Here is a 57,671-nt window from a genome sequence, read left to right on the forward strand (position 1 = left end):
ATAGACCAGATATGGACATTAATCGCCCCTGTTTCTTGCTGAGCAGGCTGTCCAAACTGCCCATTCTTTTGTTGAAAAGAAGTAATTTTTTGCACTAAGTTAGTACCTTGGTAGACAGTACTTTGTTGAGCAGTAGTTAACGCTAAAAGCAAGCGGGCGTAATCACATGTAGTCTTTAAAGTTTCCTTGCTCTTCATAACATAATCCAGAGGGCTTTGACCTTTTGGTTTCCAATTGTTACTCGTCACATTTTCCCCTACAGAGGATAGTGCCATCATCACCCATAGCGTTGTTGTCCGGTCACTGGGACGTCCTTCCCGTGGACTAAAACCACCATCTTTATTTTGTACACTATGCAAATATTGCAAACCTTTGGTTATATTGACCTGATAATCCTGCTTCCATAAAGCCGGGGCAGCAAAAGCATAACAATTAAAAGCAAAAAAACTTAAAACTACCAAACTAATATTAACCAGTCTGTTTTTCTTTAGCATCATTCAAACTCCTTCCAAATATATTAAGACTATCACAATCATTAAACTAATGGTTGTTGTACTACTTTTTTCCTAAACCGTACTAGAATTTCGTAAAACGAACGTCCTAAGAGTAGGGAAAATAGTAAATTACCTAGGGCTCGAACTGTTTCAAAACTAAAAGAGGCCAGATAAGTTGCCAAAAAACTATTAATACTTAAGGGATAAACAAAGCCGACCCAATGCCAGAAATTCATAATCCAGCCATAGAAAAAACCCCATCCAAAACAAAACGCAGAAAATATTTTATGCCTAAATTGCTTTTGTTTACCGGTAAGAAAAGAAGCTGAAGCTCCCGCCAAGCCCATAGCAAACATTTGCCAGGGAGTCCATAAACCTTGACCTATAAAAAAATTGGCTGTAAATACAGCTAAGGCGCCCACCAAAAAACCTGCCTTAGGGCCGAATACATAACCTGTAATCATAGCAATAAACATAGTTGGCTGAAAGCTCATTAAAGCTGCAAAAGGAACTTTTCCTGCCGCACCTAATGCAGCTAAAGTAGTTAACAATGTTAATTTGCGTACGTTGGTTTGTCTCTTTTCAAAATCAGAAAAGAACATGCCTAAAGCAGCTAAAACAATAATTGTACTCAATACAGCCCAGTTTAGTTCAAAAGGAAAAAGATTAGGCAGTATACCAACAGTTAGAGGAAACAAAATTAAAAAAATAAACACTACCTTACTCATTTAACATTATTACCCGTGACTGTAAATTGCTGCTGATTCAAAATAGTGGACATTTTATTTAATATTTTTTCCCCTTGTTTCAAAGTAACCACTTTTTCAACTATGTTATGAAACAATTTGCTGATTTGCGGTGAATAAAAAGTTGAATCAGTCAATATATCATACTTACTTCCCTGGGCAACAAAAGAACCTTCGGCCATCAAAATAATATCTGTGGCATATTCTGCAGCAAATTCTACGTCATGGGTAATCATTAGAATAGCCATTCCTTGAGATTGCAGTTTCCAAAGAATTTTACCCAGTTCTTCTTTTAACTGATAATCCAAGCCCCGAGTAGGCTCATCCAAAAGCAAAAGCTTTGGCTTGGCGACTAACACAGTAGCCAAAGCCACTCTCTGCCTTTCCCCGGAACTTAAATCCCTGGGATTTGTCTGCAAATGATCCATTAAATGCAGCCTTTCCAAGAGCTTTTCACATATCCCATTATCAGGTAAGTTCAAATTATGTAAGGTATAATTTAATTCTTCCTTTACGGTTGGTAAAAACAAATAATCATTGGGGTTTTGGGACAAATAGCCAATATCCTTAGCCAGCTCTTCCACAGTCATCTTCTTAATATCCTGATTTAATATTTTCACCTGCCCCCTACTTGGCCGCAAAAGACCATTGATATTCCTCAGCAACGTTGTCTTTCCAGCAGCATTTTCACCCATAATCACCGTAAAATCTCCAGGTCTAATCTGCAAATTAATCTTTTTTAAAACTTCTTTGCCCGTAGGGTAAGCAAACCATAAGTTTTCCACAGATACAATACTATCCTTTTGGACGGGGACTACTTTAATATTTTTTTGTTGCACAGGACTAGCGCACTGCGTAATAGCAAAATGACGTTTCAATATTTCCCTGCCTTTTTTCACTGTAAGAGGAACATCTTGAAAACCTGCTCCTGCAAATAAATTGGCTAAAGGAGGAATAAAAGGAGAATGGTTCAGCGCAGCCCACTTGGCTGCTTGCTCAGGCTCCCCGTCAAAAGCAATTCTTCCTTTATTCATGACTATTACTCGATCAGCTAGATGAAAGCAGCGTTCTAACCGTTGCTCAACTAAAACTACGGTCAAACCGTTTTCTTCATTTAATCTTTTCAGCATTGTCAGAATTTCTTCCCCAGCAACGGGATCTAACTGAGATGTAGGCTCATCTAATACCAGAATATCCGGCTGCATTGCCAGGATGGCTCCTAAAGCAACTTTTTGCTTTTGACCACCGGATAATTCAGGAATAAATTGTTGTAAATAATTGGATAATCCTAAAGCCCCCGTAACTTCCATCACGCGCCTTTTCATTAAATCATTTGGCAAACCTAGATTCTCCAAACCAAAAGCTAATTCTTCTTCCACATTAGTCATTACTAATTGGCTTTCCGGGTCTTGAAAAACCATTCCAATCTGTTGGGCTAACTTTCTCTTGTCTAACCTTTGAATTTCCTGACCATTTAAAGAAACCTTACCGCCAAAGGTACCTCCGTAGAATTCCGGTACCAGACCCGTTAAAGCTCTGACCAATGTAGATTTACCACATCCTGAGCCACCTACAATTAAAACAAACTGTCCTTCTAAAATTTCCAAGTTTATTTTTTCTAAAGCAGGTTTTGTTTTTTCAGGGTAATAGTAAGTTAAATTTTCGATTTGAATCTGGGCCATTTTTTACACCCCCAACTTAAAAATGCCGGAATAGCCAGTAAAAAAATCAATACAGCTGCTGCCGGGAAATCACTTCGAGTAATATTTTCGAGACGTGGATAATAAGTGTAATTAGCCCAGCCTTGCCATGCCGACCAAAGGCCAAGCAAAAAAGCCAATACTGTTGCTGACATAATCAAGGAATCTCTGGGACGCCAAAGTTCCCTGCTGTAATACGTTCTTTTTCCGCTTCCATAGCCTCTAGCCTGCATAGCTTCTGCCGTCTGGAGAGAAGACTCTAAAGAAGATAAAAGTAGTACATTGATAATAGGCAACCGATTCTTAACTTTCTGCATAAAACTACCCGTATCTAATTTGGCACCCCGACAGCGTTGAACTTCCGTAATGCGCAGCACATCTCCCAACATTAAAGGGAAAAGCCTTGTACCCATAGTAATAGCCAGTACCGACTTATTACCCAAGCGACTGAAGAGCTTCAGAACTTTATCAGGATGCACAGCATAGGTATATAAACAAAAAATGCTGATAATTACTAGCAAACGAACACCCATAGCAGCTCCATAGCACAAAGCCTCTAAGGTAATCCGTATTCTTCCTATGACTGGAACATTCGGCCCGTTCCACAAAACCGTAGTTCCTACATGTACCAGACAAGAGTTAACCAGCATAATAATGACCAGCATCCCCAGGCTGACTTCCAAATAAGGCTTCCATTCACGTAAATTCTCAGCAGCAGCTAGAACTAAACCTGTAACTAGCAGTAAACCAAACAAATATACGGGATGGGAAAATAATAGCGCTAAAAAAGTCACGACAACAATAAAGCTTAATGCAGTCAAAGGATGTAATTGATGAATTAGATTATGCTTTGCACGATAAATTAACACATTGCACCATTTCCTTATTTTTTTACTGCACCGGCAAGCTCAGGACCTTACCTCCAGATACAGCTGCCTGATAGCAACTTTTAATTTTTTCCGGGTGGCCGGCAAGAATATTAACCGCCTGTTTTAAACCTGCTTCATCAATACCAACAACAAGCCACAAGGGCTTTTCATCACCATTACCATCACCTGTGGCAACAATAGCTCCTGCACTTTTAGTTAAGGTTTTAGCTACTTTATTTGAAGAATTAATAATTTCTAAACCCTTACCAGTAAAATGTACACACGTTCCTGTTTTACTGTAGGCAGCATTTAACTCCGATAGACTTTTAATCTGCCTTAGCTTCTTCCATTCTCCCAAAACTATAGTAGGCCCAGTTCTTGTTAGGGATTGGTTTTTTGCTAAATCTTGACACTGTACACTGGCGACTCCTTTTGCCTTTAGGACTTGCTTTAGTTTATCAGCCAACTCCTGATTTTCAGATAAACTTAAAATTGTTGTCGTTTTAACCTTACCTTTATAACCATGGAGAAAAGGTTCAGGATAAGAACCAATAACAGCAGGGAACGTAGACATACTCTCCCATTTGTGATAATCCCACCAAATTACATCGCCTAGATGGGGCAAATAATCTAAAACTCCTACATTTGCAAAAATGCCATTTACATAATACATCCAGGCCTTTTTTTGACCACTTTCAGCTGTTAATCCGTTAATGCCAGTAATAAAGCCTCCTCCCTGGGCAGTTTCCAGTTGAGCTGAGCTTTGTAAAACATCGAAAACTGTCCAGTTTTTTTCTAATATAATTTCTTTTTTTAACAATGAACTCTTCCCAAAGTCTTTCGTAATCCATAAGGAAACAGTTTTTCCACTGCTTTTTTTACTTGAGGATACTGACGAAGTATTGGTATTGGCAACTTGAACAGCAGCGTTATTAGCATTATTCTCTTCTTGTTTATTTGATTGTTGATTAGACTGTTCAGCTTCTTTAGTCTTATCTTGCAGCTCTTTTTGTGTTTCTTTTTCTGTGAGATTAGCTGCCTGAGTATTCTGTTGAACTTGGGCAGCTTGTTGTTGAGCATTGGCAGATTGCTTAGAGCTATTGCCCCCGGCACATCCATTCAATAGGGCTGCCGATAGTAATAATACTGCCAGTAAAGCTAGTAAAGGCTTCTTTTTCATTTCACAACCTCCCAAGGATAAATTCCTCACAATTTTTTATTTTACTGATTCAACATAATTACACTTTTCTAAGAATTATTACTCAAGTCAACTTTGTTTTGATAAACCGTTTACATTTTTAATAGTTTATCAATCAAAACAGCTGCTTCTGCTCTGGTTACATAACCTAAAGGAGCCAAAGTATCTTTACTGCGACCAGTCATCAACCCCTGGGCAACAACATTAGCCAGACTATTTTTAGCCCAAGTTGGAATATTTTCTTGATCCGTAAAGGCTTTTAAAGCATCGGTTTGCTTTAGTGCTTTCTCACCCTGTTTTATCTCTAAAGCGTTGTTGAGCATAACTGCCAATTCAGCTCTTGTTACATAACTGTCAGGCGAAAAATGATTGAAAGATGTACCTTTTAAAATATTAGCTTTGGCTGCAGCTGCAATATAATCTGCATACCAGGCATTTTGAGGAACATCAGTAAAGTTTAATTCGTTTCTTTCTATTGCTAATCCTAAGGCCTTAGCTAACAAAACAGCGCACTGAGCCCGTGTAATCTTTTGATTTGGTTCATATTTTCCTGCAGTTGTACCGGACACAATTTGTTTTGCACTCAAAGATTTAATTGCATCTTCTGCCCAATGTCCAGCTAAATCTTTATATTGAACCTCGCTTTTTAATAAAACCAAGCATCCTGTCTGTGAAGATGCGACCTGGATCACTCCGGATTTAGAATTTATTTCTTTACCCACAAAACTGAATTGACCGTTTTCGTATTGATAAAGTCCTATTAACTCAGAATTATCCGTAAGAACTTTATCTGTAATTTGCATAGTTAAGGGCTTTGCTAAAGATACTAAAAACATTTTCTTATCTGCATCCTGCAAACGGAATTGATAGCTTTTCCCAACTACTTGTAATTTCAAACTACTGTTAGATTTAGCCTGAGCAGTTTGCTCAATCTCTTTTTGTAACTCTGAACCGTTTTCTTCTAAAGCTAATACATAACCTTCACCTTCTTGTTCCTGACCAGTTACAAGACATGTCAAGGCATCACTAAATTTGATACTTAGTTTTATTCCATTCTCTTTTAAATTTTTTGCCGTTTCTTTGGTCATTAAAAATTCTAGATTTCTTTTCTTTTTTGATATGCCAGGCAAATTTACACTCATTTGCTTGGCATTATTTTCATCCTGGGTAATAGAATCTTGCATTCCATTATCTTTAAACACTTTGTTTAGATTTTGCCAAAAATCCTCTCTTTGCTCCAATATCTCTTTGATTTGTTCTGCCTTTAAAGAAACAGTTGTTGTACTGTCACTAGAAGTGACATTTAGATGGTCCAATGCTACTGAATCGGCTTTTAAAAGCATTTTTTCTTTTTGTTTTTGTAAGCTATCTGTTAACTCCTGCATATTTGCATCAGTGAACTTGCTCCGAACTACTTTTACCCCATCATCCATAACATCGTTTAAAGCCTCTAAACATTGGGGTAATGTAGAGCCTTTATAATCAATAATCGCTGCCAGCGCATGGTCTGTTACATATGTGACTAGTTCTACCGCTTCCTTAGCTTCCGTATCTTTGTCACTTAAAGCTTTATACACCTCACTATTTAAAAGCTTATTTAATTTTTTTAATGCTTGATCTGGTTTCCATATACCGTCTTGTATTTTATCTTCCATTATTTTCGCTTTATCCATAGCAATATCGACTAATAAATTACCAGTATTGGCAAATTCATTATCTGAGTAGCTATTATTTCCACCGGAAGAATTCTTTTTAATATCGCTCCAGCTAGGGCCTCTAGAATTCATATCGGCACTATACCACCAAATAATTTTATCTCCGTTTGTAACTTCTTGATCAGGCGCAGGTACCTCAGGCGTTATATTGCCAACCTTGTACATCCATCCGTTCTGTCCGTTGTTTTCCTGACCAGAAATACTAGTTACGAGGTCGCCATCTAAAATGCATTTCAAATTAGTAGCTAGTAATGCTTCTAAAGCGTTATTTTTATTTTTTCTTAAAGTCACGCTTTCAGGCCCATACAATAAATCGCCGCTTCTGCCAACAACAGCAATTTCTACGGAAATTTTATCGCTGGAAGGATCTTGGTTACCACCGCTGTCACTAGTAACTTGAATTTCATCTCGCCAAGTAACTACATTAGGATAACCGTTGCTATTTTGATTGCTAACAAAGTAGTTGACTGTTCCTTCTTTAATATTTTTTATAAAAACTTCCTTGCCTTGGCTAGTATAAGTTTCATCTCCTACTTTTACTGTATATTCGCCAATGGCTGCAGCTTCATCCGATGTTAGATTTTGTAATCCTGTAGGGTAAACGTATTTCTGGGCACTAATTTTAATTGTCACTGTATCCCCTGCTTTTGGTGATGGAGGATCTACTGTTACTATGGGCAGATAGGTTTTACCGGCCCAGGTTTTGCTGTCATAGCCACTGATATAAAAGATGATTTCGTCTCCGTCCTCTACGTTATAGCTACCTGCTCCTAAATCAAAAACGCTTGGGTCAATAACCCCATTGCGCAGCACATAATAGCTCCAGCTGGTGTTAATACTATCTCCGTTCTTTCCCCCTTCTCCCATAATTTCACTAACAAAACCGTCAGAAGCTTTGACATTATCCTTGCCAACGGCTTTTTCCAAAGCATCCAATGCTGTACCACTAACGGTTACTGTTTCATCTTTTAGGCTCTCTGTGGCACCCTCAACTCGCACTCGGACTGTTTTTTCGCTAACGGGGTCAGGTTCAGGTTTGGTATCTTTTTGTAAATTATAAAATACATTTCCATTAACTAGATCAGCTATGGCAATAAGTGCTTGTCTAGTTGCCAGGGAATTACTGGTGCCATTCTTACTGTGAGAAAAAGATTTATCTTCTTTTTGAAAGGCAAATAAAGCGTCGATCATTGTTTTACCGTTCTTTTGCCACTCGCTAGAAGTTACATCTATCCCACAAGCTGTTAGCCCTCTAATAACCATAGCAATAGATTCAGTATTTTCCGTAGAACCACTCTGATACCCGCCGGAATCTAGTTGATTGTTTTGCAAAAATTGTTCTGCTTTAGCAATTGCCTCTTTGACTCCTGTTACATCTTGATGACTGGACAAAGCCATCAATGTCATCCCGGTGACATCCACATCTCCTATATTCCCGTCTAAGGCAAATCCTCCATCCTGCTTTTGCTGTTCAAGTAGATAAGCTATAGCTTTATCAGTGTTGTAACTTGCTTTCATAGTATCTAAAGTAATCACTGCCCAGATAGTATCGTTAACAGCTCCACCAAAATGGCCCTGATCTGTTTGCTTGTCAACTAATTCAGTCACTATATTTCTTTCATTGACATTAGCCGGGTTTTGTCCGGCCCCTTTCATGCCTAATATGGTTTTAGCATAGTCCCTTGCAGGTGATTCATTATTTAATGAATCCAATTGCCAATCTGGTAATATCCAAGGACTTTGAGTCAAATCTACTCCTGCATTTTTAAGGCCAATTACTTCTTCCCAGTTTTCCAAGTTCGTTTTTTGATTTTCATAGTAAGTAACAATATCTTGCAACTCATCATTTAGTGAATCCTCAGCCAATGCTGGAAATGCAAAGGAGCATAATGATATAATCGCCAATAAAATTAAACTTAATTTTTTAAGCACAATAACACCTCCATTCATCTGTAAACAGGATAACAAAATTTCTTACCGAAACAATTAATTAAGATGATTTTTTCAATTTAATAATGGCAGAGTAAGAAGTTTCTTAAAAAAGGGTACAAAAAAATCACCTCCCTATCATCCGTAGCTCTGGCGTTTACAAAAACAGGCAGGTCTCCTGGCTCTGGTTCATCAAGATTTTACGTCTTCCCAAGTTCTCACTTAGTGACATAATTGTAAAATCCCTCACCTTTACAGTGGCGGGACCGCTCCGGATTTCCACCGGCTTCCCTTTTAAGTTTTACCCTCGAGTAAAACACCTATTTTTTAGAGTATTTAATTTTTTTACTATTTTTAATTAATTTGAAAGACTAACGGCTTCTTTTTCTTTACGCTTGTAATCTAAGTATAAATCGATTCCTTTAGTCAGTGATTCATATACAGTTTTACCGATTAAATAGCCTAGATCCGTTGCCGTCCCAGCATAAGGAATCGATTTTCCATTACCTGTGCAGGCTACCACAATAGCATCACTTGTTGTCCCGGTTACCTGTTCCCCATTAGCCAACTTAATTTGTTTTTTAAATAAAGATCTTGCCTTGGCTTCTGTAGCAGTCATAACAGCATTAATCATGGCTGCTTCAGTTAAGTTTCCATCAATCAGTACGATTAAATTAATGGTTCCCGGGCAATTATTATTAGTCACTTGTCTTATTGGTATACCGGCCACACCCGGATTACCAATCCCTGCAGTACAAAGAGTAACGACTTTCAAGCTCTCAATTTGGCAGCAGCTCATAAGCGTATTTTTAATACTGACTGCTGTCATCATGCCAACTATATCTTTTTTAAGTTCCAACCCCGCTGCCACTTGCTGCAAATCTTTTTCCGGATCGTCTCCCCCATAATTCAAATCAACTGTATGATTTAAAATATAATTTGCTGTACGTAAATGTCCACCTAAAATAGCAGAACTTGCTACTTTCAAAGGTTGATCCGCTTTGATCAGCAATGTATTTGGTTCGGGCACTTCAAGTGTGACCCCTGATATTGGTATTTGTTGATGAATATATACTAATTCCTCTAGCAACTTTTCCCCTCCTAATAAAAAAACTCTGTCTACAAAACAGAGTTTAAAGTGTTATTCTAAAAAAGGTATAGAAAAACAGCCATCTCTATCTTCCGTAGATTAGCATCTTCAAAACAGGCAGGTCTCCTGGCTATGGTTCATCAAGATTTTACGTCTTCCCAAGCTCTTGCTTAGTGACACTAATGTAAAATCCCTCACCTTTACAGTGGCGGGACCGCTCCGGATTTCCACCGGCTTCCCTATTAAGTTTTGCCCACAGGCAAAACACCTATTTTGTTAAATATATTTTTTTAATTATTTTCCATTTTTCTACTGCTAGTATATCACTTCTATCCAGTAATGGCAATATACATTTCAATGACTCAACTAACACATTTATTTCGCTAAACAATTCTTGGACATCTGTTAAAGATTCCGGGCCAATGTTGTCAGCAATTTGGCCTGCATCTAAATAGGAATACTGCCGGCAATCCATTTAGCAGCAACTTTACGTATTGCACTTAACAAGTCCGGCACCCTTGGTAAGAGTTGACGGACTAAAAAAATCACAATATAATTAGCTCAATAGAATAATAAGACAGTTCGTAACCATCCTGTCTATAAACAAAACTACGGGCTAGCTATCGGCAAAGATAGCTCATTTTTGTTTTTTATAGGGCAGTATACGCCCTTTTTTTATTGTTTTGAACTATTTTATTGGAACATATTGGGGGGATATAATGAAACTTATTGGTATAACTACAACTGTACCAATAGAAGTACTAATTGCTGCAGGCTATAAGGTAATTGACCTCAATAATATTTTTGTCTCTTCGCAAGATTATATAAAGTACATTGAAATAGCTGAAAAAGATGGATTTCCCAAAAGTTCCTGCGCTTGGATCAAGGGTATCTACGGAGTTTGTGTCCAAAATAATATTAAGGAGGTTATTGGAGTTATACAGGGTGACTGCTCAAATACCAAAGCTTTATTAGAAGTTTATAAAAAAAAAGGCATTTCTGTACACCCATTCTCGTATCCTAGTAGTCACAAATTAGCAGACATTACAGCAAGTATTGATAAATTTATGGAAACGTTCCTCCTTACAGCAAATAAAGTGGAAAACACCCGTAAAAAGTTAAATAAGATTCGTAATTTGGCCAAAAGAATAGACGAGCTTACCTACATCCACAACAAAGCAACCGGATTGGAAAACCACCTGTATCAAGTGATGTTAAGTGATTTTAATAGGGACCCGCAAGAATTTAAAAGGTTGCTAGAACAAAAAATTATAGAAATTGAGCAGCGACCCCCTTTGAAGCATAAATTGCGTCTTGGCTATATTGGGGTTCCTCCTATGACTTGTGATTTGTATGATTATGTAGAAAAATTGGATGCCCGTTTTGTTTATAATGAAGTACAGAGAGAATTTGCCTTTCCACGTGGGGCTACAGCCAAAAATATCTACGAACAGTATCACGACTACACTTACCCCTATGATCTCAGTTTTAGATTGGATGAAATTAAAAAACAAATTAATGAACGTCAATTAGATGCACTAGTGCATTATACTCAAACATTTTGTCATCGTGGAATAGAAGATATTGTAATTAAGCAAACGCTTGATCTACCTATTCTGACAATTGAAGGAGATACGCATAATCGCCTTGATGCCAGAACTAAACTGCGTCTTGAGGCCTTCCTTGATATGTTACTTGATTTGAAGGAGGTAGATAAATGAGTATACTGGGTATAGATCTTGGAAGCCGTGAAGTTAAAATCGTAATGATGGATAACAAAACATTAGTGTACAAAAATAAAATAAGCACCATGTCTTTTTACAGAAACTATTGTAAATTTGACGGTAAAGTGATTGTTGACATTAAAAAATTGGGTATTCGCAATATTAAAACTGCTATATCCACTGGGTACGGTAAAAACAATACCGATTTAAACGAGTTTAAAGCTATCAATGAAGTTAAAGCCCATGTGTATGGGGCACTGTTTCAAACTAGCTTAAGAGATTTTATTCTTTTAGATATAGGTGGACAGGACGTAAAAGTTGCTAAAGTAGAAAAAGGAATAATAACCGACCTAGAACTAAATGAAAAGTGTGCTGCTTCCTGCGGCAGGTACCTGGAAAATATGGCAAGTGTTCTCGAAATACCCCTAGACGAACTATTTAAGCATTATGAAAATCCAGTTGAACTTAATTCCACCTGTGCCGTATTTTCAGAGTCCGAACTGATTAGTAAGATTGCTGAAGGAATAAATATAAAAAGGCTTTGTGCCGGAGTAAATTGCTCACTTTACAAACGGCTAAAGCCTCTATTAACAAAATTCACAGGAAATTTGCTTGTTTTATCCGGGGGAATTACCTCTAATCAAGCCCTAATCAAAAACTTAAAAGAACTGTATCAAGATATTATATTACTGCCAGAGCCACAGTTTAATGGAGCAATAGGTTGTTGTTATTACGGCAGTATGATTAAATCAGAAAAATAAAAACTTAAGAAAGCGAGATATTGAAATGAACTCAATTAAAAAACTTACTGCATCTGCATTAGTCATTGCGCTTTACATTGTCATTATGTATACAACTCAGGGATTTGCCTTTGGACAATATCAGATAAGAATAGCCACATCTCTATATGCTTTAAGTTATATTTACCCATATTTAGTGTTCCCTCTAGGCTTGGCAAACTTTCTCAGCAATACCATTATGGGAGGGCTTGGTCCACTTGACATGTTTGGTGGCGCTTTAGCCGGGATTCTGACTGCAGGAACAGTTTGCTATATTAGAAAATTTAGACTCAACCAGTGGCTAATAGCGCTAGCCATAATTTTTATTCCGGGTCTTATTGTACCTATATGGCTATCCATTCTGCTTAAGCTCCCATATGTCGTTCTTGCAACTAGCCTATGTATCGGCCAAGTGCTTCCAGGTATTTCTGGAGTTATACTTGTAAAACAGTTCAAAAGAGTATTATCAAAGTGGGATATTTCAGATTAAGGCTTGAGAATTTAATTTGCTTGTGAATTTTCAATATAAATTAAGCATTATTGTTAATTTTTTATTTATGAGCAGATGTGTGTAAATATTAAGATTAATAGACTATTGTTCATTCTTTTCACATGTGCCACATTGATTATAATACTCAACAATATATCTATCTATTTTTTGGCTGATTTTCAACAGTATCTCTTTGCTCATATTCATTTTACCGGCATTGTTAAGGATATTCCTTCCAATTTCTATTTTTCTTTTTATCTTCACACCCTACACCCCTCATCATAAACCATAGACATAATTTTACATGAAATATTGCCTCTTTGCAAATAATAAATTTATGCACATTGCAAATTCAGATGCAGCTTATATTTCTGTAAAGTGTTTTGGTAGGGAGTGAATAATATGGAAAATAAAGCTGAAATAAATAATAAAGCCATCGGGCAAAGAATACGTAAAGAAAGAGAAAAACTTCGACTTTCAAGGGAAGAATTTGCAGAAATCATTGGTCTTTCTGACTATTATGTTGGGCAATTGGAAAGAGGCGAAAGACAGATGAGCCTTCCTGTTTTAGTTAAAGTTACAAACTGTTTGCATGTATCCTTAGATTACCTGGTATTTGGGCAAGTTCATCAATATGTCGACTTTGTTAACGAGTTGCATAGCACCTATACAGTATGTAAAAGTAGTAAAGATGAACAGATAAATAGCCTACTTTCCAAATGTTCAACCCAGGAATTGGAGTTAGTTAAAAAACTTGTAAGAACTATTCTCCCTTATATGAGAAAAGACTAAACAATTTGTATTTTTTTCCCTTTTGTACTTCCTTTGAAATTATCTAAAGCATGTTCCCATGCTTCTACACCGATGTTTTCATCATAGTACAAGCTATTTTCATTTAAATGGGCCAATGCAATTTTAGCTGTAGCAAGCAAATCATCATTGGTCACATTAGTGTGTGGATCTACAAGCCCGTGCTCCAACTCCACATTTAAACCTGCCAAGAATTCTTCTGGCGAAAAGTTAACCTTTTCAAAATCAATTTCCAATTGTTTTGCTATGTCTTTGGCTTGTTCTAAAGTAAAATTTTTCATTTCTACACTTCCTTCATTTTTTATTAACCTTAATATAAATATGTTTTCAAAAACACTCTGAAAATATTCAGTAGGCGATCTCTAAAACCAAAAATCTCCTTTTTGGCAAAAAACTAAAATTAATGCCAAAAAGGAGATTCTCGTTTTTATAAAATAGCATTCTTGCAGCGAGTTTTTAATTTAGTAAAGCAAAATTTAAAATTGCTAAAAGAGTAAGCACTATAAACACTAAGCTCTTTTCATTCTTCCCTCCACAGTTTAAGCAAGCCACGAGTCGTATCTTCTATATTATCACTGCCTAGAATGGAGGAAATTAAGGAAACCCCATCTACTTTAGTGTTTTTGACTTCCTTAATGTTTGAAAAGCCAATTCCACCAATGGCAACAACAGGTACAGAAACACTCTTCTTAACTTCCTCTAAACATTTAATACCTATAGGGTTATTGGCGGCTGCTTTACTATTTGTGGGATAGACGGGACCAGCTCCAAGGTAATCTGCACCATTTTCTTCACCATATCCCGCTTCTGCAACATTAGACACAGAATAGCCTAAAATTTTATCCTTTCCTAACAATTTTCTTGCCACTTTGAGAGGTAAATCCTCTTGTCCAATGTGCAACCCATCTGCATCAACAGCAAGTGCAATATCTAAGCGGTCATTGATAATCAAAGGTATATTATTGGCTTTGGCTAGTGCTTTAATTTTTAACGCTAAACGATAAAAATCTGCAGAAGATGCTTCTTTTTCTCTTAGTTGAAGCATGGTAATACCACCTTTGATAGCTTCCTCAACAGCTTGGGGTAAATCCCTATTCTTTAATATAGTTCGATCTGTAACCAAATATAACGCATAATCTATAGGCATTTTACTTTTCCGCCTTTCAAAATATCTTCTGACGATAAGTTATACATATAATCAAATAACTTAACTCGAAAAGTTCCAGGCAATATCCCTTCTACAGCATTTGCAGTCATTTCCCCCGCTAGGCTCATAGCCATGATGGCAGCAGTACTGGAGATAAAAAAGTCTTGCTCCACACCTGCCGCAGCTGCCGTTAAGGCACCTGCCATACAGCCTGCGCCAGTGATTAAAGTCAGTAACGAAGTCCCATTTTCAACTAAACAAGTTCTTTCTCCATCTGTTATAATATCTGTTTTACCAGTAGCCACCACAACCGTTTGATATAACTTTGCTAAATTTTTGCAGGCTTCCAAGGCACCCTCTCCATCATCAACAGAGTCAACACCTCTTACTTTCCCTGCAGACCCCGCCAGAAATTTAATTTCACCCATATTACCCTTGATCACGGCTATTTTTCCAACCTCAAATAATCGTTTAATAACATCCATTTTCCGACTAATGGCACCGCAGGCAACGGGATCCAGCACAACAGGCTTATGTAACTCGGCAGCTTTTTTTACCGCTAAAATAGCTGCTTCTTCCTGCTCTTTAGTCAATGTTCCCAGGTTAATATAGAGAGCAGATATTAAATGAACAAACTCCTCCACCTCTGCTTTAGCTTCTACCATTGCCGGAGATGCCCCAAAACATAACAATATATTAGCACAATCATTAATCGTCACATAATTTGTTATAGCTTGAACTAGTGGCGTTTTTGCTTTAACAGCATGTAAAGTTTTATTGATTTTATTTAACATAATCGTTCTCTCCCCATCTTTTAGTATTAGCACTATAACGCATCACGAAATATAGGATACTTGTTGCCAACATGGTCGGAACCGTAGAACCTAAAGGTAAATCAAATCTAATTACAATATAGTAAGTTGATATTCCAAAGATAGCAGCTAACAGACCTGGAATATTAAACGCCGTGGCAGATCTATCTTGTTTAAAAATAAAATAGTCTACAATAATTACGGCAAACACCGGAGCAAAAAGGGAACCTATCATATAGAGAAAATTTTCATATTGTTCTAAAGGAAAAAATATAGCGAGTAAAATACCCAAAATCAAATAAATTCCAATGAGAAATTTTCTGGGGAGTTTTGGTGCTAAATTTAAAGTAGACCATACCCCTGAATAAACATCTAAAAATGTAGTTGTAACTGTAGCAAAAATAACAATGAATAAGGCTATATAACCCAGATTAAGCTGAGCCAGCATACTGATAGGATCAGAAGTTCCAGCATAAATTGCCGCTATTAAACCAATGCAGTACATCAATGAACTTCCTAAAAAATAACCGATAAAAGCACCCACAAAACTACCTTTAGCACTCTTTGCCGCCATGGTATAATCGGAGATTAGAGGTACCCATGATAATGGCATTATGATACTTAGTTCCAGGGCAGTTCCAAAGGAGATGCTTTCCAAAATAGGTTTAACTTGGCCACCTTGAACAACCAAACCTAGCATAATACAACTTAGAACTGCCAATAACATTACTGCAATGTTATTAATAATATGAATTCCTTTATCCATACTTAGTGCCCATAACCCAACCAAAATTCCTACAAAGACAATGATGATAGCCAGATTATTCAAGCCAAATAAATCTGTTGTTATCAGTTGTACAGACCTGGCACATTGAATGAGCATAATCCCTGTCCAGCCTAATAATTGGATGATGTTAAATATTGAGACAATAAATGAGCCATACTTTCCAAGAGCTGTACGGCTAGCTATTAAAGATGGTTTTCTTTCTCTAAAGCCAATGATCCCTACAATGCCTAAGATGAGGCAGCCTATTAAATGCCCAAGCAAAATGGCCACCATCCCTTTTACAGTTCCCAGTGGTGCAATTAAAGACCCGGTCATAATTTCGGCTAAAGAGACAGCAGCTCCAAACCAGAGGGCAAATAAACTAAACCCTCCCATAGTTCTTTCCTTAGGCATCCAACATCCCTGCCTTCTGATACAATCTGTAAAAATGATTGGTAGGACCAACCCCATGCCCAAGTTCTATGGAATGCTCAATCGCCCCATTAATATACTCTTTAGCAAGCTTTACAGCTTCCAGGGCAGAATATCCTTTGGCAACGTAAGCCGCAATAGCGGAGGAAAAAGTACAGCCTGTTCCATGGGTATTTTTGGTATTGATGCGCATACCCTTAAGATAGTTAAAGTTTTTTCCGTCATAAAATACATCTACAGCATCTCCAGTTAAATGCCCTCCTTTGACCACCACATTTTTTGCTCCCAATTGCTGAATCGCTTGAGCTGCTTTTTCCATATCTGCAACGGTTGTAATTTCTTCTCCGGTAATCACCTGAGCTTCATACAGATTAGGTGTCACAATGAGTGCTAGCGGAAATAAACGTTCAATTAAGGCTTGTTTTGATTCGGGTCGCAGAAGATGACAGCCACTTTTAGAAACCATAACCGGGTCAACAATAACATTGGCCGCCTTATTTTTGAGGAGACATTTCGCAATAATATTAATAATTTCCACACTGGGAACCATCCCAATTTTCACACCATGAATTACAATATCATCAAATAAACAATCAATTTGTTCTCGGACAATTTCTACGTCCATTTCCCTAACGCTAAGCACCCCTGTGGTATTCTGTGCGGTAACAGCTGTGATTACGCTCATGCCATAGGTACCAAGTGCACTAAAGGTTTTAAGATCTGCCTGAATTCCTGCTCCACCGCAAGAATCAGATCCGGCAATGGTTAATAGATTTTTCATTGAATTCCTCCTTCTCCTTTTAGGGATATTGCGCTTTCACATTTAGGGCGGGTCACTGACCATTAGCTTTGAAAAGCAACGCAAAAAAAGGATGCATAGACATTGCATCCCTAAAATTTTCAAAGGTACAATTACTTCCCTACGCTAGCATTGTCTAACAGGTTCAAAGGGTCAAGTCTGGCGACTTTCTCAGCTTTCGCGCCCCTAGTAATTATATGGATATTCAATTATTGTTTTTTATTATAGTATTTTTTTATTTAAAAAGAAAGCATTAAGTACTATATATTCAAGATATTCAAGAAAATTATAATAAATAATATTTAAACACTATAAAGTTGTGACAAGACTTCAGCATAATATATACTAAATTAATTCAAAACGTTCAAATTCCATTTCCAATAAATCAACTTGCAGCCAAGCTTTTTGCAGCGGAATAGTCCTGCCGATCAGTACCTTGACCGCTTCTACTACGGCGAGGCTGGCTATAATAGCTGGCCCAAAGGCTGGGTTTCCTGTGGTTTTTTCCGCCCCACTTTCTCCACCACGGAAAAGGCGCGCTACACTATTATCGCCTGGAAAACTTACCCCTAATAACCCAAACCAACCTGCAACGCCTGCATAAACCAGAGGAAGGTTAAGTTTGTGACATACTTTCTCCAATGATATCCTCCGCGACAACGTATCTAGCGCATCCATTACCAAGTCTACACCTTTAAAAAACTTTGCTCCATTCTCTTCGTCAAACCATTCAGCGTAAATTTTAAGCTTTACATCGGAGTTCACTGCCTGTACTCTTTGCCTAGCGGCTTCCACTTTTGCCTGACTTATGTTTTTCTCTGTGGATAACAGTTGTCTATTGAGATTGGTTTCATCAAAGCGGTCTCCGTCTATTAGCACTAACTATCCAACACCTAAGCGGGCAAACTCTTCAATCATGCTGCCACCAAGTCCACCACATCCAAGCACAGCTACCGTGGACTGTCTTAGCTTGTTCTGATCCTCAATTGATAACGCTTTGTAATTACGCTGGTAGCGAGGTGGTAATTGTACTCCCATTAACCACCACCCACAGGAGGAAAAAGTGCAAGTATATCTCCATTTTGGAGTTCATGGTCGTTATCAACATCTCTCCCGTTTACCAAGGATATGGCTACTTCCTCTAGGGGTAGGCCACATTTTTCAATTACATCGAGTACCCTACTTTGCTGACCTATTTCCATTGTTTTTTCCTTAAAACGTCCTTCGCGTAAGGTAGCAAATAACTTAACCTTAACTTCCATCGTTAAACCTCCTTCATTAAGAACTTTTCTTTATTTTGCTAAGTAAAGCTTAATGTTTAAAAGCATTAATTTTCTTCCTAAACTTGCATTACTTGATCTAGTTCTTCGCCGGAAAAATCCCAAGTTGCATTATGAGGAGGTACTGGTTCACTAAAAAATTCCGGTAACCTATCGTCCTTGTTGGTGAAACCTGCCGCTTCATTAAACGCACGTTCGGTTTTTAAAACAGACCTCCCCAGATCAAACCAATCATCTACTGTCCAGTTTGTGCCATATTGGGCGTTAATCATATCGATTATGGCATGGGAAACTGGTTCATAGTCAAGGACTGCAAAAGCCACGAAGATACAAAGACCGGCACTATCTAACGCAGCAGTTGCAATTTGGAGGTTTCTTGAAAGTTCAATTTGACCCTCCTTTTCCAATGGATCAATATGACCTCCGACCTTCAAGATGTTTGTGGCAACAGAATACCCGGCAGTATGGTCCGCACCCATAGGCGTAGTTGCATAAGTTACGCCAATACCTTTTACTGCTCTTGGGTCATAGGCAGGCATCGTCTGACGCTTTACAGTAGGAATTCGGGTTACACCAAAGGCTTTTCCGGTAAAATCTGCTCCGTTTCCAAGGATACGGCCCATGGGAGTTCCCTCTTTGACCTCGCCTAGGAGTTTTAGCATTCCCTTGCCATCGCCCCATTGTAGTACTCCTGCTTCCATGGCGACCATCATAACCCCTGCCATTTCAATAGTATCTATGCCTACATCATCACATACGTGGTCAATTTCAGCAATAATATCCAAATCATCAACTTTACAACCGGCTCCAAAACCCCAAATGGTTTCATATTCAAAACCGGAGGTTAGATACTTACCGTCTTTATCATTGTAGGTCTGAGAACAGCGAATCACACAACCCACATGACACCCATGAGTAGGATCGCCTTTTCTGCTCATGATTGTATCATACATAGTCTCCCCGCAAATTTTTTCAGCCCCATCAAACTGGCCCATACGAAAATTTTGTGTTGGCAGTCCACCTGCCTCATTAAGAATATTAACCAATACGTCTGTACCATATTTCGGTAGTGCATCTCCACTAACCGGGTGGCTAAGTAATCCCTTATTAAACACATGTGCCGCATCTTTAAACTTATTCCTGTCAAGAATGCTAATACCAGCTCCATCATTATCATCCAAGGTAATATATTTAATTTTCTTTGAACCCATTACAGCTCCAAGTCCACCCCGTCCTGCACTGCGAATATGACCCTTAGGATCCTTAACGGAAATATTGGCAGTAGAAAGCTTATATTCTCCTGCTTGTCCAATTGTCATTACACCAGTATTTTCCCCATACCTTGAAGTTAAAGCATGAATGATTTCATAATTGCCTTTACCTAAAAATTCGGTCTCTTCCTTGATCTCAACACCATCTTTATGAACATGGAGAGAATACCACTTGTCCCCTTCAGGAATACCCTCGATAATCAATGCTTTAACTCCCAGTTTAGCCAGCCTTTGGGCCGCCGTACCACCGGAGTTACTTTCTTTGATACCACCAGTTAAGGGGCTTTTGCTCCCTACAGACAAGCGGCCTGAGTTTGCTGCCATAGTTCCAGCAAGCAAACCTGGCGCAAATACTAATTTATTTTTGTTTCCTAGGGGGTGGCAAGTTGGTTCTACTTCTTTAGCGACAATTGCAGAGGTCAAACCACGTCCCCCGAGCATCTTCCATTCTTCAGGTACTTCTTCACTAGAAAAGGTGAGGTTTGACATATTGACCCGGTAAATCTTCATGATCATCCTCCTTTTTCGATCGTTTCTTATTATTGGCTAAAAAAACAGAAATATTCATTTTAAAAACCTATGTCACCTAATCGTGTACTATCCTACAGAGAAAAATTTATAAGTTGACAATTACCTTCTATGTAAATAAAATTGTATAAATAAATCAATACACTTTAAATAGTATCGATGCAATTTAGTAAATTAGAAAAAAGGGACAGTACATTTCTTTGCGAGGTGACATTGTGAACAAATTAATACCAAAAGTAGCCGCTCTGCACGATCTTTCCGGTTTTGGCCGATGCTCACTTACAGTTATCATACCTGTGCTTTCATCTCTTGGTATACAGGTATGTCCGCTTCCGACGGCCATACTTAGCACCCATTCCGGAGGGTTCGGCGAATTTTATTTCCAAGACTTTACTGACCATATGAAAGATTATGCCTTCCATTGGAAGAGTATAGGCCTGGATTTTGAGTGTATATATTCTGGGTTTCTGGGTTCTGCAAAGCAAATTGATATTGTTTTAGAACTATTTAAGGAGTTTAAAAGTAAGGATAAACAGTTGTTAGTTGTTGACCCTGTCATGGGGGATTACGGCAAGCTTTATAAAACATATACTTTGGAAATGCAAAAGAAAATGCGGTTACTCGTCAAAGAAGCTAATGTGATAACTCCGAATCTAACGGAAGCTTGTTTTCTTCTTGAAGAACCATACACTGAAAAAGCTTTCAGTCAACCTAAGCTGAAGTATTTTCTGAAAAAGCTTTCTGAAATGGGCCCTGACACAGTCATAATAACCAGTATAAAAACTGAAAATGGCCGCTTTGAAAATATAGGTTATAAAAGAAGCGAGGATACTTATTGGAAAGTGGCATACGACTACGTGCCGGCACACTATCCCGGTACCGGTGATATTTTTACAAGTGTTCTAATCGGAAATCTTCTTATGGAAGATAATCTTCCCACAGCAATGGATAAAGCAACGCAGTTCGTATCAATTGCCGTTCGTACAACTTATGACTATGGAACTCCGGTAAGAGAGGGGGTACTGCTTGAAAAGATACTTGTACAGCTTAAAAATGAACATCTGAGCAGTAATTATGAAATAATAGATTAGAATAGGAGTGAAGTATAATATGAATAAGACAACGAAATTTTCTTTAAAAGACATTGTAATAGTGGGATTGCTAGCTGCAATATGCACAATCGGTACAATGATAAAAATTCCTTACGGAAATGGTGCCATGGTTCATCTTGGTACAGCAGCGTTATTTGCCTCTGCCATCCTTTTCGGAGGTGTTCGTGCAGGCTTGGCAGGTGCCATCGCCTCGGCTTTTGTTGACCTTTTTTCCGGATTTTTCCTCTACACTGTTTGGTCATTAGTTATTAAGGGAATAGCAGGATTAATTGTGGGCAGCATCGCTCATTCAGGCGGTTCCAAAGGAAACAGTGTTGTAAGGAATATTCTTGGCTGTATTTTGGGAGCGGTATGGACTCTTGCCGGGTACCTAGTTGCATGGACAGCAGTCATTGGCAGATTTGAGGCCGCCATCGCCAATGTTCCTAGTTCGCTCATTACATCGTCAGTGGGGATACTGATAGCAATTCCTTTGTCGGCAACTTTACGTATTGCGCTTAGCAAGTCAGGCATCCTTGATAGGAGTTAACTGACTGAAAAAATTAAAGGGCGTTTTCCGCCCTTTTTTAGCTATCTGCCCAAAAGTTTATCTAATTCTTGCCATCCATGCCTGTGCAAACGCTTGCCTTGATGCGGCGTCCTCCGTTAAATAGACACGTAAAACGCAAGTATTACTTTATGTTTCATAGAATTGCTTAATATTTCTTAAATTAATAAAAAAGTTAATGCCAGTTCAAGCCGTGGTTTGGTACGATATCTTTTTAACCAACCATGTAGCGTGCTGGTCTTTACACCTAATTCTTTTGCAACAGATGCTATGGAACCTTTAGATGTTTCTACCCGTTTTATTACCTCCATTTTAAACTCTGCACTATATTGCTTTGCCATCTTTTTTAACCCCTTTCAACTTCTATTATACTTGTGTTTCAACTGTCCATCAAAAGGGGTACGGGCCAGTACTGTATAAATTTGTTCCTAATTTTCTTACATCATACCCATACCGCTCATACTGCCGCCTGAACTACTTCCTGAACTGCTTGGAGTTGACATATTCATTGGGCCCATAGGCATTCCCATATTCATTGTGCCCATACCTCCCATACTATTCATCGGCATTCCATTCATCATCATGCTTTGGTTAGTAGGCATTGTCATGTTCATCATCCCTGTACCACCCATGTTATACATTGGTATTCCATTCATCATCATGCCTTGATTTGTAGGCATACCCATATTCATCATACCTGTACCATACATTGGCATCATAGTGTTCATACCGTTATTCATTCCGGTTTGCCAATTAGGTATACTTTGCATATACATATTTCCCATATTCATTCCATTCATTGGCGTAGTTTGCTGCATTAATGAATATCCTCTTGAATTACTCCCAGATGTTACAAATGAAAGTACTACAACAGAAATAATTATCCCAACGAAAGAAAATAACGCAAGCCTTAACCAATTATTATTTTGCATATACATACCTCCAATTTTTAATTTAGTTAAATTTAAGCTCTTATCCATAAAAGTAATTATGTAGTTAAACAAGCCTATTGTAATCAAACCTAAGCCGATAATCAGGAGAAGTATTAATATTATCATGTAGAGAGAACCAACATTACCTAACAAACTCACTTTCTTCCTCCTAATAATTTATTTTAACCAAACGATTACCAGAAATATTGATCCTGCAATTATAAAAGGCAGTAAGGTAATAATAGTAATTGTCGTAAAGTAATGCATTGCTTTTAAACTTTCGTTATCACTGTGGTGGGAGCTATGCCCATTTTGTACCATTGTCTGGCTATGTTGTTGATTTTGAATTAAATCACTAACCGAAGCACCATTTAATTGCATTAGCATCATTTGCCCCATACCTTGCCCCATCATGCTATCATTACTAGTATTAGAAGCTGATCCCCAGGAGTATAATATACTACTAAGGGTAATCACTCCAAATACAATACATAATTGTAAAAATATTAATGTCTTTTTTTTCATCATTTTATAGTTCTCAACCTTACTAGTATAGCTGCTAAAATACTAAGAATAATTAATGGCACTGTTATCGATGAAGCTATAAATATTATTTGACTGAGGACTATATCATGTTCAATTGACATTGAAAGGCTCATTAACGAATTCTCCATCGCATCCATCATTCCAGACATAAATTGCATGATTTGTTGCTCTGATGCAGGGGGACCTAAGGAAGAGATTAAAACTGATGATGCTAAAAAGAAGAATCCTGTGGTAAGAATCCAGATAAAAAATTTAAAGTATGGCTTTTGCATCATATCATTCGCTTCTCCTTCTGCCTAAAGGGTAATTCTCCACCCTTCAATTTTGCTGTCGCCTTAGTTTCCGCTGTTTTAGTCCATACTAGATCATGACATTTAACATAAATATGCCAAATAACGCTAGCTAGGACTATAAAAGTTAATTTCTCATGAACGTAAAGTGCAAAGGCTGCAGCCTTCATATTCGAGTCCATACATATCCAAATTATAACCCCTGTAATAATAAAGATTAGAGTAGTAATCAAAGTAAACAACTGATATCCACTTCTGCCGATTACAAGCCAGGGTAATCTATCTTGCTTATTTTTTATTATTCTAATCACTTCATATGCTATGACTATGAACGTTAGTAAAACATATACTGCCGCAACAGTTCTATGTATGTAATCTGCTGTGGATATATCGTAATTTAAGATCCAACCATATTTGGCGCCTACCATTGTTAATCCGCTTAGTGCCAATATTGCAAAAACAATTGCCCATAACCAATGAATCACAAAGTCAAATCTAATCTTCAAGTCTCAACATCCTTTATTCGATTTGCTGATTATTTTCTCCGTAATTATTATCCTGAGGTTTTTGCTCCTCGTCTATTGCCGTATTATTAATTTTTGAAAAATTCATGTTGCCATCAATATACCTTTTAACGTATGCAATTAGGGCAAATATTAAAGATATAATTAATACGATTGATAGTATGTTAATAAGTAATATAAAAATACTCGAAAAACTAAATGCTGTTGTATAACCCATACCCATATTGGTATGCATGTTCATATTATATCCCGTCAAGGGCTGCATAAAGCTATTTACTAACATAAGGATCACTACGATACCAATTACTGATATACCTATTACCGTTACAATTTTTAAAATAGGATCAGCATTGATATAATTGATAATTTGTTGCTTATTGTCCTTAAAGAAATTGTTTTTAATCCAAATAACCAATCCAGCTACTAAAGCTACCACTAGTATTAACATAAAAAATTTGATTAATAATGCTAATAATCCTGTTAAAAGGCTGCCAAGAGAGTAACCATATCCACCCATAGCCATGTGCTCTCCATTCATCATACTCCTACCTCCTGTCAGTAAATTGAACAATAATCCAAAAGTTATTGTACCTAATAAAATTACCAGTATTGTTCGAAAAATAGGATCCTGTTTTTCATTTGACGTCATTTTATTTCACCTTCTCTAAAGATAGTTCAGTTTCCATATTTTTCTCGGTTTTATTTTTTTTGATCATACTTAATACTGCTCCTAATATGCCACCTATCAGACCTAAAAGCATTATTACAAGGATAATTGAAAATATAGTTTGAATGCTAAAATATCCATTATTACCCATTGACATTTGGTTACCCATAGTCATAGTGTTTTGAGCTTGGGTTGATGCTTGTACCATTTGATTCATAAAATCCTGCTTAAGCCTGTTTAATACAACCATTCCCTGAGCAAGTTTATATATGCCCTGATGTAATTGTCTCATTTCCTGAACATTATATTCATAACCATTCGGCGATCCGTATGGGTTAACATTTATCAACGTAGAGGCTTGATCAAGCATATTCATAGCAAATGTTAACTTAGTTCTATTTTGTAGAGCCAAGTTATATTTTGCCACATACGTATCGTAGGTTGGCATACTCGGTTCGGCTATAGCCGCCTGACTTATAAGATCATCGTTTAAATCATTTAAATATGAAAGACTTTGCGCTAAAACAAAAATGCCATTGTGTACTTGTTGAAGTGCGTTTTGGTCATAAACATAACTTTTGTTTTGTTGGTTTGTATCAGCTTTCCCAGTTGAAGTAGCTGCAGGTGTTTGGGTACTAGAATTGCCTGTAGGTGCTATATTTATTGAATTATTACCACTAGGATATATATTAGTTGTTCCATTACCTTGATTAGTTCCATTCGTTGAGTTAGGTACAGTTGTTTGAGAATACGGATCAATGGTTATTTGATCAATAGCTTGATTAATTAAACTAAGCGCTTGATTCATTTTATCTTTGTTTTGTATTGCAATTGTATTCAAAGGTACGTTATTTTTTTGGTTCTGATTTGTATTATTATCTGAAGTCATATTCATACCCATATGCGTACCATTCATCTTGAAATAGGACCATCCTAAATAACCTATTCCCCCCACAATAATAAGAATTAAAAAGAACCCAATTATGTTTTTTAAGAGTTTCATTTCAATCACTCCCATAGCACAAAATCTAATTTAGCTGTTTATGGTATTATGATTTATGAATCGTTTAATTATTCAAAGTATTTTATATAGATATACTTAGCTAAAGAAAAATATAGGTTATTAGCGACACTAAGCCAATAACCTATATTTTGATTTAAAATTACATCATACCCATGCTACCTTGCATGTTCATACTACCATTACTCATATTACCCATATTCATATTATCCATCATCATTCCGCCATTACTCATATTGCCCATCGGCATATTCATCATGTTCATTCCATTCCCCATCATGCCGCCTTGCATTTGGTTCATTGTGTTATTCATCATTTGCATTCTTTGATTTTGCATATTCATCATGTTCATATCATGCCCCATCATGTTACTTTGCATCTGGTTCATTGAATTATTCATCATATTTCCCTGCATCTGCATTCCTTGGTATGGCATGTACATACCATTTGTTCCCCCTGAAGAGGTAAATGCTAAGATGACTGCTGTTATAATTATTCCCACGAAAGAAAGAAGAGCCAATTTTAACCACGAGTTATTATACATAAACCTACCCCCTTGTTTTTTAAACAACATATTTATACTTAATTTTCCATTTCAGTACTTGCATTTTCAATGAAATTATCCCTTTCAGCAGTCACTTCTCTTTTTAAAAAATTTAAATGACCCGCTTCATATTGGTTTTTAAGATACGTGATTACAGCACCAATTATTGAGACAACTAAAACAAATGAAAGGATATTTATTAAAATTGTCAATATACCAGCTATATTAAACGAAGATTGAAAACCGCCCATGTGATTATTCATATGAAAATTGAATCCTAGGCCAGGCTGAGTTATACTATTTATTAAAGTCAGCACCAGAATAATGCCTAGAATTGAAACACTTACAGTTGCAACAACCTTCAAAATAGGATCATTTTTTAAAGATTGATGATATTCGCTTTTTTCACTTACAAAATAGTTTTTAATCCAAACAACAGCTCCAAAAATTAAGGCTCCGACAAACACTATCATTAGGAATTTTATTAGCAATACAAGTAACAATCCTAAATAGTTACCAGATGAAAATCCAAAACTCATACCACTCATAAGTACCCTCCTCTTTTATAAAATGAATTAATAACCTGCTACATAGGCATATTAGGATCCATAGTCAAATAGTGAATGCCAACACCAGCAATGACTAATACTGCTAAAATAGCTAAAATTATAATGATTTTTTTACTCACAAACATCACCTCCCTACTTGTTTATTTATAGGATATTATGGGATACTCTTAAACTATTTTTTTAACACCTCTTTCTTATGCTTTAAGTATAAAATAATTTTTTGAAGATTTTATGAAGGATATTTGAATATTTATAGTTTTTATTATTCTTTCTTTAGTAGGAATTTTAATCATTGTCAATCAAAAACTACAAAAAAAAGCTGTGAATTAGCAAATTAAAATAGCTCCTCATTTTCATCCTAAATTAGGGTAAATTGCAAAATAAGTTAAAAAAATTTTATTTTGTATTAGCCTACGGTAAAGCAGATTTCACATTGTCACGCTTTTTTAGGGTAAAAAATTAACCGGGAAATACCCGGTTTTTAGTTTAAATACCTACTTCCTGAGCGGACTTAATAACCGCCTCTTCATCAATACCTTCCATTCTTTTCCGGCATCCATAAAGCAGGCAGTTAGTGGCTAAATTGTTGATTAGCCTCGTCCAACCCCTGGAAAGGGTGGCAATAGCTTCTACAGCTGCAGGAGAAAATATTTCAAATTTAGCACCTGCTAACTCCAGGTGGTGTAAAATATAATTTTTCACCTCTTCTTTATCCAAGGGCATTACCTTGTAACGCATGATGACCCGTTGATTTAAAGACTGATTATGGGATAAAGAGTCTTTAAGGTAATTAAGCCGTGCTGTTAATACTTGCTCTAGTTTCTCCGGATCAAAGGGAACCTCAATCTGTTGCCCAATAAACTGGGGGGTGCGGATCTACATAACTTTACTCGCCATAAATTTTTTAATCTTAGAAATGAAATTATGTTTAATTCGGCACTTTATCTTAAAACTTTTAAATTAACAAAGAAAGCTTCGGACTTGTCTTTTTCCACTCACGAGTAGTGTAAAGCACTAGATACTGATCAATACCAGTTCTATCTGCAATGATTTTTATTACATTCTCAATTTCCTCTTTATCCCGCCCATGTATCATACTATAAAAATTGTAAGGCCATAAAGTTGAAGGTCTTCTTTCGTAAATATGACTTATATTATGAAATAGGCACATCATTTCAACCAGCTGATTAATTTTTTCCTTTGAAACTATCCATGAAATTAAACCATTGTAAGTGTAATCCGTATTGTAATGATATATTATAGGGGAAATGCGTTTTAAGTAACCGAACTGCTTCATCTTCTTCAATCTCAGCAACAGTTCTTCCTCAGTAATATTTAGTTCTTGACTTAAACATTTATATAAATCTGGGTCTAATGTTATATCTTCAGAAAGATAACTGATAATATCTTTGTCAATATGATCAAGCAATTATATTACCCCTTTGATGTTTTAAAAAGAAAAATAAACATTTACCTTATGTTTACAAATGGAAGGTAAATTAACTATATCATTAACCCCAGTCTTTTTTTTAATTTCATCAAAGATTTTTTCCAATTCATGCTCATTAGGAGCCATTAATGTAAACCAAATATTAAATTCATGCTCTCTTTGATAATTATGAGTAACACCGGGGTATTCATTAATAATTTTTATGATTTCTTGGATATTATCATTAGCTTTAATTCCCACCAGGGTACTAACAATTCCGAATTTTTGAACATCAAAAATCCCCCCCACCCTTCGAATAAAACCATTTTGTTTCAATCTTACAAGGCATTTTACGACTTCATCTTCTGTTAATCCAATAGCTTTAGCAACTTTACGAAAAGGTCTTGGTTCCAGTGGTATTCCCTTCTGTGTTTCATTAAGTACTATTCTTTCTATAGTGCTGAGTTTAACCATGAACTATTTCCTCCAAGCACCAATGATCTTCCTGAAGAAAGTCACCCGTATCATAATAAGCCCGTGCCCTGCAGCCTCCACATAATTGATTATATAAGCATTTGCCGCATTTTCCTTTATAATTGCTAAAATCGCGGAGTTGTTTAAATATCTCATTATGTAACCAAAGTATTTTAAAAGGTGTTATCCGAACACTTCCAACCTTTAATGGCAAGTAAGGACAAATATGTACGTCACCATTAGGCAAAATGCAGCAATAGCTAATACCAGCAATACATCCTCTAGAATAATGCATGTTTATATATTTTTTTTGGGCTTCCACCATGAATTGAGGGGCACAAGTTGGTTTTAACTCAATATTAAGGTTTTTTTTCATATTAACAATTATTTCAAGCATTTGCCTATATTGTTCCTTGTTTAAAACTTCTTCTTTAAGCTCTCTACCACGTCCAACATTTACGAGAAAAAAAAGATGATGTGCTTTCCCGCCAATTTGCGAAACAAATTCCATCATTTCAGATATTTGCTCATAATTAGTTCTGGTAACCGTTGTATTGATTTGTAATTTAATTCCTTCGCTTAAGCAATTCTGAATTCCTCTCATTGCTTTATTCCAACTGCCACTTATCTGGCGAAATTGATCATGTTTCTCTGCTTCAAGATTATCCAAACTAATAGCAACTGCCTTAACTTGTACTTTTTTTAGTTCTTTTGCAACTTCTTTAGTAATAAGAGTACCATTTGTCCCCAATGCGGTTATAAGATTATTGTTATTAGCACAGCAAATTAATTCATACAAATCATTTCTTAGTAAGGGTTCACCACCACTAAAAATTAATCTTTTAAAACCAGCTTGAGCGATGCCCGTAATCAGCTCAAGACCTTCTTCAGTAGAGAGTTCGTTTCTTGTATTAATATCAGGTCCAGATTCTCTATAACAGTGTTTGCACGATAAATTGCATTTTTGGGTTACATTCCAGGAAACTAGCATCTATTTCACCCTTCACTTATTTCTTGTTCTGTTAAATAACAACCAGGATCTTCTTCCCAGAAATCTTTATATACTCCATAAGCTCTTGCACGCAGGTTACCGTTACAAAGATTTAACCAGGAACAAAAATTACATTTACCCTTAAGCCGACCTTTTCTATCCCTTAATTCTTTTAATAGGTTGCTCCCTTCCCATATTTCAGAAAATAAATTTTTTTTAACATTTCCCAAATTAAAAGCTTTAGAAAATTGATCTGCAAATACGTTTCCTTGGCTGTCAATATTAGCTATAGCTATTCCTGAGCGATTTCCTCCATTATAGCTTAATAATCTATAGATTCTATTAGCTTTTTCAGGTGGTAAATATTTTTTTGCTTTTAAATATAGATAAACTCCGTCGCAATGATTATCTACTGTCAAAATTTCTTTTGCCTTTTTTCCAATACAATCATTACTTATAATATATTGATATAGAAGATCCATCACAACTCTGGTTTCTTCCCCAGAAAGAGCCTCGTTATAAATTTCTTCTCCCCGCCCTGATGGGACTAAATGATAAAAACAAATCCGGTTTGCTTCCATACGATCCAATAAATCCAATATTTTTGCTACTTGGGTGAAGTTCTTTTTTTGCAGGGTAAAGCGTAACCCAACCTTTTGCCCCACTTCATGGCAATTTTCAACTGCAGCCACACTTTTCAAATAGGCTCCCTTTATTCCTCTAAACTGATCATTAATCGAACCTATTCCATCAATGCTAATTCCAACATAACTAATATCTGCTTTTTTTATTCTAATTGCCATTTTTCTATCAATTAAACTACCATTGGTTGATAAACAAACACGGATATTTTTATCCCTCGCATATTGGATTAAATGGAATATATCTGATCTTAAAAGTGGCTCTCCGCCGGAAAAAAGTATGACTGGAACATTTATTTTAAATAAATCATCTATTACTCTTTCAGCCTCATTGGTCGTTAACTCTTTCTCGTCACCAATAAAAGACGCTTTTGAATAACAATGCTTACATCTATAATTACATTTATTAGTAATGTTCCAAGCAATAACTGGTCCAACTCCGACTTTCACACCAGATAATGTTTTTTTACATTCTTTTGTATACCTTAAGGGGTCTTCCTTGGTACTAAATAAACTGGTAAGATTAATCATACTTAACACCTTCCTATTAACTGTCTCCTAACATAATTTCCAATTTAAGTTATTTTACTCTTGGGATAAATAAATATTTTTGGAGAATTATAAGAAAACATCTATTAAATTATAAAGTTAAGCACGACTAATTTAAAACTTTAATAATTCCAGGCTGTATTTTAGAGTCATTATGTGCCATATAATTAAATTTTTTATATAACAAATAGAAACTATAAAACCAAATGTTCCACCAATTATACTAGATAACAAAGTATTTATGTCCAATTGATTTGCAATAATATTTCCAATTAGTGCTCCAAACCCCTCCTTATGTACTCTAATCCTCACTAATTTATTTACAATAATCTAGATAACTTAGCTAATAACCTCCCGTCTCAAACCTAATATTATTTTCATTTGTATTTTACTAAATCTTTTTTAAGAAAGTTAAATTAATCTATGGAGGTTTTGTGAACTTTTATTATTGCTAATTAGCTGATTAATCTGAAGAAAAGTAGCAAGTTTAACTACAAAAACTGGAAATATGTTGCAATTTTTTTTAGATAAACATCAGTCTTCAACCCCTGACTAATTTGTGGCAATTTGAATATAAATTTTTTAATGTTTAGTATTTCAATTTAATATCTAGTAATTGTATTTTTTTGATTATATGACATAATAAATTTAAAATCTTTTTTATGTTTTATACGAAAAATCTTATGGTTGATTTGGGTTGAGGAGTTGAAAAAATGAAAATCAAAATATTAGTTGCAGATGACGAACCCAAAATACGTCAACTGGTCAAAGTTTACCTGGAAAAAGAAGGTTTTGAGGTAATTGAAGCCGGTACAGGCAAGGAAGCTTTATTAAGCTATCGTGTTGCAAACCTTGCAATATTAGATGTAATGATGCCCGAAGGTGATGGATGGCTCATTTGCCGTGAAATAAGAAGGAATAGCGATATTCCTATAATTATGCTTACTGCTCGCAGTGAAGAAATGGAAAAGCTAATGGGGTTTGATTTAGGTGCGGATGATTATATAACAAAGCCTTTTAGCCCTAGTGAATTAGTAGCTAGAGTGAAAGTTATTTTAAAACGTACATTAAATAACGATGAAAAAAAAGATGCTGAAATAATTTTGGGGGAACTAAAAATCAATACTGCTTCTAGAAAAGTTACTGTTAAAGATATGGAATTATCTTTAACACCTAAAGAATTTGATTTACTTCTATATTTATCCAAACAACCAAATAGAGTATTTTCAAGAGAACAACTTTTAGAACAGGTCTGGGGATATAATTTTATAAGTGATGTCCGGGCTATTGATACGCATATTAAAAATATACGTGAAAAATTTAGTACTTTAACAAATAAAAAATATATTCATACAGTATGGGGGATAGGATATAAATTTGAAAATTAAAAATAGTATTGCTTTTAAAACATGGCTTGCAATGACCGCAATGGTTTTAGTTATTCTTCTAAGTTTAGGTTTATCTTTAGCTAGTTTAATAGAAAACTATTTTCTTAATGAAAAAGCTTACAGCCTATATCAACATGGAAGAGCTATCGCATCCTTTCCTAGAAACAAGAATCTTGGTCAATTTCTATATGAAGTCCAAACAGCTAGAACTTTTATCGATGCGGATATAATGGTAATTGATAAAAACGGTGTTATTATTACTTGCGGTACAAAAATGGGTATGAAAACAGGTTTACACTTAAATACACAAGAAGTTAAACAAGTTCTTTCTGGTCAATTTATTAAAAAGATGGGCTATCATGAACAGTTTAAAGAGGCTGTATTAACTATCGCCATTCCAATGTACAAAGATAAGAAAATTGATGGAGCTGTGCTTTTATACACTCCATATAAAGACTATTTTAGTACATTTGCCTCAATTCAATATTTAATTTTATATGCCGCTATCGGCGCTATAATCCTGACAACTATATTATCCTTCTTTCTCTCTAAAACAATATCAAAACCACTTATTTCAATGCAAAAAGCGGCCTTAAAAATAGCAGGTGGAGATTTTACCACAAAAGTTCAAATTAATTCTAAAGATGAAGTAGGTAGTTTAGGAAGTTCAATAAATTACATGGCAAATAGCCTAAGTAATTATACAAAGGCTTTATCTCAAGAAAAAGAAAAACTATTTAATATTTTAGATAACATGAGTGAGGCAGTCTTAGTTTTTAATCACTTAGGTCAAGTTACCCTATTTAACCATGCGGCTCAACGGCTTTTAGAAAATCTCAGTTTAGGAATGGATTTTAATAAAATCTTTGCAAATAATAGAGAAAATGTTTGGGAAACTTTAAAAACAAAAAAAATTCTTAGAGAGATTGATTTTCATATTAATAATAAAAATTTAGCGGCTAATTTATCAATATTACAAAAAGAAAATTTTAATGGAATTATTATGGTTTTAATAGATGTTACTCAGAAAAAAAAATCTGAACAAATTCGTAAAGAGTTTATTGCCAGCATTTCTCACGAACTTCGAACTCCATTAACATTTATACAAGGTTACTCTGAGGCATTATTAGATAATATGTTACAATCTGAAGACGACAAAATAGAATCTTTAAAAACTATTAAAATAGAAGCAATTAGACTAAAAAGTTTAGTAAATGACTTGGTGGATCTTAACCAATTAGAACTAGGGCATTTTACTTTCAATAAAAGTAATACGGATTTAAGTTCTTTAGTCCAACAAATTATTCGGAAGTATAATTCGATCGCAATCTCTTCCAATATTGATATAAGTGTTCAAATTATAGGTAATCATCAAAAGTATATCTTTGTTGACACCAATAGAATTCAACAAGTATGTATCAATCTACTTGACAATGCTTTTAGACATACACCATCCAATGGCAAAATTCAAATAACATTAGAATACCAGGTTGATAAGGTTATAATTAAAATCGCTGATAATGGCTCAGGAATACCTAATGATGATCTTCCTTTAATATGGGAAAGGTTTTATAAAGTTGACAAAGCCCGTACTCGTCAAGGAGGTACTGGTTTAGGCTTGGCTATAGTTAAAGAGATCATTGAAGGTCATAACGGCACTATTAACGTTGAAAGCACTTTAGGAAAAGGTACTGAATTTCAAATCATTTTGCCGTATAATTAGTCAACTGAAATAAATTGCAAATTGGGAGATACAATCTTTCCATTCCCTTATAGGCATGATCCTTTTTTTTGTAATATCTGCCGTAGCTAAATACATTATTTTAATCAAAACTTCGTCTGAGGGGTAAGCAGTTTTGGTTTTTGCAACTTTTCTGAGCTGTGTTACTGTCAATTAAAATATCCCACTTTTGGGAAAGATTTTTACTCACTTAAAAACTTGCAAAAAAATTAATCCGTTAATCTTTTTGCTGCCCATAATCTAATGTAAAAACACTTTATTCCTGCCCGCCCCTTTTGCTTTATAAAGAGCGGTATCCGCCTGCTCCATAATTTCACTGAATTTTTTCACTGTTTCTGGATAGGTGGATATTCCTATAGATATGGATATATGGATTACTTTGCCATTTGACAATATAAAATCATGCTCCTCTACAGTATGCCTTATACGTTCTGCAATTTCTACCGCCTCTTCTACAGAACAGTCTTTGAGAATAACGGAGAATTCTTCTCCACCGTTTCTCGAAACTATATCGCACGCCCTACAAGTTTGGATTAGTATCTTCCCCAGTTCTTTTAATACCCTATCCCCTTCCTTGTGTCCATAGGTATCATTAACCTTTTTAAAAAAATCGATGTCTATAAACAAAAGTGATATGGGTTCATTGCCATAAGTTAGTTCTTCTGCCATTTGATTAAACAATCTGTCAAATTGTCTTACGTTGTTTAGCCCCGTCAAATAATCCTTTGCAGATTCCTCTTTCAGGGTCTTGAATAGTTTTGTAATTCCTTGCAAATACTCCATATACTTATATACAATTAATGCTGCAACAATAGTTCCCACTATATAAAGGCAAAGTGTATGCAAAATTTTTATATTATCTTTCCATAACAAAATACTCAATGCAATTGAACTGATGATAAGACAGTAAGATATTGAGTAAAACCACTTCCTTGGCATCGACACCTTCTTTCTAAAAATAATTGAGATACCTATCCCAACAAGTACCGCAACAATAAGGGCTGTTATCGAGGAAGTATTGATTCCATAATGAAATATGCGAAATAACCCTATCATTAAAGCAGAAACAGCTATGGATACAGTTCCACCCAGCATTCCTGCCATAATTATGGCAATATTTCGAAAGTCAATAATTATGGTTTTATCCACTTTAACACAATAGATCATTAGGAGAATCCCTAAAATTCCACATATCACTCCAACCAAAGCCTTAAGTAAAATAGGAGAATTTAAATCCAGCTCCGTATCTCTGAAAATCTGGTTTTCAATACACACAAAGGCAACCAGTATGGCTGCATTTATAACTAAATCACTCAACATACCTTAAATCTCTTCCTTCTAGCATAATCTCACAGTTATTCATTCAAAATCGAATCCAAAGCCTCCAACCACCCACCACTATATTACATTTCCCGTGCTGGGACAATAACTTTTTACATTTCTTTGCTTGGATCAAATGCATAATGCATACCACATTGGTAAACTTTTTTGGCTAATTTGCCTCGGCTATATTTTTCTGGCTGTCTACTATCCAAATCCCCAAATTTATATAACTCTGGAAATGTGCTCTTGAAAAATAACTAAATCTTCTTTGCTGCATTTATGTTTTTCAGAATCAGTAAATATTTCAAAAATCCATCTCATTTAGGATCTTTTTAAGCTCACGAAGTTCTTCTTTTGTAAACGTAACTCCCTTGCCCATCTTTTCGTGGTCAGGGGACCATTCACGGATATCATATTTTGGAGCTTTATCATTCCAGCTTATTAAATTCAGCTCTTTTTTCCAGCCTTTAGCTGATTCTGATAAAATACCTACCGTTTCAATAATTTCAAATTTAATCTCAGCCATTCTAAAAATCCTCCTCTAAAGTTCTCTCACAACTTCTTCATCTAGAATCTCTTTCCTTTGTCTCCAATCAGGCATTAAAGACGTCAAAATCAACAGGTACCTTCTCACTAGCTGACACAACAATGGTCATATCTGGCTTTACATTGAGATTAATGTTTTTTACGTTTTTTCTATGAAGTTTAAATCCAATTATTTTTCCGCTGTAATTGACCATTTGTTTATCCATAACAAACACCTAATACCTTCTAAGAGCAACGGTTTTGATATTCTCAATAATTTTATCGGTTTGGTTGTAGGTTAGATTAGGGAAGTATTTCTTCTTCGCAAGCTAAAATAAATTATCAATTTCCTGCCATATTCTCTTATGAACGTCTCGTTGCAGCTCTGTTGGAGCATAGTTAAAAAGAGAGATTTTATTATGATAATGTGATTTTAGATAAAAACTCTTGGTGTTGTCAAATATTTTCCACAATATGTTTCAGGGAAAATACCCCTCATTATGCTGTTTTATAGCATTGATGCAATCTATACTAATTATTTGTATTTACAACTAATCTGTTTTTGATCTCGTAAAAGTTTTTCTGTTTAGGAGGCATACCGCACAAACTGATAAATGGATTGTCTTTACCTAGACATTGAACCAGTTGCTACGTAAAAATACGTATACTAAGTTAATCCAATTCTAGATGTGATATTACTGTCCTATTATCATCTTATCGTTTTTCCTTTTTTTCTTCTTTATCCAATTTTTTAGGAATAAACTCCTCTGAAATTTCCGTATGAGTTTGAGGAGTGAGTGTTTTCGCTGTCCAGATAAAGTTTCCTGCTTTGTTTATCTCATTACTTTTATTTCGTTTTTTAGCAAAGTATTTCTTTGTCAAATATAATGCTGCATACAGCAATGTCAATATAACACCGGCCAATAACCCATATCCTTGTCCTGGAACTAATGGCATGCTCAATATAACTCCTATTAAACTTATAATTGCTATCCACGAAGAAAATGGATAACCTGGTAGTTGGCATTTTCCCTTTGGAGGGCAACCATTTTTCTTTCGAAATTTATGATGTGTAATTAAAATGACCAAATATGTAAAAAGCAGAGAAAATCCGCCTGAACTAACTAGAAAAATATATACTTGATCTGGTAGAACAAAACCGGAAAATAATCCTATTAGCATTGCAGCTCCAGAAAAAAGAATTCCTCTATAAGGGATATCTCCTTTATCTTTTAATTGCAGTGGCGCTTGTCCCTCGTCTGCAAGTGAGCGAATCATCCGGCCGAGACCAAACATTGCAGCCAACATGGTGGAAAAAATAGCCGTTACTAGGACAATATTCATTACCCAACCCGCCCAGCCTAAATTCCACCTTGTCAAGGCTAGTACCAATGGGCTTCTTTCTTCTGTAAAATTACTAATCGGGATTAATGGTAAAAGCACAATAATAGCTGCAACATAAAGTCCTATAAGGCTGATTACAGTATAAAATATTGCTTTTGGAACTGTCTTATGAGGATTACTAGTCTCAGAAGCAGCTAAACTAATAATTTCAAATCCGGCATATGCAAACATAACAATAAGCATACTTCCAGCAATTCCTCCAATCCCGGCAGGAAACCAGGATTCTTGGCGCAAAGCGCCCATTCCTATTCTAGGCACATCTAGAGCAATGCCAAAAATCAACATTAAACCTAATACAATAAATCCAACAATCGCCAAAAGTTTAATAGCAGCTAAACCACTTTCCAATTTGCTTAATTTATCAGCTCCCAGCAAGTTAAGCATGGTAATTAAAATAATTACTATTGAGCCCATTATAGGTAAAGAAAGATCCGTCACCCACGCACTTAGAAGAATCGATACAGCTATTGCTTCACTGGACATTGCTAAAACAAGTCCCGTCCAGTAAACCCATCCTACTACAAACCCTACACTTGGCCCGTATACTTTTTCAGAGAGAGTGCGAAAAGAACCGGAATCTGGATCTGCTACTATCATCTCTGATAAGGCAAAAAGAATAAAATATACTAAAATACCTCCAAGTATATACGAAATGACAACGGCTGGCCCGGCAGCACGAATAGCAACCACTGATCCAAGAAAAAAGGATCCTCCTACTACTGTTCCCAGTGCCATCATTGCTAATTGGACTGCAGTCAAGCCTTTATGGCTCTTTTCCATTACTATACCTCCTAAGTTACGTACCTTATAATAGTATTTGCGTATCATTGAGAAGCTATCCTTCATTCACATTCATTAATTTCGGGCGACGTCCTATGGTTGTTTATTTGTTGTATAGTAACAAATTACTTTTCTATTGATTTTTGGGAAGCATAAATCTGCCTTATAAGAAAGAAGCATAAGCCTGCCAAAGCGGCAAACTTATGCTTCCAGTATCAGTTGATTCCAGCGATTGTGGTTTTTCATGATGGAGGCCAGGGGAATCGAAACCTATGTCCCGAATTTCCAAAAATTAATATTCTCATAATGCGAACATTCAACTTTTATCTGGTTTCAATTTTTTACTCTGTTACATATGACTTCTTTTTAATACCGAAAGAAGCTCATTTGTTTGCTCTTGAGATAATTCCAAACCTTTCTTGCGGTAAACATATTCAATAGCTTTTCGGCCAGAGAACTTTCCTAACACAATTTCTCTTTTTCCTCCCGCGTCCTCAGGTGGGTAAGGCTGATAGGTCTTTTCGTCCTTTAACAAACCGTCTACATGAATACCGGATTCGTGCCAATACACCTGTTTCCCTACAATGGCTTTCCCTGGGTGCACGGCCCTTTTTGAATACCGTTCCACCATTGCAGAAGCTTGGGCAAATAACTTCGTATCGATATGCACATGCTTTTTGGCAATATGCTTAATGGCCATCGTAATTTCTTCCAACGGTGTATTTCCTGCCCGCTCTCCTAATCCGTTAATACTGCAGCTTAATACTGCTGCACCCGCTTTAAACGCGGCATATGCGTTACCCGTAGACATGCCAAAATCATTATGCCCATGATAATCGATATGCACATCAATATGCTCTCTCAGATTTTTGATTGTATTATAAACGGTAAAGGGGTCTTGTATGCCTACAGTATCGGCATAACGGACGCGGCTGGCGCCTTCACGAATAGCTGTATTATAATACTTTAGTAAAAAATCAGGATCGGTCCTGGACGCATCTTCGGCACCGACGGAGACGGAACACCCTTTCTCCACGCAATAAGCAACCAGTTTTTGGGTATTGTATAATACCCATTCCCGCGTTTTGTTGAGTTTCTTTGCAATATGCAAATCAGAAACAGGTGCTGCAATATGTATATGCTTTGAACCGCAAGCAATGGATTTTTGGATGTCTTCCAGTAGCAAACGGTTCCAGGTTAATATTTCCGCATTAAGGCCAAGATTTAAGATGGCAGTAATAGAATCCATTTCATTTTTACCCATTGCCGGGATACCCGCCTCGATAATATCTATCCCTAAAGAGTCCAGCATTTGTGCAATTTCAAGTTTTTCTTTTTTAGAAAAAGACACCCCAGGCGTTTGCTCACCATCCCGCAGCGTAGTATCCAAAAACATTACTGTTTTCATATTCATCACTCCAATTTCTTGAGCGTTGTCTTAAACAGTAGAAGCGGCAGCAAAAAAATCATAATATGCAGCACGGCCAATGATACGGCAAGCTTTGTATTTTGCTGGGTAAAGGAATATATTGCAGTTGATATTGTCTGCGTCTTTCCCTCCATATTTCCTGCGAACATAATAGTCGCACCAAATTCACCTGCAGCACGCAGACACGCCATGATACTTGCTGAAATAAACGGTTTTACATTCATTGGCAGGTATATTCGAAAAATTAGGTCTTTCAAGGTTGCACCACAATCTACTGCAGCATCTTCTATGGTCTTATCGACTGATTGAAAAGCACTTTTTAACATTTGGACAAAATAAGGCATAGCTACAAAAACCTGTACTATAATGACAGCTGCTAAGGTAAAGGGCAGGCTAATGGACAAATTTGAAAGAAAACTGCCCACAAGCCCATACCTGCCAAAAGTCATTAACAATGCCAAACCGGTGATAGAGGGAGGAAGGACCATAGGAATGTTCAATACCATATCCAACAATGCACCGCTCCTGCCACTTTTTTTAACAATGTAAAATGCGGTAGGGATACCGAGAGTTACTACAAGCAGGTACGAAATTAATATGCTTATTACAGTTATGCTGATGGCTTCCCAAACCTGCGGCATCTGCACAAGTTCTGCAATAGCCGATATATCCGATTCAATGAACAGCGAGGAGATTACCGTCACCATGCACAGAATGCTGCCGATGGCAATAGTAGAAACCAGGATGCCGGTAAACTCGCTGCGTATTATGCTTTGTCTTTTGGCAATTCTTAAACTGTTCATTTTAGGGCTGCTTGAAATCCGTACTTTTCCATTACAGCCATACCGGCATTGGAAAGCAGATAATCGACAAAAGCCTTACTGGCGTCTTTGTGCGCGCTTCCCCTCAAAACCGCAACGGGATATTCTGCAATTACATTATATTTTTTTGGTATATTAATGGTTTTTACTTTCCTTTGATCGGCAGCAGCGGCGTCGGATTTATATACGATGCCTGCATCCACTTCCCCAAGCTGTACTTTTTGTTCTACGCTTTTCACGTCCATTTCTTTCGAGCGTACATTGCCCATAAAATTATCTTTGTAGCCTTTTGGGAAGTTGCCAGAGGACTCAATCTTATGGAGCATTTGAAGCGTATATTGCCCAACCGGTACGGATTCGTCCGCGATAGCCAGCGTAACTCCTGTCTTCACAAGATCTTCCAGGCCCGACAGTTTCGCCTTGTAATAATAGACAATGACGAGTTCATTAGCAACAAACATACTGTAATCTTCTACGTAACCCTTATCTTTCATCTCGGTCATATACTTCATATTGGCCGATAAGAATACATCGGCGTCAACACCCTGTTCAATCTGGCTCACAAGCGCCTGAGTCCCAGCAAAATTCAGTTCAAAATCTATACTCGGGTTCTCTCTTTTATAGTTGTCTGCTATTTCTTTTAAGGATTCCGTCAGACTTGCCGCCGCTAGCACCCTTAGCGTAACTTTTTCCATCTGTGGAGATGAGTCTGAGACAAAAGCTGAGGCAGATGGAGATAGGTCGGACACGGACAGCTTTGTCTGGCAGACAACCAAAATTATTAGTGTTACAAAAACCAGCATCGGCAATAATATCCTTTTCATGTCTGATCTCCTTATAAATCTGATAAAATTTAAATTTTTAATAATAGTCTTTTAAAGAGCTAAGCGTTCCAATACTTCACCATTTTCAATTGCATCAATTATGTCTTCCACATCGTCTTCCGTTACTCCACCGTACCATACCCCTTCGGGATATAAGATTACAACAGGACCCTGATTGCATAGGGATAAACAGCCGGTGTTTGTAACCATGATTTTGTCTTCCAGTTCCCTATCCGAAATTTCTTCTAAAAAACGCCCGACGATGCCGGCAGAATTTTTCGATATACAGAATCCTTTTTGTTGTCCATTGATACGCGAACTCGAACATACGAAAATATGGTGTTCCGGTTTATTCATCATACTTATCCTTTCAACTTATTTTTTTCAATGGTTCGGCTTTGCACTTTACACTCCGGAACTCAAGGGAAAGATCGTTCCCAAGTGTACCGATCGCATCAGCGCGGCACTGCCGGCAATGGTACATCTGTTGGATATGTTTCTCGCATTTCTTGCGCATGGTGTATATTTCCTCATGAGACACTGCCGGTATATGCTCGAAAGGCGTCTCCGCTACCTGGATCATAGGCATAATGTTCGTAATGTAAGCACCATTATCTTTAACTGTTTTAACAATGTCTTCAATATGATGGTCGTTGATACCTTTGATCATTACGATATTCACTTTGCATACTACTTTGCTGTTAGAAAGCTGCCGCAAACCTTGGAGCTGGTTTTCCATTAACCTTGCCGCGGCTCCCTCGCCTTTTAAAATCAAACCCTCATAATTCACTCTGCTATATATCATCTTACCGATAGCAGGATCCACAGCGTTGATCGTTATGGTTACATGCCCCACACCAAGCCCGATGATTTCATTGACATACTTTGGCAGCATCAGACCGTTCGTCGATAAACAGATGGTAATATTGGGGTCATATTCCCGAATGAGGGTAATTGTTTCTTTCGTCTTTCCAAACTCGGCCAAAGCGTCTCCCGGTCCCGCAATTCCTACCACCTTCAAATTATCCAGGCTTTGCCTGACGTGGATGAATCTTTCTAAAGCCTCTTTAGGGTTTAAAACATCATTGGTCACACCTGGCCGGCTCTCATTGGCACAATCATATTTCCTGTTGCAGTAATTGCACTGGATATTACACACAGGTGCTACAGGAACATGTATTCTGGCATATTCATGGGCACCAGCACTGTAACACGGATGTTGGGCAGTACTGCCCGCTACCATTTCCCGAAATTGAGTCTCTTCTATATTCGGTAACAAAGTAATCACCTCTTTTCACTGAGATTTTTCTCGAATAAACACCTCTATCGCTTTTACTGGATCTTCCTCATTAGAAACAATGGGCATCATACCGGCTTTTCGCAGATTGTCCTGCATCGACAAACCTATACTGCCGGAAATAACCGCTTCACAGTCTGCAATAAACCCAAAATCGTGCTTTTGCAAGTTTGTCGAGGCAACCCTTGCTTCTACAAAGTTTATCTTATTGTCCATCACGTCAAATATATATATTACCTTGCTTTTTCCGAAATGAGGCGCAACAATTTCATCCTCATTTACACTAACTGCTACTTTCATCGCTTGAAACCTCTCCTTTCAACGCCAATAGGCCTTATGCAGGTTTGCCCTGAATGTTTGATGCTTCTGGTCCAGTAATATATTTGTCAGTTCATCCAGCAGTTGCATAGACCCGGTATACCCGATCACGACTTTTCTTTGGGCACCCATCCTGTCATGCACCGGAAAACCTGTGCGCACCAGGGGTATGCCAAACTTTTCTGTCATAAAAGCGCCGTCGGAAGGCCCTATAAGCAAATTAACGCCGGTATCTTGCACATGTTTGCTGATGGTTTCAAAATCCGTATCGGCCAGCTTGATAAAATCCCGGTTAAAGGATGATCCCAGTGAATCAAGGGCTGGCAGTATCTTCCCGTTTGCCGGCCCGGAGGCAACCACGCAAGGAGTAAAACAGTTTTCCAGGCAAATTGACGTTGCAGCATATATCAGTTCAGGGTCACCAAATATACCTACCCTGCCTTCTGCATTATATTTGTGTGCATCAATCATAGCATCTAGGTACCTTGCGCGTTCTTTTCGGATTTTCATCGGTACCCCTCTGCCGGAGATGCCGGCAAGCGCTTCCATCAATGCATCCGTATTTTGCAGGCCAATCGGCAGCGGCAGACGGTACAATGGAATTCCGTAAGCTTCCTTTAAATACAGCCCCGGCGAATCTTCATCGGCTACCATTGCGCCGATTTCCAATGTTGCCGCTGCTTTGCCCATCTCCTTGAGCGCTGATATGGGGGTACCGCCCTCCGGCATCCGGTTATAGTATTCCTGACAGCCACCGTCCAGTGTTTCAGAAATATCGGGGAACAACGTATAAGCAATGTCAAATAAGCTCAGAATTTCTTTTAGATGCCGGATATCTCCAGGTGACATGGACCCGACAATTACGTTTACCTTTGGGCTTTTACCACCGTTTTTTACAAAATGCTCTACCGTTTTTCTTGCAGTATAATAATGCCCTTTGTATTGCGATCCTCCATATCCCGGAGAAGATACTGCAAGGCAGTCTATACCCTTTATTTTCTCCTCAGCAAAAAATTCATTGATAATCCCGCCGAGATCTTCGCCTATGGTTTCGGCCAAACAGGTGGTTGTAATGCCCACCACCCTTGGCCGGTACAATTTAATGACATTTTTTAACGCTTTTTTTAAATTTGCGCTACCGCCGTATACTGTTCCTTTCTCATTTAAAGATGAAGAGGCAATATCGATCGGTTCATTGTAATGCGTGGCCATATGGCGGCGGATATAGGTGGAGCAGCCTTGTGATCCGTGCATCAGTACCATGCAGTGCTCAATACCTTTAAATACGCCGGCTGCCCCCATCGGCATACACATATTGCAGGGGTTAACATTCAGATTGACAAAGTTTCTCATCGGTCTCTCCCCATTTCCTTTTCACCAGACCCCAAACCGGGCTGTTAACGCTCAAATCCGTTTCTTGGGCAAAATTAAGTGCTCCTTCAAAACCACTTAAAGGATGCTTTCTTTCATGGTTATGATCTAAAAATGCTACACATAGTTTGTACGCCAGCGGCCTTTCTTTTACGCCGCCAACCAGTATATCCGCCTGCTTTTCCTTTATAAAAGCCTCTAGTTCGAACGGATTGCTGTCATCCAATATGATCGTTCCTTCGTCTGCCAGTTCTTTGATTGTCTGATATTCTTCTTCCCTGCCGGTCTGCGTACCGACAATAACCGTTTTCATCCCAAGGTCTGCAAATTGTTTGATCAATGAAATGGCTTTGAAACCGCCGCCGACATAGATAGCCACTTTCTTGCCTGCCAGGCGTTGGCGGTATTGTTCAAGCAGCTTTTCCGTCCTCGATGCCTTCTCGACTACAAACTCTTTTGCCTTTTTTACGATACATTCATCTCCGATTGCATTGGCAAGATTCAAAAGAGACTTGACCGTATCTTCCACGCCGCAAAAGCTTACGTTAATAAAGGGAATATCAAACTTTTCCTGCATCTTCCGTGCAAGATAATGCATGGAACCTGTACATTGTACGATATTCAACTGCGCTTTCACCGCTTCTTTTAACGAGTCACAGGTCGAATCACCGGTGATTGCAGTATGCAGCTTGATTCCCAAACTTTTCAGGTATCCCTTAATGATCCACAATTCACCCGCTAAATTAAAATCCCCGAGAAAATTAATGCCTTGAGGCTTGGCAGGCCTTTCTTCATTGCCGATAAGCTCCATGATCGCATCACAAGCCGCCCGGTATCCGCTCGCCTTGTTGCCTGCAAAACCGGTAGACCTTACCGGAATCACTCTGATGTTGTGTTTTTGCTGGGCGGTTTTGCATACGGCATCCAAATCATCTCCAATGATACCAACCACACAGGTAGAATACACAAATATAACTTTTGGCTTGTATTGCGCTACGATTTCGTCGATGGCGGCAGACAGCTTCTTTTCCCCGCCGAAGATGATATCCTTTTCGCGAAGATCCGTCGAAAAGCTGTTGCGGTAGACCTCCGCTCCGCTTGTCAGACTTCCGCGGATATCCCATGTATAGCTCGAACAGCCAATCGGTCCATGGACGATGTGGTATGCATCCGTAATGGGGTTTAACACTACCCGCGCCCCGCAGTACACGCAAGCACGTTGACTAACGGAACCGGCAGCACTGTTTTTGTTGCATTGGATGCTATCTCCCTTACCTCTTGCATTGCACAGTATCGAATTTCTTCGCTCATCCAGCACATTTATATTCAATACTTTACTCATTTCTGCCACCTCCGTTCCTATATTGAAACCTCTTGTCGAGTAGAAATGCTTCTCTCTAACTTTAGGTGCAGGCTTGTTTTCACCATTTCCTTTGAGAGGCTGGTCATAAAATAGACAAACATATATTTTCCATTTAAATTAAATAGAAGTTTCGTTAACTCGTACCAATATCGGTATTGCACTGGTCCATTATCTGTGATACCATAATACACGAAATATCCTATGAGTTTGGGTTTTATGCAGTATACTAACATGCGTAGTGCGGTTAGCTATTATCCACTGTTTCTTTCTGAATCCCACTAGAATTATCGAACTTGCCTGGCCGCACTACACTTCTTACATTACAAGTTCATAATCTTCATCTGTACTTTCACGGTCTTTGGTATCGAGTAGCGCGTTACTGATTTTTTCAATGATTCGCATCGCGCCACGGTAACCTGCAACCGGCAAATAAGTTTGTACCGTTCTGTCCAGTATGGGAAATCCGATGCGTACCAACGGAATGTCCTCGGCTCTTGCAATGTATTTCCCGTATGTGTTGCCGATAATCAAATCGACCGGTTGATTCTTAATCCACTGATGCAACAGCATCAGATCGCCTGCTGCTTTGACGTTTGATTTGACGCCTGCCGCGTCTGTCATGGCTTTTACGTCTTCCACAAAGGCCTCTCCCGGCGTCCCCGTCAGAATATGGACGGGCCGCATTCCCAAGCTTAAAACGAATTGGGTCAATGCGGTCACGATATCCGGGTCGCCGAAAATCGCTACCTTTTTACCGTGAAAGTGGAAATGGGTGTCGGTCATGATATCAACCAACTGGCCTCGTTCTTCTTCCAATTCATAAGGCACGCTGTTGCCGGTAAGCCTTAAAAGCTGCATGATGAATGAGTCGGTTGCTTCTATGCCAATTGGTGTTCTCAATATAAACGGCTGTACGCCGCACTTCTTTTCCAGCGCCACTGCAGCATCTGCAGATGAAAATCTGCCCAAGGCGATCGTTGCCATAGCATTCCCTGTTGCAATAAGGTCTTTTACCTTCGTGCCGCCTTTAGGATACATTTCAAATTTTCCCGTATTTGGTGCATCCACCACACCGCTAGTGTCGGGAAAAACGGTAGCCGGAACATTGAGAAGCTTTAATATCCTCTTGATTTCCCGTATATCCGCCGGTTCGACAAAACCGGGTATGATATTGATGGATTTTCCTTCCGAGCTCCCTTTGGCCAGATAATTGACCATGGCCTTTACCATGTTGGAGTAACCCGTAACATGGGACCCGACATAGCTGGGCGTATTGGCATGGATGACCGTCTTGCCATCCGGTATATCTATTTCACGGACAATAGAAGCTATATCGTCGCCGATCGTTTCCGAAAGGCAGGTCGTGTTGATTGCGATGACATCCGGATTATATATGGTAAAAACATTTTTAATCGCCTGCTCTAAATTGGACTTGCCGCCGAAAACCGCCGTGCCCTCCGTAAACGAACTGGTGGAAGCCATGATCGGATCCCTGTAATGACGCGAAAGGTGCATACGGTGGTAGGAGCAGCATCCCTGGGAGCCATGGCTGTGGGGCAGACATCCATGGATACCCAGCGCGGCATACATGGCACCGATGGGCTGGCATGTCTTTGCAGGATTTACAACCAGCGCCGAACGCTCTGCAATGGTCTTAGGCGTTTGATTCAGCATTTAACAACACCTCCGTTCCGGTCATTTCGGCTTGATTGGCAAATGTGCCCTCTATATATGGTCCGCTTTTCCACGGGGGAACCAAGTAACTCCATGTCGGCGTATACATACCCGCAATGATGTCGTTAGCAAAATTGACTGCACCTTTGAAACCGGCATACGGGCCGCCGTAGTCATAGGAATGAAGTTGTTTGGAAAAGACGCCCATTTTTTGCACGGTATACTTATCTTTGATACCCGAGCAGAATATATCCGGTTTGACCGCTTTGATAAACTCCTCTGTTTCAAAATGGTTCAAGTCATCGATCACAATTGTGCCATCTCCCATGGTTTTTATCATGCCTTCATAATCGCCAAGCGGAATAATCTTTTTCAATTGCTCCATCCGTTCTTTTGAGACATATATTTTATAATGCTTTTCATCTTTTTCCGGACGATACTCTTCAATGTTTTTGCTGTCCGCATCCGGTTTTAAAAACGGCAGCACCGCCCGTCCTTCGTAGTCATCTCGGTGGGCAAATTCGTATCCGGCCATTACCGTCTCCATCCCCAGATCTTTAAACAAGCTTTGATAATGATGTGCTCTGGAACCGCCTACAAACAGCATAACTTTCTTGCCTTCACAAAGTGCCTTGGATTTCTCGATGGTTTCACGGATATCGGCAAGCTCCTCTGCGATCACTTCTTCCGTCCTTTGTTTCAGCCTTTCGTCTCCGAAATACAGAGCCATGTTGCGAAGGGATTCGATCGTCGACTGGATGCCGATAAAATTCACCTTCAGCCACGGTGTTCCGTATTTTACTTCTATCATCTCTGCTATGTAATTGATGGACCGATGGCACTGCACCAGATTGAGCTGAGCGGTATGCGCGTTTTTCAGCCTTTCATAACTGCTGTTGCCCGTCATAACCGCGACGATGTTATAGCCGATTTTTTTAAGTACCCGCGAAATCTCCCATTCGTCCCCGCCAATATTGTATTCACCCAGTACATTGATGGAAAATTCTTTGGGCTCTTCGATACCTTTGCCAATCACTTCCCGCATAAGATTGTTGTTTGCGATATGGTGTCCGGCAGACTGGCTTACTCCTTTATAACCTTCACAGTTGAAGGCAATAACGGGAATACCGTATTTTTTTTGCGCCTCTGCCGCCACCGCGCTGATGTCGTCACCGATAAGCCCGACCGGACAGGTGGCGGAGATAGTAATGGCTGCCGGATTGAACGTTTCTACCGCCTCTTGAATAGCCTTCTTTAGTTTCTTTTCGCCGCCGAAAACGATGTCGCTCTCCTGCAAGTCAGTGGAAAAAGCGTAGTTAATAAAATTTTTTTCTCCTCGTTCCGGTTTAGCTTTGTTTCTTCGGGTCCCCCACGCATAGTAGGAACAACCAATCGGGCCATGAACAATATGCACCATATCCATCAAAGGCCCTATAACCACTCCTTTGCAGCCGGCGTAACAGCAGCCACGATTGGTGATGATGCCAGGGATAGTACGGGTATTCGCTGCGATTTCCTGTTTTTCCGCATCTCCTTTTTTTACCAGCATGTGCTGTTTTCTGTTCTTTCGTACTTTGGCTGGATACGAATCCAGTATTTTATCTAACGTCTTTTCGTTCAGCATTTTCCTTCTCACCTCTTTTTTAAAGAACAATGTCTCCTGTTTCACCAGTACGCATCCTGTAAGTTTCTTCAACGGGCATTACAAAAATCTTCCCATCTCCGGCATTTTTCGTCTGGTTTGTTTCGATAATGATCTTGACGACCTCACCAACATCTTCATCCTTCACCATCATCATCAGCAGTCTCTTTGGGAGTAGCCGATGGCCTTCAGATACTGCTTCCGCTACCTTGGGAGATTCGATTTCAGCACCATCCAAAAGCTTTCCGATTAATTGATAATCAACCTTTTTTTTGCCCCTGCCCAGAACCTTGCAGCAGGTGACAGACGGAAATCCCGCCAATGACAATGCCTGTTTCGTCTGGTTGATTTTATTCATGCGGATAACTGCCATGATTTCTTTCATCATAAAGACTCCCTTCCTTAGAGTTCTTCCATTCCGCTGCTTATCGTGTAGGAAGTTTCCACCGAGCTTATGAAAATTTTACCATCCCCAAATGCGCCGCTTTCACCCGTTTTAGCTGTCTTCAAAATGATTTTAACTAGCTCATCGACATTTTCATCTTCCACCACAAGCAATAGCATTTCTTTGGGAAGCTCATCATAATACAAGTCAGCAACTTTAAGACCGCGCTGTTTTCCTCTGCCTACTACATCCATTTTTGTTACAGAGGGAAATCCAGCATCAGCAAGTTCAGACAATACGATTCCGGTTTTTTCCGGGCGTATAATGGCTCTTATCATCTTCATGGTTTTTCTCCTCCCATTTCCTTTATTACGGAACTTAACGGTTTGCTTAATGCCCTATAATCAATTCATAATACCGTATTCCAACAGAATTTCCTCAAGGCGCTCCTGTTTCATGGGTTTCGGAATCACAAACATGTCGTTTTCATCAACCGCTTTTGCCAGTTGCCTGTATTCATCTGCCTGAGGATCTTTTGGATCATAATCGATAACGGTCTTTTTATTGATTTCCGCACGCTGCACAACATTGTCCCGCGGTATAAAGTGGATTAGCTGGGTTCCTAATTCCTTTGCAAAAGCCTGCAGCATCTCGTATTCATTATCCACTTTACGGCTGTTACAGATAATGCCACCCAACCTTGTTCCGCCGGTTTTAGCGTATTTCTGAATACCCTTAGAAATATTGTTGGCTGCATACATAGCCATCATTTCACCGCTGGCAACAATGTATATTTCCTGCGCCTTGCTTTCACGGATTGGCATGGCAAATCCTCCACATACAACATCGCCCAAGACATCGTAAAATACATAATCCAGGTCTTCAGTATAAGCGCCCAGGCTTTCCAGCATATTAATAGAAGTAATGATGCCTCTGCCTGCGCATCCAACACCCGGTTCCGGCCCGCCAGATTCTACACAGCGGATGCCATTAAAACCTTCCTTCATGATTTCCTCAAGCTCTACATCCTCGCCTTCTTCCCGCAAGGTGTCCAACACCGTCTGTTGCGCAAGACCGCCAAGGATCAATCTGGTAGAATCTGCTTTCGGGTCACATCCTACGATCATAATCTTTTTGCCCATTTCACTCAAAGCTGCTGTAAGATTTTGGGTAGTTGTTGATTTACCAATACCACCTTTTCCATAAATTGCTACTTGTCTCATTGAATTACACTCCCTTCCAGAAATAAAATTCTTTGTTTTATAAAAAAAACAAAGGAGTTTTTTACGAGCAGCACCCGTATAAAACCCCTTTGTTTTTTTAATCGAATTAAAATTCATATTTTATTTATTTATAATGTACCATACGCATTATCAAAATGCAATATTATTTTTTATATTATTCATATTTTATTTATCTATAGCATTTGAACCTTATCACTTAACCCTTCATCCTAATCCTACACATAAAAAGGATCTAAGAGGAATTATTCTATTAAATCCTCTCCAACCCTTATAAGTACCTATTACTATGAATCCCAAGTAAAAAAACAACCGATGAAATAACCTCCAAGGTAATTGAGATATTTAAAGCTAGCCGTAAAAATTATGGAACTAGTAAAATAAAAGTAGAATTAAAAAAAATGAATTAACAAAATTAAACCCCAGGTTACCCCAGGGTCGCTAATCTTAATAGCTATTCACATTCATTCATATACCGCACGCAATTCCTGCCGGCAGCCTTTGCCTCATACATCATGTTGTCTGCCTTATTCACCAATGTATCAACCATGTCCCCCGGACAGTAACCGGCAACTCCGAAACTGGCCGTTACATGATCCACGCCCGGTATATCCATTTGGCTTAGACTTTCCCGCAGTTTTTCCGCTAAACGGGCCGCACTTTTTACCGTTGTATCGGGCAGAAGTATAACAAATTCCTCCCCGCCCCAGCGGGCCAGGGTATCTATTTTGCGGATCCTGTTCTTAATCAATTCTGCTATGCTTTTAAGAACTAAATCACCGACGTTATGGCCAAAACGGTCATTGATACTCTTAAAGCGATCTATGTCCAGGATTATCAGGGAAAACTTTCTGTCTGCCCGTTTGGCGCGCTCTATTTCTACTTCCAGTTGTTGCGTAAAATAGCGGCGGTTATAGACGTTTGTCAAAACATCAGTAACAGATAAATGGCGAAGTTCCTCTTCTATTTTTTTGTACCTGGTAACATCAGTAGCATAATGAAGATAGACATCCTCTCCCAACGGAATCCACCACATATCCCATATATTACCCCTCAGCTCCACTTCGCTGTTCATCGGTGCATTTTTATCAAGAGCTTCGTCTCCGAGACAGAAATAGCATTTCGTGCCCGGTAAAGGACTGCCTGATTTTTTTAATGCCTCCCTATATTCATCAGGCAGGTTTCCCCCGCCAAAGACTCTTTCCCAGCAATAATCTCCAATTTTTATCCCAAATAATGACGACGCCGCTTTATTCTGTGCCAGAATACGGCGCTTCCTTGAAACAAGCCAGACCGGATTGGGAATGCCCTCCAGCATCAGGCGAAACCTTTCTTCTTTTCGCCTGTTTACCTCTTCCAGCTGTTTTCTTTCAGTTATATCATCAATAATTATCTGTACTGTATTTCTATTCACCAGTGGTTTAACATGGGCTCGCAACCATACTTTCTTGCCCAATTTGGATTCATAATTCATTTCATATGTGCCGGGCTTATTATTTTGCAAACATTCTTCAAGTTTTCTTGAAAAACCATGTCTGACCAATAAGGGGAAAGTTAAAAGATTAATCTTTTTTGTTTCTTCAATACTTGGTAAATTAAGTATTTCTAATGTTTTTTGATTCACATAAATAATATTTCCTGCTTGATCACATTTTAAAATTCCAATGGGGGCATTTTCGGCTAATTCCAAATATTGTTCCCGGCTGTTTTCAAGTTCCTTCTGTGCCTGTTTGCGTTCACTGATGTCACGCACAATTCCCACCGCATGCCAGGCATTCCTGAACCGCAAAGCAGACAGTGAAAGCTCCACATCAAGCTCCCGCCCGTCTTTATGTTTAGTTTTCAATTCTATCGTTTTCCCTACGTCCTTCCCTTCCCCGGTTAACTGAAAATGCTTAAAAGCCTTATTATAAGCCTGGTAAAGACCTTCGTCCGGCACCACCACCCGGTGCAGATCCTTTCCCAGGATTTCTTCCCGGGAGTAGCCGAAGAGCTGTTCCGCTGCAGGGTTCCAAAAAGCGACGTTTCCCTGCCCGTCAAGCATGACAATGGCGTCCCGGGCCGAGCTCATAATAGCGCTTAAAGTCGTTTCCTTTTCTTTAAGCTCCTCTTCCATCGCTCTGCGTTCAGTCAGGTCAACAACCAAGGCCAGACACAATTTTTCTCCCCCGTAATCGAAAAGCTGTAAATTTATTTCCACAGGATACTGGGAACCGTCCTTCCGGCGGTGCACTGTTTTAAATAGGACATGCTCCTGTTCCCCGCTGACCAGTGGGTTAAGGATTTTTTGGAAACTCTCTATGTCAAATTCTGGTTTGAGGTCGAGAGGGATCATGGTGTTCAGTTCTTCGATTGTATATCCCAGGTTTTTTCTGGCAGCGCGGTTTACAGCAACAAATTTTAAGGACTTCGGATGAAAAATATAGAGTTCATTCAGGGCGTTTTCAAAAAGCCACTCAAACATTCTGGCATGGGTATTTGCTTCATGAAGTTTCAAAGCCATTTCCACTGTGGATAGCAATGCAGCTTTATCTGTGCCTTTTAACACGAACCCATAAGCCTTAACCTCTTTTATTTTATCAATAATTTCCCCGGATGTGTTGGCGGTGAGAAATACAACGGGAATATCCCGGGATTTAAGTATTCTGCGGGCGGCATCTATTCCGTCCATTACCCCCGCCAATTCGATATCCATCAGAACCAGGTCTGGCGGAAAGCCGCCACTTATCTTTTGTACCGCTTCTTCCCCTGTAATAGCGGTCTCTATCTCATATCCGCATTTATGCAAGAAATCTTCTACAATCTTAGCAGTTAAGCGGCTGTCTTCCGCCAGCAGTATCTTCTTATTTTTAGGAATGCTTTCCGCTCTCAATTTTATTCTCCCCAAACTATTCCTCTATTCTGCTCATTATATCATTATATTACAGCCAGAACTTAGCCACAAGAAAATTCAGAGCTTGGTTTGCTATTTTTATGTTATTTTCCACAGTTTCTTTTGCTGCAATGACTTTTATACATCTTCATGTCCGCTTGTATGCAAATATATTACTTTCGTTTGACAACTGTTTGAGAAAAGCTTTCTTGATGTTTTGTCTAACAAAATGGCAATCTTCAATGATCAGTATTTTTTTCATTCTAACATCACATTCCTTTTACTTTGCTCAATTCATAAAAAGTAACGGTAAAATTCCGGTTATCTCTTCCTATTTATAACAATTTTATTTATATTTTTACAAAAATCAATACGTGTTTGGGTTTTTCATCATCTTTCTTATTTAATCTGCATTATAAAACCTACCTTACCTCAACCCCGCCTTCAAAACAAACACCACTTTTCCTCGTCCACTGCCTTCATGCTGCAGCCTTCTGGCCCCTTTTCATCCCGGTTCCTGCAAATCCACACGGGAGCAGATGGTAAAACTTTATGAAAGTGGTAAATTTAAAACAGAAATAATGCGTGAATATAGCCGTAATAATTATGGAACTGGGAAAATAAAAGTAGAATTAAAAAAACTAGGCTTTATAGTATTAAGAAGAAAAATAGGTGGAATAATGAAATACCAAGGGCCAGTATCAAAATATACTGTTGCCCAATATAAACCCCATGTGGATAAATGTAATGAATCAAAAGACAATGCACACCCAACACCTGGGCTATATCCCCTAAGATTCGCCAAATTTCCTCGGTTAATGATCAGCACCTGTGCTGTCGAATGGGCTTCTATAGCTACATTGACGACATCACCATGTTTCCCTTGAACTTATTTCCTCGATATATTACATTAATAAAAGAAGTCTATCAATTTAGAATGGGAGTGAATTTCTTGAAGAGAAGTTATTTAGGTATTGGTATTATCGTCATAATACTCTTCATCCTCTACTTAGGCTATAATAGCATGGTAAATCTGGAGGAGCAAACAAATAATGCTTGGAGTCAAGTTGAGAATCAGCTTCAAAGACGCGCAGACCTTATCCCTAATTTAGTTAATACAGTTAAAGGTTATGCAAGCCATGAACAAGCCGCAATTAAATCTGTTAGTGACGCAAGAGCAAAACTTGCCGGAAATCAAAGCATTGATAATAGAATAAAAAATGAGGAAGAACTAAGCTCAGCTTTATCCAGACTACTGATGATTGCTGAAAACTATCCAAATTTAAAAGCAGACGCTAATTTCCGCCAGCTTCAAGATGAATTAGCTGGAACTGAGAACAGAATAGCTGTAGCACGAAAAGATTATAATGATGTGGTTAAACAATATAATAGTAAAATAAGAAGATTTCCAAATAATCTTTTTGCCGGAATCTTTGGATTTGAAAAGAAACCTTATTTTGAAGCCCAGCCAAGTGCAAATAAAGTTCCTGACGTAAATTTCTAAAAATAAGCGAAGAACGTGATAATAATGAAAAAGTGTATAAAGCTGTTATCTATCATATTTGTTTTTTCCCTGTTTTTAGGGTCTCAGGCCTTTGCAGCTATCAATATTCCTAAGCCTTCACAAAATATTTATGTTAATGATTTTGCCAATCTCATTACCCCTGAAGACGAAGAAATCATTACCGAAACAGCCAGCACTTTAGATAATAATACATCAGCTCAAGTTGCCGTTGTAACGATAAATTCTTTAAACGGTATTCCCATATCGGATTATACTAATGAACTTTTTCGCAATTGGGGCATCGGAAATAAAAAGGAAAATACGGGAGTGCTAATTCTCATCAACAAAGAAAATCTGTTAAAAAATATTCCCGGGAAAGTAAGAATCGAAGTTGGTTATGGATTAGAAGGCATTCTTCCTGATGGTAAAGTTGGCAGAATTCTTGATGAAAAAATGATTCCTCTATTTAACGAAAAAGAATATTCTCAAGGAATATTAGCTGGCTTCCAAGCTGTAACAAATGTAATTCAGGAAGATAGCTCAGGGAACACCGATACCACCCATTTAGAATATCAATTTAAATGGTGGCATATCTTATTGATTATTCTAGGCATCATTTTTCTAATTCTCTTAGAAATGATGGGTTTCCCGGTTATTAGAATTATTTTTGTACTTCTTTCTATGGGCGGTCGACGTGGAGGAGGTTCAGGTGGAGGATTCGGCGGTGGATCTTCCGGTGGCGGTGGTGCAGAACGATAACTTTACCATTAACTTCTAAAATCATATCTAGAATGGAATAACAAGGGGACGGTGTTTGTTAACAACACTGTCCCTTTAAGTTATCTTTAAAAAGCCGAACATTCTTCTGCACATTTGTCACATATCTCGGATATGCCAAATGCTAAAATATATTATAACTTATCAAATCTTTATTTGTATACATACGATAACCTAATTTATTATAATGTGATGGCGTTAATAGTCCCCTATTATCATAATATCCCACTGTTCGAGTAGAAACAGATGATTAGTTCGCAAATTCAGTAATACTATAGAGTTTTTGATTTAAGTCATTCCCTCCCCTCTAATTAGAATTATAAAGGTTGACGCTGTGTTAATCTCAATTTATATGTAGTACCATATTCCCTCATTATATTTTAAAATTCTTCAAATATATTAAAATGGATTCTACTATTCTATCATACTTTTTATTTTTGGTATGATTTTAAAACTTTAATAAATTCATTTAAATAATCAGCTAAATATTTATTTTTGTGATATATGATACTAAAATTTCTGTTAAATTCAACATTGTTAATTTTTATTATCTGTAACTTGTGGGAAGCCACTTCATCTTTAATAAGTCTTTCTGAAATAACGGAAAGACCATGTCCTGCTATTACTGCTTGTTTTATTGCTTCTGAATTATTGCATATCCACTTTTCTTGTATGGTAAATCCAGCATTTCTCATATGATTTTCAAAAAGCTCACGAGTTCCGCTTCCCTTTTCTCTTAAAATAAATGGTTGATTATTAAGTTCGGACAATTTTACAGTATTTTTATTTGCAAAATAACTATTTTTGCCGCTTATAAGTACAAGCCTATCTTTAATAACAGGTAAGCATACTATATCTTTACTTTTTACTTCCCCTTCAACAAGACCAATATCTAATTGATTAGTTAAAATTTTTGATTCTATGACGCTGGTATTATTAATGAAAACTTGAGTTTGTATAGTTGGGCATTTAGAGCTGAACTGATTTATTATATCACTCATTACACAGGTTCCAACTGTGACAGTTGCACCTATTTTTAATAAAACAACAGATGATTTTTTAATGGTTTCTTCCATTTCATCAAAAAGAGATACAATATGCCTTGCATAACTTAAAAATTGTTCTCCAGCTTCTGTTATATAAAGTTTTTTTGAAAGCCGTTCAAAAAGTTTAATGTTATAAAAATTTTCAATTTCTGAAATGGCTTGGCTTACAGATGGTTGTGAAATATAAAGATTTTTAGAAGCTAAGCTCATTTTACCACAATCTGCTACTTCAATAAAAATTTTGAGATGTCGAATTGTCATATTAACATTCATTCCTTTTGCTGTGCTCAAGGCACAAAATTTAATGAAGGTGTGAAATTTTCTTTCAGGTTAATCACGCTAATTTATAGGTTTATACTTATGATAATAATAATATTTTAGTATTTTACAATAGTTTTTTCATGCAATAAAATTAAGGCATAAATGATGTCGGGAGGACAAAATATGAACAAGATTAATGATGAAGAAATAAAAAGAGTAAAGTCTATGGGATTTTTAGCAAATAATAACGGAAAACATTTTTCAGCTAGA

General features: G+C 37.8%; 60 protein-coding genes, 4 pseudogenes and 3 riboswitches (2 of these 67 running past the window's edge). Of the genes and pseudogenes, 12 read left to right on the top strand and 52 right to left on the bottom strand.

Going from position 1 to position 57,671, the window contains the following annotated elements; all coding sequences use genetic code 11:
- From RDV78_01850 to RDV78_01885, 8 genes are all read right to left on the bottom strand, one after another.
- Positions 1-497, bottom strand: the 5' portion of a protein-coding gene (locus RDV78_01850) for a terpene cyclase/mutase family protein (GenBank protein ID MDS1029248.1). Its footprint begins 565 nt before the window's first position; the window shows 497 of its 1,062 coding nt (coding positions 1-497); it begins with the start codon at positions 495-497; its stop codon lies beyond the left edge, outside the window.
- Positions 498-535: 38 nt separating this feature from the next.
- Entirely contained in the window at positions 536-1,210 is a 675-nt protein-coding gene (locus tag RDV78_01855) for an ECF transporter S component (protein ID MDS1029249.1), read from the bottom strand.
- A gap of 8 nt (positions 1,211-1,218) precedes the next feature.
- A complete protein-coding gene (locus RDV78_01860; GenBank protein MDS1029250.1) occupies positions 1,219-2,922 on the bottom strand; it encodes an energy-coupling factor transporter ATPase in 1,704 nt (567 codons plus the stop codon).
- Positions 2,895-3,809 (bottom strand): energy-coupling factor transporter transmembrane component T, encoded by a 915-nt coding sequence (locus RDV78_01865; protein MDS1029251.1) that lies wholly within the window; start codon positions 3,807-3,809, stop codon positions 2,895-2,897. Before RDV78_01865 ends, RDV78_01860 begins: the two co-directional genes overlap by 28 nt.
- Positions 3,810-3,831: 22 nt before the next feature.
- Positions 3,832-4,989, bottom strand: a complete 1,158-nt coding sequence (locus RDV78_01870; protein MDS1029252.1) for a DUF4430 domain-containing protein — start codon at positions 4,987-4,989, stop codon at positions 3,832-3,834.
- A gap of 110 nt (positions 4,990-5,099) precedes the next feature.
- Positions 5,100-8,654 carry an S-layer homology domain-containing protein gene (locus RDV78_01875; GenBank protein ID MDS1029253.1) on the bottom strand — a complete coding sequence of 1,185 codons (3,555 nt, stop codon included), beginning with the start codon at positions 8,652-8,654 and terminating at the stop codon, positions 5,100-5,102.
- Between the two features lie 147 nt (positions 8,655-8,801).
- Positions 8,802-8,990: riboswitch (cobalamin riboswitch) on the bottom strand.
- A gap of 19 nt (positions 8,991-9,009) precedes the next feature.
- Positions 9,010-9,741 (bottom strand): adenosylcobinamide amidohydrolase, encoded by a 732-nt coding sequence (locus tag RDV78_01880; GenBank protein MDS1029254.1) that lies wholly within the window; start codon positions 9,739-9,741, stop codon positions 9,010-9,012.
- A 98-nt stretch (positions 9,742-9,839) separates the two neighbouring features.
- Positions 9,840-10,028, bottom strand: a riboswitch (cobalamin riboswitch).
- A complete protein-coding gene (locus RDV78_01885; protein MDS1029255.1) occupies positions 10,010-10,216 on the bottom strand; it encodes a hypothetical protein in 207 nt (68 codons plus the stop codon). (Overlaps the previous riboswitch by 19 nt.)
- A 244-nt stretch (positions 10,217-10,460) precedes the next feature.
- On the opposite strand from RDV78_01885, the gene RDV78_01890 reads away from it, so the two are divergent.
- Genes RDV78_01890 through RDV78_01900 form a run of 3 tightly spaced genes read left to right on the top strand, consistent with a single transcriptional unit; the run spans position 10,461 to position 12,734 of the window.
- Positions 10,461-11,462, top strand: a complete 1,002-nt coding sequence (locus RDV78_01890) for a 2-hydroxyacyl-CoA dehydratase (GenBank protein MDS1029256.1) — start codon at positions 10,461-10,463, stop codon at positions 11,460-11,462.
- Positions 11,459-12,226: an acyl-CoA dehydratase activase gene (locus RDV78_01895; protein ID MDS1029257.1), complete on the top strand. Its 768-nt coding sequence runs from the start codon at positions 11,459-11,461 to the stop codon at positions 12,224-12,226. The genes RDV78_01890 and RDV78_01895 overlap by 4 nt, the downstream gene beginning before the upstream one ends.
- A 25-nt stretch (positions 12,227-12,251) precedes the next feature.
- Complete coding sequence (locus RDV78_01900) at positions 12,252-12,734, top strand: QueT transporter family protein (GenBank protein MDS1029258.1); 483 nt, start codon at positions 12,252-12,254, stop codon at positions 12,732-12,734.
- Positions 12,735-12,836: 102 nt separating this feature from the next.
- On the opposite strand, the gene RDV78_01905 is transcribed toward RDV78_01900, so the two are convergent.
- Positions 12,837-12,998: an aspartyl-phosphate phosphatase Spo0E family protein gene (locus tag RDV78_01905; GenBank protein MDS1029259.1), complete on the bottom strand. Its 162-nt coding sequence runs from the start codon at positions 12,996-12,998 to the stop codon at positions 12,837-12,839.
- A gap of 138 nt (positions 12,999-13,136) precedes the next feature.
- Here RDV78_01905 and RDV78_01910 point away from each other — a divergent pair, with 138 nt between their 5' ends.
- Positions 13,137-13,526 carry a helix-turn-helix domain-containing protein gene (locus RDV78_01910; protein ID MDS1029260.1) on the top strand — a complete coding sequence of 130 codons (390 nt, stop codon included), beginning with the start codon at positions 13,137-13,139 and terminating at the stop codon, positions 13,524-13,526.
- On the opposite strand, the gene RDV78_01915 is transcribed toward RDV78_01910, so the two are convergent.
- The 8 genes and pseudogenes from RDV78_01915 to RDV78_01950 form a co-directional block, all read right to left on the bottom strand.
- On the bottom strand, positions 13,523-13,825 hold the full coding sequence (locus RDV78_01915) for a DUF5661 family protein (protein ID MDS1029261.1): 303 nt from the start codon (positions 13,823-13,825) through the stop codon (positions 13,523-13,525). The genes RDV78_01910 and RDV78_01915 overlap by 4 nt on opposite strands.
- Positions 13,826-14,064: 239 nt before the next feature.
- Positions 14,065-14,691 carry a thiamine phosphate synthase gene (gene thiE, locus RDV78_01920; protein MDS1029262.1) on the bottom strand — a complete coding sequence of 209 codons (627 nt, stop codon included), beginning with the start codon at positions 14,689-14,691 and terminating at the stop codon, positions 14,065-14,067.
- Positions 14,682-15,485 carry a hydroxyethylthiazole kinase gene (gene thiM, locus RDV78_01925; GenBank protein ID MDS1029263.1) on the bottom strand — a complete coding sequence of 268 codons (804 nt, stop codon included), beginning with the start codon at positions 15,483-15,485 and terminating at the stop codon, positions 14,682-14,684. The genes thiE and thiM overlap by 10 nt, the downstream gene beginning before the upstream one ends.
- Positions 15,475-16,683: a putative hydroxymethylpyrimidine transporter CytX gene (gene cytX / locus RDV78_01930; protein MDS1029264.1), complete on the bottom strand. Its 1,209-nt coding sequence runs from the start codon at positions 16,681-16,683 to the stop codon at positions 15,475-15,477. Before cytX ends, thiM begins: the two co-directional genes overlap by 11 nt.
- Complete coding sequence (gene thiD / locus RDV78_01935) at positions 16,676-17,482, bottom strand: bifunctional hydroxymethylpyrimidine kinase/phosphomethylpyrimidine kinase (GenBank protein ID MDS1029265.1); 807 nt, start codon at positions 17,480-17,482, stop codon at positions 16,676-16,678. Before thiD ends, cytX begins: the two co-directional genes overlap by 8 nt.
- A gap of 119 nt (positions 17,483-17,601) precedes the next feature.
- Positions 17,602-17,698: riboswitch (TPP riboswitch) on the bottom strand.
- Positions 17,699-17,845: 147 nt separating this feature from the next.
- Positions 17,846-18,538 (bottom strand): annotated as a pseudogene (locus RDV78_01940) (HesA/MoeB/ThiF family protein).
- Positions 18,538-18,762, bottom strand: a complete 225-nt coding sequence (locus RDV78_01945) for a MoaD/ThiS family protein (GenBank protein MDS1029266.1) — start codon at positions 18,760-18,762, stop codon at positions 18,538-18,540. Before RDV78_01945 ends, RDV78_01940 begins: the two are co-directional and overlap by 1 nt.
- 77 nt (positions 18,763-18,839) lie before the next feature.
- Positions 18,840-20,561: an aldehyde ferredoxin oxidoreductase C-terminal domain-containing protein gene (locus RDV78_01950; protein MDS1029267.1), complete on the bottom strand. Its 1,722-nt coding sequence runs from the start codon at positions 20,559-20,561 to the stop codon at positions 18,840-18,842.
- Between the two features lie 233 nt (positions 20,562-20,794).
- Between RDV78_01950 and RDV78_01955 the strand changes: the two genes are divergently transcribed.
- Together RDV78_01955 and RDV78_01960 are read left to right on the top strand one after the other, a co-directional pair.
- Positions 20,795-21,670 carry a pyridoxamine kinase gene (locus RDV78_01955; GenBank protein MDS1029268.1) on the top strand — a complete coding sequence of 292 codons (876 nt, stop codon included), beginning with the start codon at positions 20,795-20,797 and terminating at the stop codon, positions 21,668-21,670.
- A gap of 19 nt (positions 21,671-21,689) precedes the next feature.
- Positions 21,690-22,220, top strand: coding sequence for an ECF transporter S component (locus RDV78_01960; protein ID MDS1029269.1), 531 nt, complete (start codon positions 21,690-21,692; stop codon positions 22,218-22,220).
- 176 nt (positions 22,221-22,396) lie between these two features.
- Here the strand turns inward: RDV78_01960 and RDV78_01965 are convergent, their stop codons facing one another.
- The 14 genes from RDV78_01965 to RDV78_02030 form a co-directional block, all read right to left on the bottom strand.
- Complete coding sequence (locus tag RDV78_01965; GenBank protein ID MDS1029270.1) at positions 22,397-22,579, bottom strand: transposase; 183 nt, start codon at positions 22,577-22,579, stop codon at positions 22,397-22,399.
- Positions 22,580-22,675: 96 nt separating this feature from the next.
- Positions 22,676-23,329 carry a hypothetical protein gene (locus RDV78_01970; protein ID MDS1029271.1) on the bottom strand — a complete coding sequence of 218 codons (654 nt, stop codon included), beginning with the start codon at positions 23,327-23,329 and terminating at the stop codon, positions 22,676-22,678.
- An 18-nt stretch (positions 23,330-23,347) separates the two neighbouring features.
- Positions 23,348-23,698 carry a hypothetical protein gene (locus RDV78_01975; GenBank protein ID MDS1029272.1) on the bottom strand — a complete coding sequence of 117 codons (351 nt, stop codon included), beginning with the start codon at positions 23,696-23,698 and terminating at the stop codon, positions 23,348-23,350.
- Positions 23,695-23,991, bottom strand: coding sequence for a hypothetical protein (locus RDV78_01980; protein MDS1029273.1), 297 nt, complete (start codon positions 23,989-23,991; stop codon positions 23,695-23,697). The genes RDV78_01975 and RDV78_01980 overlap by 4 nt, the downstream gene beginning before the upstream one ends.
- Positions 23,988-24,512 carry a cytochrome b/b6 domain-containing protein gene (locus RDV78_01985; GenBank protein MDS1029274.1) on the bottom strand — a complete coding sequence of 175 codons (525 nt, stop codon included), beginning with the start codon at positions 24,510-24,512 and terminating at the stop codon, positions 23,988-23,990. Before RDV78_01985 ends, RDV78_01980 begins: the two co-directional genes overlap by 4 nt.
- Before the next feature lie 13 nt (positions 24,513-24,525).
- Positions 24,526-25,071, bottom strand: a complete 546-nt coding sequence (locus RDV78_01990; GenBank protein MDS1029275.1) for a hypothetical protein — start codon at positions 25,069-25,071, stop codon at positions 24,526-24,528.
- Positions 25,072-25,180: 109 nt separating this feature from the next.
- On the bottom strand, positions 25,181-26,200 hold the full coding sequence (locus tag RDV78_01995) for a hypothetical protein (GenBank protein ID MDS1029276.1): 1,020 nt from the start codon (positions 26,198-26,200) through the stop codon (positions 25,181-25,183).
- A gap of 160 nt (positions 26,201-26,360) precedes the next feature.
- On the bottom strand, positions 26,361-26,762 hold the full coding sequence (locus tag RDV78_02000) for a hypothetical protein (protein ID MDS1029277.1): 402 nt from the start codon (positions 26,760-26,762) through the stop codon (positions 26,361-26,363).
- Between the two features lie 38 nt (positions 26,763-26,800).
- The gene (locus RDV78_02005; protein MDS1029278.1) at positions 26,801-27,310 is read right to left on the bottom strand and encodes a hypothetical protein; all 510 of its coding nucleotides are present in this window, start codon (positions 27,308-27,310) and stop codon (positions 26,801-26,803) included.
- 507 nt (positions 27,311-27,817) lie between these two features.
- Positions 27,818-28,069 (bottom strand): hypothetical protein, encoded by a 252-nt coding sequence (locus tag RDV78_02010; GenBank protein MDS1029279.1) that lies wholly within the window; start codon positions 28,067-28,069, stop codon positions 27,818-27,820.
- Between the two features lie 217 nt (positions 28,070-28,286).
- Complete coding sequence (locus tag RDV78_02015) at positions 28,287-28,760, bottom strand: Lrp/AsnC family transcriptional regulator (protein MDS1029280.1); 474 nt, start codon at positions 28,758-28,760, stop codon at positions 28,287-28,289.
- A 21-nt stretch (positions 28,761-28,781) separates the two neighbouring features.
- Positions 28,782-29,234, bottom strand: a complete 453-nt coding sequence (locus RDV78_02020) for an Lrp/AsnC family transcriptional regulator (protein ID MDS1029281.1) — start codon at positions 29,232-29,234, stop codon at positions 28,782-28,784.
- A complete protein-coding gene (locus tag RDV78_02025) occupies positions 29,227-30,225 on the bottom strand; it encodes a radical SAM protein (protein MDS1029282.1) in 999 nt (332 codons plus the stop codon). Before RDV78_02025 ends, RDV78_02020 begins: the two co-directional genes overlap by 8 nt.
- A gap of 5 nt (positions 30,226-30,230) precedes the next feature.
- Complete coding sequence (locus RDV78_02030) at positions 30,231-31,397, bottom strand: radical SAM protein (GenBank protein ID MDS1029283.1); 1,167 nt, start codon at positions 31,395-31,397, stop codon at positions 30,231-30,233.
- 731 nt (positions 31,398-32,128) lie between these two features.
- On the opposite strand from RDV78_02030, the gene RDV78_02035 reads away from it, so the two are divergent.
- A complete protein-coding gene (locus RDV78_02035; protein ID MDS1029284.1) occupies positions 32,129-32,803 on the top strand; it encodes a response regulator transcription factor in 675 nt (224 codons plus the stop codon).
- Positions 32,793-34,526, top strand: a complete 1,734-nt coding sequence (locus RDV78_02040; protein MDS1029285.1) for an ATP-binding protein — start codon at positions 32,793-32,795, stop codon at positions 34,524-34,526. The genes RDV78_02035 and RDV78_02040 overlap by 11 nt, the downstream gene beginning before the upstream one ends.
- Here the strand turns inward: RDV78_02040 and RDV78_02045 are convergent.
- The 19 genes and pseudogenes from RDV78_02045 to RDV78_02135 form a co-directional block, all read right to left on the bottom strand.
- A pseudogene (locus RDV78_02045) lies at positions 34,527-34,685 on the bottom strand (IS256 family transposase).
- A gap of 99 nt (positions 34,686-34,784) precedes the next feature.
- A complete protein-coding gene (locus RDV78_02050) occupies positions 34,785-35,864 on the bottom strand; it encodes a diguanylate cyclase (GenBank protein ID MDS1029286.1) in 1,080 nt (359 codons plus the stop codon).
- 307 nt (positions 35,865-36,171) lie between these two features.
- Positions 36,172-36,393, bottom strand: coding sequence for a PC4/YdbC family ssDNA-binding protein (locus RDV78_02055; GenBank protein ID MDS1029287.1), 222 nt, complete (start codon positions 36,391-36,393; stop codon positions 36,172-36,174).
- Positions 36,394-36,460: 67 nt separating this feature from the next.
- Entirely contained in the window at positions 36,461-36,628 is a 168-nt protein-coding gene (locus RDV78_02060) for a hypothetical protein (protein MDS1029288.1), read from the bottom strand.
- Between the two features lie 478 nt (positions 36,629-37,106).
- Positions 37,107-38,576 (bottom strand): amino acid permease, encoded by a 1,470-nt coding sequence (locus RDV78_02065; protein ID MDS1029289.1) that lies wholly within the window; start codon positions 38,574-38,576, stop codon positions 37,107-37,109.
- Positions 38,577-38,925: 349 nt separating this feature from the next.
- Positions 38,926-39,984: a homoaconitate hydratase gene (gene aksA, locus RDV78_02070; protein MDS1029290.1), complete on the bottom strand. Its 1,059-nt coding sequence runs from the start codon at positions 39,982-39,984 to the stop codon at positions 38,926-38,928.
- Between the two features lie 5 nt (positions 39,985-39,989).
- Positions 39,990-40,808: an ABC transporter permease subunit gene (locus tag RDV78_02075; protein MDS1029291.1), complete on the bottom strand. Its 819-nt coding sequence runs from the start codon at positions 40,806-40,808 to the stop codon at positions 39,990-39,992.
- A complete protein-coding gene (modA, locus tag RDV78_02080) occupies positions 40,805-41,650 on the bottom strand; it encodes a molybdate ABC transporter substrate-binding protein (protein MDS1029292.1) in 846 nt (281 codons plus the stop codon). Before modA ends, RDV78_02075 begins: the two co-directional genes overlap by 4 nt.
- 51 nt (positions 41,651-41,701) lie before the next feature.
- Entirely contained in the window at positions 41,702-42,007 is a 306-nt protein-coding gene (locus tag RDV78_02085; protein MDS1029293.1) for a 2Fe-2S ferredoxin, read from the bottom strand.
- 13 nt (positions 42,008-42,020) lie between these two features.
- Positions 42,021-42,929 (bottom strand): nitrogenase cofactor biosynthesis protein NifB, encoded by a 909-nt coding sequence (gene nifB, locus RDV78_02090; GenBank protein MDS1029294.1) that lies wholly within the window; start codon positions 42,927-42,929, stop codon positions 42,021-42,023.
- A gap of 15 nt (positions 42,930-42,944) precedes the next feature.
- The gene (locus tag RDV78_02095) at positions 42,945-43,247 is read right to left on the bottom strand and encodes a NifB/NifX family molybdenum-iron cluster-binding protein (GenBank protein MDS1029295.1); all 303 of its coding nucleotides are present in this window, start codon (positions 43,245-43,247) and stop codon (positions 42,945-42,947) included.
- 18 nt (positions 43,248-43,265) lie between these two features.
- Positions 43,266-44,618 (bottom strand): nitrogenase component 1, encoded by a 1,353-nt coding sequence (locus RDV78_02100; GenBank protein MDS1029296.1) that lies wholly within the window; start codon positions 44,616-44,618, stop codon positions 43,266-43,268.
- Positions 44,590-45,978 carry a nitrogenase iron-molybdenum cofactor biosynthesis protein NifE gene (gene nifE / locus RDV78_02105; protein ID MDS1029297.1) on the bottom strand — a complete coding sequence of 463 codons (1,389 nt, stop codon included), beginning with the start codon at positions 45,976-45,978 and terminating at the stop codon, positions 44,590-44,592. Before nifE ends, RDV78_02100 begins: the two co-directional genes overlap by 29 nt.
- Positions 45,979-46,314: 336 nt before the next feature.
- Complete coding sequence (nifK, locus tag RDV78_02110; GenBank protein MDS1029298.1) at positions 46,315-47,673, bottom strand: nitrogenase molybdenum-iron protein subunit beta; 1,359 nt, start codon at positions 47,671-47,673, stop codon at positions 46,315-46,317.
- A complete protein-coding gene (gene nifD, locus RDV78_02115) occupies positions 47,654-49,297 on the bottom strand; it encodes a nitrogenase molybdenum-iron protein alpha chain (GenBank protein MDS1029299.1) in 1,644 nt (547 codons plus the stop codon). The genes nifK and nifD overlap by 20 nt, the downstream gene beginning before the upstream one ends.
- Positions 49,298-49,316: 19 nt before the next feature.
- Positions 49,317-49,700 carry a P-II family nitrogen regulator gene (locus RDV78_02120; protein MDS1029300.1) on the bottom strand — a complete coding sequence of 128 codons (384 nt, stop codon included), beginning with the start codon at positions 49,698-49,700 and terminating at the stop codon, positions 49,317-49,319.
- A gap of 17 nt (positions 49,701-49,717) precedes the next feature.
- On the bottom strand, positions 49,718-50,044 hold the full coding sequence (locus tag RDV78_02125; GenBank protein MDS1029301.1) for a P-II family nitrogen regulator: 327 nt from the start codon (positions 50,042-50,044) through the stop codon (positions 49,718-49,720).
- 60 nt (positions 50,045-50,104) lie between these two features.
- A complete protein-coding gene (gene nifH, locus RDV78_02130) occupies positions 50,105-50,923 on the bottom strand; it encodes a nitrogenase iron protein (protein MDS1029302.1) in 819 nt (272 codons plus the stop codon).
- A 472-nt stretch (positions 50,924-51,395) separates the two neighbouring features.
- Positions 51,396-53,813 carry a PAS domain S-box protein gene (locus RDV78_02135; protein MDS1029303.1) on the bottom strand — a complete coding sequence of 806 codons (2,418 nt, stop codon included), beginning with the start codon at positions 53,811-53,813 and terminating at the stop codon, positions 51,396-51,398.
- 575 nt (positions 53,814-54,388) lie between these two features.
- Here RDV78_02135 and RDV78_02140 point away from each other — a divergent pair.
- The 3 genes and pseudogenes from RDV78_02140 to RDV78_02150 all read left to right on the top strand — a co-directional run bounded on the left by RDV78_02140 (position 54,389) and on the right by RDV78_02150 (position 56,076).
- Positions 54,389-54,571 (top strand): annotated as a pseudogene (locus RDV78_02140) (IS3 family transposase).
- Between the two features lie 179 nt (positions 54,572-54,750).
- On the top strand, positions 54,751-55,317 hold the full coding sequence (locus RDV78_02145) for a LemA family protein (protein MDS1029304.1): 567 nt from the start codon (positions 54,751-54,753) through the stop codon (positions 55,315-55,317).
- 24 nt (positions 55,318-55,341) lie between these two features.
- Positions 55,342-56,076 carry a TPM domain-containing protein gene (locus tag RDV78_02150; GenBank protein MDS1029305.1) on the top strand — a complete coding sequence of 245 codons (735 nt, stop codon included), beginning with the start codon at positions 55,342-55,344 and terminating at the stop codon, positions 56,074-56,076.
- A 142-nt stretch (positions 56,077-56,218) separates the two neighbouring features.
- Here the strand turns inward: RDV78_02150 and RDV78_02155 are convergent.
- A pseudogene (locus RDV78_02155) lies at positions 56,219-56,329 on the bottom strand (MerR family transcriptional regulator).
- A 196-nt stretch (positions 56,330-56,525) separates the two neighbouring features.
- The gene (locus RDV78_02160; protein MDS1029306.1) at positions 56,526-57,413 is read right to left on the bottom strand and encodes a LysR family transcriptional regulator; all 888 of its coding nucleotides are present in this window, start codon (positions 57,411-57,413) and stop codon (positions 56,526-56,528) included.
- 171 nt (positions 57,414-57,584) lie between these two features.
- Here RDV78_02160 and RDV78_02165 point away from each other — a divergent pair, with 171 nt between their 5' ends.
- Positions 57,585-57,671 carry the start of a 4Fe-4S binding protein gene (locus RDV78_02165; protein ID MDS1029307.1) on the top strand. 855 nt of this gene lie beyond the right edge of the window, so the window shows 87 of its 942 coding nt (coding positions 1-87); it begins with the start codon at positions 57,585-57,587; its stop codon lies beyond the right edge, outside the window.

This window comes from Bacillota bacterium LX-D (assembly GCA_031628995.1).
In the GTDB taxonomy this organism is placed as follows: domain Bacteria; phylum Bacillota; class DUOV01; order DUOV01; family Zhaonellaceae; genus JAVLUO01.

Excerpts from the sequence above, each read along its gene's own strand:
- RDV78_01860 (MDS1029250.1), bottom strand. The coding sequence starts at position 2,922 with ATGGCCCAGATTCAAATCGAAAATTTAACTTACTATTACCCTGAAAAA.
- RDV78_01870 (MDS1029252.1), bottom strand. The coding sequence starts at position 4,989 with ATGAAAAAGAAGCCTTTACTAGCTTTACTGGCAGTATTATTACTATCG.
- RDV78_01885 (MDS1029255.1), bottom strand. The coding sequence starts at position 10,216 with ATGGATTGCCGGCAGTATTCCTATTTAGATGCAGGCCAAATTGCTGAC.
- RDV78_01890 (MDS1029256.1), top strand. The coding sequence starts at position 10,461 with ATGAAACTTATTGGTATAACTACAACTGTACCAATAGAAGTACTAATT.
- RDV78_01895 (MDS1029257.1), top strand. The coding sequence starts at position 11,459 with ATGAGTATACTGGGTATAGATCTTGGAAGCCGTGAAGTTAAAATCGTA.
- RDV78_01900 (MDS1029258.1), top strand. The coding sequence starts at position 12,252 with ATGAACTCAATTAAAAAACTTACTGCATCTGCATTAGTCATTGCGCTT.
- RDV78_01910 (MDS1029260.1), top strand. The coding sequence starts at position 13,137 with ATGGAAAATAAAGCTGAAATAAATAATAAAGCCATCGGGCAAAGAATA.
- RDV78_01915 (MDS1029261.1), bottom strand. The coding sequence starts at position 13,825 with ATGAAAAATTTTACTTTAGAACAAGCCAAAGACATAGCAAAACAATTG.
- thiE (MDS1029262.1), bottom strand. The coding sequence starts at position 14,691 with ATGCCTATAGATTATGCGTTATATTTGGTTACAGATCGAACTATATTA.
- thiM (MDS1029263.1), bottom strand. The coding sequence starts at position 15,485 with ATGTTAAATAAAATCAATAAAACTTTACATGCTGTTAAAGCAAAAACG.
- cytX (MDS1029264.1), bottom strand. The coding sequence starts at position 16,683 with ATGCCTAAGGAAAGAACTATGGGAGGGTTTAGTTTATTTGCCCTCTGG.
- thiD (MDS1029265.1), bottom strand. The coding sequence starts at position 17,482 with ATGAAAAATCTATTAACCATTGCCGGATCTGATTCTTGCGGTGGAGCA.
- RDV78_01945 (MDS1029266.1), bottom strand. The coding sequence starts at position 18,762 with ATGGAAGTTAAGGTTAAGTTATTTGCTACCTTACGCGAAGGACGTTTT.
- RDV78_01950 (MDS1029267.1), bottom strand. The coding sequence starts at position 20,561 with ATGAAGATTTACCGGGTCAATATGTCAAACCTCACCTTTTCTAGTGAA.
- RDV78_01960 (MDS1029269.1), top strand. The coding sequence starts at position 21,690 with ATGAATAAGACAACGAAATTTTCTTTAAAAGACATTGTAATAGTGGGA.
- RDV78_01965 (MDS1029270.1), bottom strand. The coding sequence starts at position 22,579 with ATGGCAAAGCAATATAGTGCAGAGTTTAAAATGGAGGTAATAAAACGG.
- RDV78_01975 (MDS1029272.1), bottom strand. The coding sequence starts at position 23,698 with ATGATGAAAAAAAAGACATTAATATTTTTACAATTATGTATTGTATTT.
- RDV78_01980 (MDS1029273.1), bottom strand. The coding sequence starts at position 23,991 with ATGATGCAAAAGCCATACTTTAAATTTTTTATCTGGATTCTTACCACA.
- RDV78_01990 (MDS1029275.1), bottom strand. The coding sequence starts at position 25,071 with ATGATGAATGGAGAGCACATGGCTATGGGTGGATATGGTTACTCTCTT.
- RDV78_01995 (MDS1029276.1), bottom strand. The coding sequence starts at position 26,200 with ATGAAACTCTTAAAAAACATAATTGGGTTCTTTTTAATTCTTATTATT.
- RDV78_02000 (MDS1029277.1), bottom strand. The coding sequence starts at position 26,762 with ATGTATAATAACTCGTGGTTAAAATTGGCTCTTCTTTCTTTCGTGGGA.
- RDV78_02005 (MDS1029278.1), bottom strand. The coding sequence starts at position 27,310 with ATGAGTGGTATGAGTTTTGGATTTTCATCTGGTAACTATTTAGGATTG.
- RDV78_02010 (MDS1029279.1), bottom strand. The coding sequence starts at position 28,069 with ATGCGTTACAAGGTAATGCCCTTGGATAAAGAAGAGGTGAAAAATTAT.
- RDV78_02020 (MDS1029281.1), bottom strand. The coding sequence starts at position 29,234 with ATGGTTAAACTCAGCACTATAGAAAGAATAGTACTTAATGAAACACAG.
- RDV78_02025 (MDS1029282.1), bottom strand. The coding sequence starts at position 30,225 with ATGCTAGTTTCCTGGAATGTAACCCAAAAATGCAATTTATCGTGCAAA.
- RDV78_02030 (MDS1029283.1), bottom strand. The coding sequence starts at position 31,397 with ATGATTAATCTTACCAGTTTATTTAGTACCAAGGAAGACCCCTTAAGG.
- RDV78_02035 (MDS1029284.1), top strand. The coding sequence starts at position 32,129 with ATGAAAATCAAAATATTAGTTGCAGATGACGAACCCAAAATACGTCAA.
- RDV78_02050 (MDS1029286.1), bottom strand. The coding sequence starts at position 35,864 with ATGTTGAGTGATTTAGTTATAAATGCAGCCATACTGGTTGCCTTTGTG.
- RDV78_02055 (MDS1029287.1), bottom strand. The coding sequence starts at position 36,393 with ATGGCTGAGATTAAATTTGAAATTATTGAAACGGTAGGTATTTTATCA.
- RDV78_02065 (MDS1029289.1), bottom strand. The coding sequence starts at position 38,576 with ATGGAAAAGAGCCATAAAGGCTTGACTGCAGTCCAATTAGCAATGATG.
- aksA (MDS1029290.1), bottom strand. The coding sequence starts at position 39,984 with ATGAAAACAGTAATGTTTTTGGATACTACGCTGCGGGATGGTGAGCAA.
- RDV78_02075 (MDS1029291.1), bottom strand. The coding sequence starts at position 40,808 with ATGAACAGTTTAAGAATTGCCAAAAGACAAAGCATAATACGCAGCGAG.
- modA (MDS1029292.1), bottom strand. The coding sequence starts at position 41,650 with ATGAAAAGGATATTATTGCCGATGCTGGTTTTTGTAACACTAATAATT.
- RDV78_02085 (MDS1029293.1), bottom strand. The coding sequence starts at position 42,007 with ATGAATAAACCGGAACACCATATTTTCGTATGTTCGAGTTCGCGTATC.
- RDV78_02095 (MDS1029295.1), bottom strand. The coding sequence starts at position 43,247 with ATGAAAGTAGCAGTTAGTGTAAATGAGGATGAAATTGTTGCGCCTCAT.
- RDV78_02100 (MDS1029296.1), bottom strand. The coding sequence starts at position 44,618 with ATGAGAAACTTTGTCAATCTGAATGTTAACCCCTGCAATATGTGTATG.
- nifE (MDS1029297.1), bottom strand. The coding sequence starts at position 45,978 with ATGAGTAAAGTATTGAATATAAATGTGCTGGATGAGCGAAGAAATTCG.
- nifK (MDS1029298.1), bottom strand. The coding sequence starts at position 47,673 with ATGCTGAATCAAACGCCTAAGACCATTGCAGAGCGTTCGGCGCTGGTT.
- nifD (MDS1029299.1), bottom strand. The coding sequence starts at position 49,297 with ATGCTGAACGAAAAGACGTTAGATAAAATACTGGATTCGTATCCAGCC.
- RDV78_02120 (MDS1029300.1), bottom strand. The coding sequence starts at position 49,700 with ATGAAAGAAATCATGGCAGTTATCCGCATGAATAAAATCAACCAGACG.
- RDV78_02125 (MDS1029301.1), bottom strand. The coding sequence starts at position 50,044 with ATGAAGATGATAAGAGCCATTATACGCCCGGAAAAAACCGGAATCGTA.
- nifH (MDS1029302.1), bottom strand. The coding sequence starts at position 50,923 with ATGAGACAAGTAGCAATTTATGGAAAAGGTGGTATTGGTAAATCAACA.
- RDV78_02145 (MDS1029304.1), top strand. The coding sequence starts at position 54,751 with ATGGGAGTGAATTTCTTGAAGAGAAGTTATTTAGGTATTGGTATTATC.
- RDV78_02150 (MDS1029305.1), top strand. The coding sequence starts at position 55,342 with ATGAAAAAGTGTATAAAGCTGTTATCTATCATATTTGTTTTTTCCCTG.
- RDV78_02160 (MDS1029306.1), bottom strand. The coding sequence starts at position 57,413 with ATGAATGTTAATATGACAATTCGACATCTCAAAATTTTTATTGAAGTA.